Genomic DNA, 57,366 nt, shown 5'->3' on the forward strand with positions numbered 1-57,366 from the left:
CTGCCTGAAAAATATTTTTGGTCGTCAAAATTATTCATGTGCGTAAGTCGTGTTAGTAATTACATCTATCTGAGATAGATCTATCTCTTCAAAAGTCTTCTGTATGGTTTCAATGTTCTTAGCTCTGCAGACCTTAGCATTTTCCTCGGATGGCTCAATTGCAGTTATTTGTTTATAAAGTTTATATTTCATCAACTCTTCACAGAAAGTACCAAAACCTGCACCTACATCAACAAGGCGGTCATATCCTGATGAATACTTCCTGCAGAGCTCTATAACCCTCTTCGCTTTTGGCTTTATGACATATTTTCTTCTTGCCCCTTCTGTTCTTGAAAAAATATTCTTACTCCAGTACCTGACCGTTTTCGAATTGGTATAATACCGGAGAAGCATTTCATAGTCCGGCCGAGGATTTATGAAAAGAGTCTCACACTCATTGCATTGTGCAAAAGAAAATCCTTTCTTGGCAAATGCTCTTGTGTATGCTTCTGACTCACAAGCCGGACAGGGAACCTCTATAAATCTCTTCTTATTTTTCAAGAGACCGTTTACCTCATGATCATGAATTCTATCGCATTCTTTTATATATTCCGGAGGTCTGATATCCTGTTCTTGCATACAATTATTATTTCTTTTGCTCAAAACATCAAAGCAAATGTCTATATATTTTACCGACTCATTATATTATTGAGTATTCTGACATCTTCTATTCCGCCATCTTGCATATTTTTTCTCAAAACGGTGGTATTTCCATAATTATCATTTGTTGCAAGTCCTATCGCTTCAATACTGCTTAAAATAACGGTGTCTTCATCAAAAGTGTAGCTCCAGCTTGAAGCGCCGTGATAATCAAGATTTTCATGAATGTAATGCCCATTCAGTGTCTTGAAACAGAAAAATGGCTGCGGTCCCCAGCATGGCTTGTTTGTTTTGATTGAGAGCGTGCAACCTTCAAACCTGGCATCAAATGTCACAGGTTCCCCCTTTTCCAGCTTCAATGCTCCTCTCATTGCAGACAATGCCCCGTCATTTTTTACTTTTACCTCAGGATACCTTTTATGAACGTCGTTAACCATCCCATACAATCTGTCAATATAGGGTCGCATTTCTCTTTCATCGTGACTTGTAAATGCCATTATCGTTCTTTTGCCGGAATCAGCTCTTCTAAATGCCTTTTCCACCTCAAACCCATCGATCATCCTGAGTCTTGCATTAAGATTGAGACAGCGTGCTATATATCGTTTCATGCTACCTGTCTTTTGATAATCATAAAAGTCTGGATGATACACCTCCCATTCAGTTGTCGCTCTTCTCCAGTCGCCGTAACGTCCTGCTCCTAGATCTCTCTGCAAGTCGGTTATTTTGTTCTTCTCTTCCTCTACTGCCTGATTACCATAATCAAAGGGGATCCACTGTTCCAGGAAGAGGTTGATATCAGATCTTTCCACATGAAAACCAGGCCGAAACGCAGCAGGGAACCATCCATGGTCCAATATTCTTCTGCATAAAATTTGAATATGGTGATTCGTTTGGGAAAAATTATTGGATGATTTCAGCGCTTCCCCTGTAAAGAAAACTGGATGATAATGCCAGTGGATCTCATCTTCATTGCACTCATATTCGCTCAATTTTTCCAGATAGTAATTAAAAACAGTATGATACCCATGAGCCCTTCTTCTTGGATTGTCAATATAGCCCACATGATCAACGACAAACCAACTGAATATATGCCCTCTTGCAAAATCATCTCTATATCTGTTTCTCCATTCGCCACTGAGGAGCTCATCAAGCATGCGGTCAATCATTGACCAATCTTTATTGTAATTGAGCCTGTCCTCTGAGACAAACTCGCTCACCAGTGGAGCGATTCGTTCCGGGACTCCCTCACCGCGTCTCAATCTCTCTAGATTCGCATTCGAAGGCGGCAATTCTATCCCGAAAGTCCTTTTCACTCTTTCAAAGGTGGCATGTAGTGACTCATACAGAGGCCCTTCGGTATCAACACAATGAACTATATATAATGTTTTTTCGCCCATGAGAGACTTTCTTATTCTGGGGAAGACGACTTAATACACTCAAAAACCCACCAGAGGGGAAAATTGCTGGCAAATGCGTTGGCCATAGCGTCCAATGCTGCATTCTTTAGAGGTGATGGCTCAAATATGCGCCTTATTAAAAGACCTGACTTGAAAATGGCATTACTTAATTCCTGAAGTCCTGGCACAACAGAAAATTTCTTGCAAAGATATTCTGTTATTATGGTATATGGCATAGATGCATGTCCGAGCCATGGTGAAAGCCAAAACACGCCATGGGGCTGCATAATTACGCAGATTCCCTCATCCTTTAGACTTCTTGTCAATTCACCAAGCAATTTTTCAGGAGCCATCAATGGCTTGCCGGCGTCCATAGGATAAAAGTAAAATAGAAATACATCAGACATCCATACCATATCAATTTTCTTTTCGGGGATATTACCAAGCAAACTCTGGGCCGATACTTCCATATGAATTGGCTCAAAACGCTCTCCCAGTCTTGTCTTTGCTTTTTGCAGCAGATTTTCATCAGGATCGACACCGATTACACGTGCTCCTCCTTGAATAAACTGACCTGATGCCATCCCGCTTCCACACCCGAAATCCAGGATTACCTTATCATTCAAATTATAATCTGCAAGATATTCCTTAATAAAATGATCCTGTATGTATTTGTATAGAGTGTCTTTCACCAAGCCTGACTCAGCGTCGAATTTTTGTTCATACCACCATTGAGAGGGATCTTTCCTTTGGCGGAGGATGAGCTCAGCCCCCAACTGCTGGTGAAAGGTCCCGAAATGCTTATTATCAAGTACTGTGGTCTTCCTGGCAAAATATGCTTTATATGAGTCAAGATCTTTAATAAGAATAAAAGTCCTTAATAAATATTGCCATGCCTCCTGTAAAGAACCGAATTTGATTTTCTCTGAGTTGCTTTTGGAATTATAACACGTGGGATCAGCTAATAATCCATCTAGATAGGAGAATCTTGTTCTATCATATGCATACAGCTCTCCTTCATTGTCTATACCGCACAAGGCCAGAAACAGACTGGAACTGATACACACATGCCTCCTTACTCTATGATTCGAAGCTATTATATCGCCACCATAGAGTGAAAACGTCACATCAGGACAAATCTGATAATCAAGCATTCCTGAATCACTCATCAATGCGCTCTCTGGATATTTCTGGTCATAGGCGGTTCTTATTATTTGCTACCTGAAGCAATTCAAAAAAACCGCCTGTCGGGTTTTCAAAGATCTCTATGTGAAGTTTTCTCCTATTTATTGTTAAGTCCATAATCCCTGTGGAATCTGTCATGATTGCGGTTTGGAGTTTCTTTCTATCTTCTTTTATATTAGTGGATATGAAAGAAATGCAGGTAATCCCCGCATCATCAAGATACCAACTCTTCCTGTCAATATAATCCGCTTCATAGAGAAGAATGGAGCCTCTCCACTTATTAAACAAGTCTCCAAACCCCACTTTGCCCCATCTTGTTCCTTTTCCTGTGATTCCATTCTTAGTGACTTTACATCCCAGAGCACTGCACCAGCAGGAAAGATTGTTCTCATAATTATTAATCTTATGTAAAAGAATATTTAAAGATACCGGATCCTTTAAGGTATTTGAATAGATAAAATGACTCCCAAACACCTGATCGAGACAAACGAGTGGTTCTCCGAAGGATAAAGAGTCTTTCACAATATCTTTTATTGCCTCATCTTCTCTTATTGCCGCGCTTGTCTCTGCTCCCTCAAATAAAGGTACAAATGACGAATCTGACGGTATCATAGTATCTCTGTAATGAATCAGTTCTATAGGGATTCCTGTTTCACTCTGGCAAAAAGCCATTGATACAAATTGATACTGAGAGCTCAAGAACTTTCTCTTTTCAATCTGATCGGGAATCCCTTCTTCCCTGAAAAGTGCACTATATCCGAACTTTTTTAGATACGTAATATCTGATTGAAGATCTGAGGAAATGAGGGTTATATGGCTAATACCGAGAATCATACACAAGCATAGGGGTATTCTGATGATTTTCCATTCATTCTCTTGAGATCCTGGCTTCTGTCCATGCCTTCAGTTTTGATTTTTGAATCTTCCCTGCGGCGTTGTACGGAAATTCCTCTATCTCTAAAATATATGAGGGCTGTTTCGTTGCACCAAGATGCTCCTTGCACATTTTAATGAGCTCTGTTTTCATATCCTCGAACTTTATACCCGGCTTAATCTTTATTATGGCAGCAATGCCTTCTCCATATATGTCATGAGGCACACCTATCACAGCACATTCCATAACGCCGGGGTGTGATGTCAATATACGCTCAATTGAAGAAGGACTAATATTTATCCCTCCCCGTATGATCATATCCTTGAGACGGCCAGTAATATAAAGACAAGCGCTATCTTCCAACCTTCCAATATCACCAGTGGCAAACCAGTCTATTTTTGAAAAACCCAAAGGGGCATCCTTGTCCGGGTTGCTGATCTCTTTCATAATATAAGGAGTCTTGACATAAATCTCACCTTCGAGGTCTTGAGTCAACGAATTCCCTTGAGGATCCCTTATCTGCAACTCAATCCCCGGGAGAACCTTTCCTGCGCTCCCATCAATAATGGGGGTATAGGGAATGTTTGTGGTAATGAAAAAGGTTTCCGTGAGACCATAGTTTTCATAAAGAGTAACTCCGTATTTCTTTTCAAAATCATGACGGAGTTTTAGTGGGAGAGGTGCTGTCCCCACCAGAGAGAGTCTGACATTCTCCCGACAGAATCTTTCGCCCTCCTGCCCTCTGTCTGTTCTTAATAATATTGAGAGAATTGTGGGCACAAGCCACAGAGTATTCACATGGTTTCTTTGAGCAGGACCCCAAAAATCCAGTGCAAGCCTCGCATCAAATGCATGGGATAATACCACACTTGATGTTCCCACATAGGGTAGCATCAATAGATTATAGTACCCTCCCAGATAAGTCATTGACAGAATTCCGTAAAAACGATTGTCAGGCCCTATTTTCATTGCACTGTTAAATAGTCTGGCATTATCAATCATATCAGCTATTTTGTGTACTACCGCTGAAGGATGGGCAGTCGTTCCTGAGGTAAACACAATGGTCATAATATCTTCTGAGGAAACCCCTTCAAAAGGCGAGATATCCGGTTCAAGCTCAAGTTTTTCAGTATCCCATACTTCTATCCCGATTGAAAGTTCCTTTAAATTCTTTCTGTCCAGCAGGGCAAGAATCTTTATGCCGTCAGCAATGATTTTCGATTTATTGACTTGCTGAAAAGTCTCCGGCGAGACCACAAGTATTTTCGCCTTGCTGTAAGAAACCATGAATTCAATCTCTTTGGTATTAAAAATCGGATTGATTGGGACGGTAACAAGCCCCGCATACAAACATCCCAAATAAATTGTGGCAAGTGCTGATGAATTATTCAACAATAAAGCGACTCTGTCACCTCTACCCAGTCCGCGCTTCTTTAAATCCTGGGCTATTGCAAGTGCTGCTCTATGATACTCCTCAAAGGTAATCATTCTTTGAGAGATTGTGTCTATCAAAAAATCACGCCTGGCGTTTTTTTGCGGTATTTGCAGAAGCCACTCTATCGCATTCATAATAGACCTCTCCTAAAATACGACAAGCTTACCCTCTTCAATGATAATCTTTTCATCCAGCAGCACGGTAGGTGCGCATATCACATGATCTAAATGAAATGGAATCTCTATATTTCCGCCTATTGTCTTATTAGAACCCATCCCGATATGAATAGTGCCCATGCATCCCTCATCCTCAAGCATGACACCTTTCACTTTTGCATAAGGATTAAGCCCGATACCGAATTCCGCAGGAATTCTCGTGGCCGGGATGTTAAGCCTATCATACAAATGAGCCAGCGTATCTGCGTGATTGCCTTCAATACCTATCACTTTGCCATTATTTACCCGCAATTTCAATGGCTGCTCTAATTTCCCTATCTCGGTACATGGAATACTTCCGTCAATAACGAGAACACCATGACTGCTCTCTTCTATAATAGAAATATTGGTCTCTGCATCAGGAGGTGAAGCCAAGACACCTGCCTTCCAGCACCAGCCAGGAGCGGCATTTGCAGTCCGGCCGGTGATTTGACATGAAAACTCTGTCCCCTTTGAAGATGAAATTCTGAGATTATGACCTTTGGTAAGCAACTCTGCAAGAGCAAAGGATAGTTGAGTGAGAGCCCTGAAATCTGCCTTGAGCGCTGGGCTCTCTAAAACATCAAAAGAATAATCAGGCAGACTCAAAAATCTGGCGCCTGCCTCTGTTGCATTGTATCGGGCCTGTGTATGGGCAATGGATTTACGGGTAAGAGAGAATATTACATTACTCTTCTCCATTTTTTCCGCTACATTAGAGGGCGGGGACTCGCCGTGCAAAAGCAGAAGCTTTATGGTCATATGGCTTACCTCAGAGGTGATCTCCCTGGCCACACGAGAAATTGCCTCTCCAATTTCAAAAGTTTCCTTTTCAGTGATGATGAGAACAATATCATCATGTTTTACATCGGCGCATGATCTCACCAATATTTCACAGCCATTAAGAGTACCCGAAGAGAGAGGTGGGGAATTCTTTATTGTGCTGCTCCTGAATCTTCAGATGTCTTTGAAATCAACTCTTTTATCATCCTTATCCCATGAAGAGTTCTCTCCATACTCTCTGTTCCAACGGAGACCCTTATGTGCCTGTCGCAGGATTCCCCGTAACCTAGACCTGGCACAGTGCTCACATGGTACTCGTCAAGCAAACGGGTACAAAACTCCTCGGAGCGAAGCCTGGATTGCTCAATCGAAACAAAGAAATAAAAAGTAGCCGACCCTGGCAAATACCTCATTTCTAATGAGTCCATAAAAGAGGCAATCGCACTCCGCTTTTCCACTACATCACGGATCTGAGGTTTGGTTATGCTCAGGATATCATCGAAATGCTTTGCCAGATAAAACTCAAGAATCGTGGAGGGACAGGTGATAAGGTGCTGATTAATTTTCAATATATGAGCAATGAGCTCGGGATTCGAAATTATATACCCGATACGCCACCCTGACATGCCATAATTTTTTGACATGGAATTGCAGATTATGGTGTGTTTCTTCTGAGAATCAAACCATCCGCAGGAGATAAATTCATCAGGATTAAGCAGAAAATCACTATATGCTTCATCTGCCAGCAAGAAAATATCGCGCATCTTAGCTAATTCGTGGAGATACTCAATTTCTGCCTCCCATGCCACGTATCCTCTTGGATTATGAGGATTATTTAGCACTATAACCTTTGTTCGGCTCGTGACATATTTCCCCAAATCCATAATTGTCTCATGATAAGGAACAAGAACCGGAATCCCGTGGCAGAGCCTTACTTGTTCGGGATAGCTCACCCATGCCGGCTCATGAATGATTACCTCATCGCCGGGATTAAGAATAGCCATAAAGGCCATGTGAATAGCAATTTTGGACCCCGCAGTCACGATTATTTCTTCGTCTGGATTCACATTGACGCTATATTGGTGAGTATAGTACTGGGCGAGCTTTTTCCTCAGCTCCTGCACTCCCCTTGAATGAGAGTAATGATAAAGAGCCGGATAAGGCAGATCATCAAAATGAAACAAAGGGATATCAAAAAAAGCCTCTCCCAGAGAGAGCACTATTATATCGATACCATTCGCCTTCATTTCATAGACCATGTTATTATATTTAATGGACATCGCCTGAACAATCCGCTCAATGTGATCTGCAAACTGCGGCATTATTATTTGCATGAACCTTTCGTTAGTGTTATCACTTTCAAGTCAATTATTCCTTACGCTTTCCCGAGCTTACAGGGCTTTTAATTCTTCTATGAATATCTCCCATAACAGTTTTTCTTTCGAACCTCTCTTTTTGATATATGAATTCATATACTCATCATATAAACTGTTATTGACTACCAACTCATCCTTTAAATTTCCAATACTAGGACTTTCTATATTAATCTTTTTCTTTGAAAATAATCGTGAAAAATTATTGATCACTCCGGCGATAAGACTCTTATCCAATTCATCAGAGGAGATAAGGAGAAATGGCTTTCTATAGGCAACCACATAGTTTATTGCGGTACTTGCATGCACGATACAAAATCTGGCACTTCTCACCAGTTCAGGGGTCTTTTTCAAGTGTATATCTCTTCCCCCAAAACAGTTTATTCTATCTGTGTAACTGGAGCGGGGACAACCGGCAATAACGACTCTTATCTTAAATTCTTTCTCAATTGTATTAAAAAAATTATTAATGCTTGAATAATATCGGTCAGCAGTCACGAAAGGCTTTACTTTGAAAAGTTTATACTCTTTATGGAATGGCATATCATCATCAATAAACACCGCAATATCTTTTTCTTGAACTTTAGTTGCACTCTCTCTTAATACATCATCATAATCCATCTGATGAGCCCATACCTTTTTTGTGCTCTGCCCCACAGGAAACATTTTAAGTATATCTCCAGAGCGCTCGCCGCCCATTAAACTAACTGCTGCAGGACTCACCCCCAGTTGAGAAAAAGGTATTCTATGAAACACAAAACTTTTCAGGTTATTCCAATTGAGCTTTTTGAACTTTTTCATTAAACCGAGAACCCTACATCTCCAATTGTTGGAGACGGATCCTGCGGGTAGCGCATTGGCTACAAAAACAGAATAAGCCAAGTCGCGCAACGAGATTTCCCTATAAATAGGATGGGTCTTTTGATTATATGGAAGAAAAGAGACTATGAAACTCTCTTTTTCCATTCCTCTCAAGTTCGTGATAAAACCCTCCACATTGTTGAATATTTTATAATACTCATACCTCAGGAGGTTGTTCTCCTTTTGATCGCTATGATAATGGGGATAGATTATCGGCATGAAGTCCCATATTTCAACATCATAGCCATAGCGCTTGAATATATCGGTCCCGTATCTTTCCAGCCTGTTCTGGGCGGCATGAGTATATGTAAAAAAGAATATTTTTTTAATGTTCATGGACCGGCATGAAGATAGAACTCTGCCATCATAAAGTCGAGGGTTTCATCAATATCTATTGATTTCTCCTGAGTCATCAAATACACATCAGTGACTCCTTCTACAATGAAAGCCTTGTTTTCTCTGAGAAACTCAATATTTGCCATATATATGGCGCCATTGATATAATAATATTTTTCGGAATAGTCCTGCCTCCGGATTACTTTTTTCTTTGGCTTTTCAAGAAACTGCCATCCTCTGGCGGTGAACTTTATACATTCATAGGGGTGTTCCATCATCTCATTGATACTTATCAGGCTTTTTGAATTTTTTCTCGTGAATTCTTCTATCGCGCCATCAATATCTATGCTATTGCGGAGAGGTGACGTAGGTTGCAGCAATACCAAATTATCACAGATTGCTTCACCACGTTTTTGTTTCCATTCAATCACATGGAATACTGCATCCATAATATCAGAAGTATCCAATGCCAGTTCAAGAGGCCTTTTATATGGGATATCTATTCCAAGAGAGCGGGACAACAGTATTATCTCATCATCATCGGTCGAGATAAATATCTCATTTATATATTTGCTTTGTTGTGCTGCCTCGATAGTATATTGTATAAGCGGTTTTCCCCCGAGCAGCTTTTTATTCTTGCCAGGGATACCCTTGGAGCCGGCACGAGCGGGGATGAAAGCCAAGTATTTCATTTCATTCATCACATATGAGCAAACATAAATTCACTAAAATTGTTAGTGGTGGGGCGTGGATGTCAGAAATTCATATCTAGGGTGAGGCGACGTTGTGATAAACTGGGGAATTGTCATAAACTGTTCTAACAATTTGCATCATATTATTGGCGTTTTATAGTCATCATTGAGTGCGACATCCTGTTCGGCATCAGACTTCGTAGCATAAAATGATTTTAAATCAAATCCTTTTGGGCAACTTGGCATATCTATAGCAAAATTTATACTTTTCCTCTCTCTGACTTCAATGGGCTGAAACAACATAGGGATATCATAAGAAATATGCTCATCCAAACCCAAATAGGGAAAAGGGCATAACTCCCTAGCATACTTAGATGAAACGCAAAAGAAATCTACAAGAACAGCATTGTTTTTCTTGCCAAAAGTTATAATTGCTATAGCTAAATCTTCTTCAAATCCTCGTGAAGGTAAAATATCAAGAACTCGAACCACATTTAATGAACTATCTTTCACTTGCTCAACACGAAGCACAGCTATTCCTGATTTTCCATAAGCATCAAGTGATATAACAAAATACTTTAAGTAAGGATGCCTATAATATCGCCACTCTATAAAGTCCAATCCCCTATATGAAAGAGAAGAAAAACGAGATATTGCTTCGGAAAAATATCTGTCCGAAATTATATTTATATCCTCACACACAAAATGATTGACGTCTTTCACGAATGGAAACTTTTCATTAACGAAATAGAATTGCTCACTTTTAGGTTTATAGCCAAACAACTCACAAAGCTTTTCCTTATTAATCACATACAGCATTCTCTCGATATTATTTATTATTTCCCAGCCAATTTTTGTGCATGCATTGGCGGAAAAAGAATTTGCCCCAAAAAAACAGTTTATATTTGCGTGTGTTTGGAGTGCTCTAAAAACATTCCTTCCAAGACCTTTTATATTGGAAATATTTATCCATTCTGTAGTCCAAATCGCTTGGAACTCTTTACCTTCAACAATCACCTTGCTCGGCAAGAAAGATTGCAATGCCAGGACATTAGAATTTTCTACAGCTATCATGAATAAAGAATTGGCATTTTCTTGCGGCAATTTAAATGGTGATGCTTTTTTCCATTTAATAAATCTTGCATCAACACCATAATAATTCTTCCCGTAAAGATCAACCAATATCTTATTACATTTATTAGATTCATTCTCTGTTGCAAATCTTATTTCTATTGCCATTTTAAGTAACCGCTCATGGGTGACTTTGTTTAACCTCAAGAAATAAAGAAAGGCGGTTTTAAGTTAACAAATCGCACTTATCTGACTTGGTCTGCTATTGCTAAGATGGACTCCACAATAAAAGCGATACGCTCGTCAGTCATCTTCACCATGACGGGAAGTGCGATAGAGCGCTCAAGCAAATCAGCAGAGACAGCCCATTCCTTCTCCCAGGTCTTCTCATAGAACCCATGCTCTTCAAACATATGGCGCCAGTGCCTTGCGAAATGCCAGCAAATGGCATCAGGCAGGTTTTTAGTGCCAAGGCCTTTCTCTCCCATTTTTCTTGCAAACTCCAATGCCTTTTCCTTTGAGTAAAGGAAAAAGACGATACAGTCGCCAAGTTCGCCCTCCGCGTCAGTTATCCTGCGGAATCTATAGGGGAGCCCTTTCAAAGCATCTTTAAGCTTTTTCTTGTTTTCCCTCTGTTTCTCCAGTATCATGTCAAGCTTTGAGAGCTGCACCAATCCTATTGCTCCCTGGAACTCTGACATACGGTAGTTGAATCCTGTTAACAGGGCCTTTTCCGCTGCGCGGCCTACCGTGGTACTGTACTCATGGCCATGATCGTGATAGGCTCGAGCCTTTATAAACAGCTCTCTGTCTTTGGTGAGGACCATACCGCCCTCTCCGGTGTGAATCACTTTCCCCGCGTCAAGGCTGAATGTCCCCATATCCCCTATCGTCCCAAGCATTTCTCCCTTGAAGGATCCCCCGCAGCCCTGGGCATTGTCCTCAAGCACCCTGATTTCATGCTTTTTCGCCACTTCCATTATCCTGTCCATCTCGGTAGGAGCTCCCAGCATATGAACAGGGATTACCGCTTTCGTCTTTTTGGTTATGGCTGCTTCCATGCAGGCAGGATCAATATTGAGCGTTTCATCTATATCAACAATAACAGGGATCGCCCCCACGTCGAGCACCGTCTCCGCAGTGGCGACAAAGGTGAAGGCAGGAATTATCACTTCATCACCTCTTTTTATCCCCAACGCCTTAAGGGCAACCTTCAGTGCCGCCGTTCCTGAGGCCACCGCCTGGGCATAGGGCACTTTCATCTTTTTGGCAAAGGCTGTTTCGAACTCTCTTACGCGGTACACACCTTTGCGCATTGCATCGAAACCATGGGCAAAGAGAATACCGCCGTTTAACTCAAATATTTCGTTTATTGCTGCCTGTTCTTCTTTTCCGAATACTTCAAAGCCTGGCATGAGTGGTACTCCTTTTCTTTTTTGATTCTGCAAATATTATTGAAGCCCGTGCTGTTCTGAGGGAGATCCATTCTCTTACAGTAAAATATGTCTTGATTGCTTTCATCAGCTCATCTTCACTTTTGACATAGCCGATGGGGTGCTCTGGAATATAGAGAGTGGTCAGAAAATAGTGCGCATTCAACGAAAAAAGCTCTACCATATCAGGCCATTTCTCAATATAAGAAAGCACCTCACTGCAGAGTATCAAATCGGCTTTATTTTTTACCTTCTCAATAAAATATTCTTCCAGTGATCTTTTATCTCTGATATCAAGACAGTGAAAATCTATGTCAGGATATCTCTCCGCAGCTATTGTGAGCGCCGTGGGAGCGATATCAACACCAAAAACTCTATTGTTTCTCTTTTTCATTACATGGGTAAAAGCCCCTTTCCCACATCCAATATCAACGATTGAATCAAAATTGTACCCTTCAAGCACCGCGAGAGAAATTTTTCTTGCAAGATGCCTGCTGTCATCCTGATGCCATGAATCAAAGCATTCTGATGATTCATTGGAGTACATCTCTTCAAAGTTGCCTATAAATGTCCTGTTTCCGGAGTCAAAGACATATTTATGATATTTCTCTTGTTTCATAGAGGGTCAGCAGGATAACGAAATTTCATTTGGTAGCTGTGATTTCTTAATGCTGCACATGCTTTTTCAGCATCGCCTTCGCGTCGGCGTCAGCAGAGAAGGGCACGGGGTTCTGGTCAAAGGCTGCCTGGAGGGGAAGCATCAACTGTGCCACCTCTTCGATGTTATCTTTTGTGATGCCCCACCTGTCAAGATATTGCGGCACTTCAATTTTGCCTGAGAGCTCGGAAAGCAGATGTGAGAAGCGCCTGTTCTTTTCCTCGCAGGGCAGCGCACTCCCCGGCTCAATGAGGTCATAAAGCTCTGCATAGTCGCGGTAGCCCCGCTCCACGTTATATTCCACCACGGTGGCAAGAAAGACCGCACCAGCCATGCCATGTGGTACCTTGTAATGAACGCCAATAGGATAGGAAAGAGCCCCCGATATCCCCGAACCGGAGTTGTAGAGGGCAATCCCTGCGAGGTAGCTTCCCCGCAGAAGGTCTTGCCTCTTCTCCTTGTTCCCTGGATCCTCGACAAGGCACGGAAGCGCATGATAGAGGAGCCTGAAGGCCTCCCTGCTGTAGAACCTCGTGAGAGGATTCGCCTTCTTGCACATGAAGCTCTCAAGGGTATGAGTGAGAGCGTCCATTCCCGATGAGACAGCCACGGCCTTCGGGCAGCTCAGAGTCCACTCCGCGTCAAGCATGGCATAGGTGGCCGACATATATCGCCCGTTGATGCCAAGCTTCTTTTTCTCATGCTTGTCAATGAACACGGCATTGATAGTGGCCTCACTGCCTGTCCCTGCCGTCGAAGGGATGAGAAGGGTGGGCACCCCGGGATTCATCACTTTGTCAAAGCCCCGGTATTCAATGCCCTTACCCCCGTTGGTGACCAGGACCGCCACGGCCTTGGCCGTGTCGAGGCAGGAGCCTCCGCCCACCCCGATGAGGAGATCGAGGTCGCCCAGGTTCCGCGCTCTCCCTGCCACTTCATCAAGGTAATCATAATCGGGTTCTTCAGAGCCCCTGAGCACTTGACAGAAAATTTTTCTTGATTTCTTTTCAAGAAGGTTTCTTATTTCTTCATGATAGCGTGAATGAGCTTCCACACCTTCATCAACCATCAAATGAATTGTGCGAAAAGCTTTCTCAGGAAGAAAATCCCCTATTTTCCTTGAGCACCCTATTCCGTGGGTAAGGTTTGTAGCAAGATGAAAATTGAAATGCTCTTCCACAGTATTATTGGCCTTCCTTCTTCTTAACATTAAAAATGACATCATAAAATCTCTTCATGCCTAATTTGCCAAGGTCACAATTGGCAAGCGCTTCCACTATCTTCAGCACGGCGCCGCCTGAATCATAAGGGTTTGTCACCTCTGCGACTGCTCTTATAAAATCTTCAGAATATAGCTTTAAAAAGGCTTTTGAAATACCCTCAAGTGAAGGCTCGCAATCTATGATACTTTCGGCCTTTACTCTCCCCAACTGCCTGTCACCTATGTTGACAGTGCCTATATTGAACGATGGTGCTTCAATAATGCCACTTGAAGAGTTTCCCACCACCGCATCGACATATTTCATCAGCGACATATATCTATGCTGTCCCAGGGAAGAGAAAGCGGCGGACACAGAAGGATTAGAAGCGGCAAATTCATCAATCATTTTGTTGATAATCCTGCCATCGTTATCAGCATTCGTTTTGGTAAAGAGAATCATCGTATCTTGAAGCATCATAAGGGCCTCAAGTAACGTTTTGAAATGCTTCTCGGACGAATCATGTTCAAGGGTCACGGGGTGAAATGTGACAAGAAGATTGTGCTCTTTGAATCGGATCTCCAAATCTTTCTCCAATTCATCTTTAGCCATGAATTTCATTGCTCTGATGGCATCTATTCCCAGAGCACCGACGCAGAATACAGACTCCGGGCATTCTCCCATCTGGATTACTTTCTGTCGGTAGGTCTCTGTTGAAGTAAAATGCAGATGACTCATTTTTGTGATGCAATGGCGGAAGCCCTCGTCAATAAGCCCGAAGGTTGCCTCACCTCCGTGCAGATGTGCTATCGGCACTCTGGAGACATAGCCCGCTGTTGCAAAAGAAAACGCCTCAAAACGGTCTCCAAGCACCAGAAGTATGTCGGGACATAGTCTCTGGATCGCCTCGCAATAACTAATCATTCCCAGACCGATAGCCTTTGTGATGCCTACCGGTGAATCGGAACTGAGAAGCATTTCCACCTTCTCGTTGATGACCACCCCATCCCTTTCTATGTCCCTGTAGGTCAGTCCAAATTCCGGCGAGAGGTGCATGCCAGACACAAGAAGGGAAAGGCTGAGATCACTATGCTCATTGATCTTGTCAATTAAAGGCTTGAGAATGCCATATTCGGCCCTTGAACCGGTAAAAACGCATATTCTTTTCATACAATCTGCTTGATCAGCATAAAGCCCTCTGCATAACGGCAGAATGCCTGCGCTCCCCTCAGTAATGCCAGAGCTTTCAACACTTCTGAATTCCGGGGAAAAGGATGCTTCCCTGTTTCACCCTTGTAAATATTCATTATCCTCACTTTCACGTCTAGAAATTCCGTGATATCAACAAAGTAATTGGGACAAAAACAAGTCCCCCTGGGATCAAGCACATTATCGGTCTCGCTGATTGTCTCCATCATCAGTACAGTTCTTAAAAAGGGACTCCTGAAAGCTTTCACACAGCTCTGGGACGCCTGAAAAACAATTCGGTGATCGCTGTGCACATCATTTGCAAAAGGCAGATAGAGCACTTCCGGCTCCAAAGAGTGAAGTATGGAAGTGATTTTTTCAACGAGCACCGATAGAGGGACTTGATCGAGACAGGCAGTAGGGATATTCATTTGAAAAGTCTTTGCGAATCCATAATGTTCAGCGACTCTCTTTATCTCCTTTTGTCTCTTTCGGATAGTATGTTCTTGAAAACCCTTTCCTTTTGTCATTTCCGTAATAATCAGCCAGTAAACTTCATCACCCATGCTCTTGTGGCGGAGCAACGTGCCTCCACACGCCAAAGTCTCATCATCAGGATGAACGGCGACCACAAGCACCTTTCTCATAAAATATATTCCCCTTCGCAAGGGAGGGAAGAAGCCTCATGCTCAAGCAGCCTCACGGCATCGGTATAACATTTCACAAGAATTGACCGACCCTCTACTTTGATAATTTTTCCGGGTTCAAGAGAGTTATCAGTAAAGCGCACTTCTGCTGCTTTCCAAACTTTTATTTCCTTGCCTCCATAGATGAGGTGGGCACCTACATAAGGCCGGGTGAGAGCTCTCACAAGATTATAGATGGCCCTGCTGGACATTCTGAAATCAATCAGGCCATCGTTTTTACACCTCTTTCTCCAATAGGTTGCTTCAGTGTGCTCCTGGGGTATTCTTTTGAATTCATTCTTTTCAAGGTGAGGCAGGAATCCTTCAATCTGCTGCAGAGCAGTGTTCACTACTTTGTGATAGAGGGAACCAGCGTCGTCATCATAGGTGATATCCACCCTTTCCTGGCTGAGGATATCACCACTGTCGACGCCTTCATCCATGAAAAAAAATGTCGAGGCTGTTTCTTTAAGACCAAGCACTAGCGCCCATATCAAAGGGTGCCTGCCCCTATTGCGGGGGAGCTGTGCGGGGTGATAACCGATCACGCCAAAACGGGGAATCTCCAGAATATGTCTCTTGATAAGCTGCGACCATCCATAACAGAAAATATAATCAGGTCTTATTGACTCGATCCATTGCCCCGTCTCTTCACTATTGATTGAAGTGGTGAAATGAAAGGGGATTGAATGCTCCTTGCAAAGCGGCACCAGATCGGCATAGTCCGCATTGAAGACAGAGCGCTCTTTTGTCACAACGCCTGCAATGTCAGCACCCAGACGAATCATCTCTTGAAGGGTTTTCCTGCTGAACTCAACTGTGCCGATGAAAAGTGTTCTCACAAAGATTATTTACAATTCAATAAGCTCATCGAGGTCAAAATCCCTCTTTGCATACTTTCCAATCACACTGTCCCAGAAATGAGGTGAAATACCGGTCCCCGGCCTCTTCACTGCAAGGTTGGTAGCAGTGAAGCGGTCGCCTTTTCTGATTTTTTCTGAGGCCACCAGGCTTTTTCTTATTGATTCCATGTTCTTCAGCTCGCCTTTACCTGGCGCCTTAATGCCGTTTCCCATCGCCAGTTCTACGTTCCTTATCGATTTCACCAGAAGGGCAAGTTCCCCAGGCTCAAGCGACGCCCTGTGATCGGGTCCCTCCAAGGTTTTATCAAGCGTGAAATGCTTTTCCAGCACCTCTGCGCCGAGGGCCACGGCGGCAAGAGCCACTTCTATGCCCTCAGTATGATCGGAATAGCCCACTTTCACCTTGAAGGCCTCCCTGAGAGTCTCCATTGCAAGGAGGTTTACCTCCTCAAAGGGAGCAGGATACTCGGTGGTGCAGTGGAGGATCGTGATGCAATCTCTTGCAGTGCCGGCCTCTGTGAGTACCCCGAGGGCCTGCTCAATCTCCCCAAGAGTGGCCATCCCCGTCGAGACTATCAGCTTTTTCCCCAGGGCACCGATCTTCCTGAGATAGGGGATATTGGTGATCTCCCCCGAGGGGATTTTCAAAGTCGCAAGCCCCAGGCCTGCAAGGAGATCTATGCTCTCCAGGTCAAAGGGTGATGAGAGAAATTCTATGCCCTTTCCCCTGCAATGCCCGAGGAGCTTTCGGTGGTTCTCCTCGTCAAGCTCGAGCCTCTTGAGCATGGTGAGCTGGGATTCTGCCTCGCCGGTCGTCAATTTCTGATACTCGGCCTTCCCTGCATGGCGGCAGACTAGGCGCTCCGATCGGAAGGTCTGGAACTTTACGGCATCGGCACCCGCTTCACAAGCGGCATCAATGAGCCTCATCGCAAGGCCAAGATCGCCGTTGTGGTTCACTCCTGCCTCGGCAATGAGAAATACGCTCATGAGCCCTGAGGAAATACCTGCCTCCCCGTCCCCTGCGCCCCGTCGCCGGTGCCCGATTTCACCATGCTCTGGGCCCTTATAAAGCTGTTCTCTGCGATGACTATCTCATGGCGGGATACGGCGCCGCTCCCGATGAAGGTATTTTTCCCAACAATCACACCGCCATTTACGATGGCACCAGGGGCGATGTGACAATGATCGCCTATGACGGCGTCATGCTCAACAATGGCGCCTGTATTGACAATGCAGTTCTTTCCCACGGAAGCGCCGGCATTCACCAATGCATTGTGCATGACAATAGTCCCCTCCCCGAGGCTCGCATGCCTTGAGACATAGGCGCGGGGAGAGACTATCACCGCAAAGGAGCCTCCAAGATGCTTCACCATCTCGAAAAGCTCTCTCCGCCTCTTGGGTGACTCAATCTGGCCGAGGGTGACCAGGAAGAAGCAGTGCTCGCCAGTGTACTGCTTTATCTCCTCATCGGTGCCCAGTACCGGGTAGCCCAGGACTTCCCCGCCTACTTTCTCAGGCTTGTCAATGATCCCCCTCACGGTGAACTCACCATGAGACTCAATGACGTCAATGCATGACCTGCAGTGCCCGCCGCCGCCGATGAGCAGAAGGGATTTTCCTGTCATGTCCCTATCCTCTTAACCAATTTGTGAAGGCCCTCAAGCTGGCCTATGTCAACCCATGATTTCTCTGACACAGGATAGACGCCTATCTTTTCATTTTCTGCAAGGAGCTGCGTAATGAGATCGGTCATGTCGATAACAGTGCCGTCGGCGATTTTCTCAAGCACCGGGGGCTCCAGCACATACATCCCGGTGTTGACGAAATAGTCAAAACCTGGCTTTTCCACCAGGGAGGTGAGCTGCCCGTCAATGGATATCTCGCAGATACCGTAAGGGATGGTGATGCGCTTGATTGAGCCCACGATGGTGATTTGATGGGAGTTTTCCTTGTGAAACTTAAGAATGTCACCGTAGTCGGCATCAATGAGGATATCGCAGTTGCTGAGGAAGAAGGTGCTTCTGAGGGAGTTTCTCATCAATGAAAGACTCCCTGCTGTCCCCATAGGCTTCTCCTCAAGTATGTAATGAAGCCGGTAGGAGCGCTCTATCGACTCGAAATAGCTCTTGATTATCTCTGACTTGTGATGGAGCGAAAGATAGAACTCGTCGCAGCCGAACTCAATGAAACGCTCTATGATAAGCTCCACGATAGGCACATCTCCCACAGGGATAAGTGCCTTGGGGAGAATTCTTGTATATGGCGAAAGCCGCGAGCCTTCCCCTCCCGCCATCACAACGACTGGGATGGCGCATTGCTCGCCTTTCCTCAGGGAGAAAGCCCTGTCGGAGATCATCCTCCAACTGATGACCTGCACAATCCTCTCTTCGCCGTCTACGAGGGGGAGGTACTCAATGCCTCTGGTGATCATTATGGTTCTTATCTCTTCCTTGTCGGGCTTCTTCTCTATTTTTATTGACGTAGGCGTGCGATACATAGCCTCTCCAAGAGTGGCGTCAAGGGGCCCGCCGCCGAGGATCCAGCGTCTTACGTCGCCGTCGGTGGCCGTGCCGATGAGGCGCTCCTGCTCGTCAACGATGAAAAGGATCTTTTCCCCCTGGATATCCATTCTCTGGAGGCCGTCTCTTACGGTGAGCTCAGGGCCCACCTTGATCTGCGCAAGCTTGCTGCTATCCATTGGCTTTTCCCATAATCTCTATGAGCGCTGTAGTGACTTGTGCCACATCATTTTCCGTGAGGCCTGTGCCTGAGGGGAGGCAGAGGAGCTGTTCCCGGAAAAGAAGGGCTTTTTCTATCCGGTAATGCTGATTGTCATGGTATGGTTTCTGCAGGTGGTTCAGCTCCCAGAGGGGGCGCGTTTCAATCTTTCTTGCGGCAAGCGCTTTCATCACGGTATCTCTGTCAATACCGCAGAGATCTTTATCTATAGCCACCGCAGTAAGCCAGAAGTTGGGGTCTGCTGTGTTGGGGGCCCCGATGAAAGAGAGCCCCGTCACTTTGCCAAGCTCTTTCTTATAGAGGTCTCGGTTTTTCTTCTTCACGGCTTTGAATCGCTCAAGATTCTCACACTGTGCAAGCCCCAGGGCTGCCTGGGTGTTGGTGAGGCGGTAGTTATAGCCTGTCTCGTGATGAATGAAGCGCACCTCATCGTCCTTTGCCTGGGTAGTGAGATAGCGCGCCCTCCTGGCATGATTCTCATCATTGGTGAGGATCATGCCGCCACCGCCTGAGGTGACAATCTTGTTCCCGTTAAAAGAGATGACTCCCAGATGGCCTTCCGTGCCGGTATGGACCCTCCCGCGACTTGTGGTGCGCCATGAGCCGAGACTTTCAGAGGCGTCTTCCACCACTTTCAGGGAAAACTTTTCTGCAATGCTCAGAAGGGCATCCATGTCGCAGGGAGTGCCGAAGACATGGACCGGCACCAGAGCTTTCAGCATTCTCCCGGAGCTCCTGTTCCTGAGGCCAAGAGCAGTAAGCTCGCATTCCTCTTCGCAGAAGCGCAGGACTTTCCCGGCATCAATATTGAGAAAATCGTCGCAGTCCATGAACACCGGCTCCGCGGAGAGGTACCTCACGGCATTGACCGGTGCTATAAAGGTCACCGCGGGCACTATGACCTCGTCTCCCGCCTCGACGCCGGCAAGCCTCAATGCCACATGAAGCCCTGCGGTGCCGCTTATGCACGCCACCGCATACATGGCGCCCGTATAGCCTGCAACAGCCTTTTCAAAACGTGTCACAAAGGGGCCTGCCGTCGAGACCCACCCTGTATCGAGGCACTCCTTGAGATAGCTCCACTCATTGCCGCAGAGGTTGGGCACCGAGAGGGGTATCATCTTCCTGTCAACTGTTGTAGTATCTGCGGTCATTCGGATCTTGTATCCTTTTATCCCTGAGAGCTTCATAGACTTCCATGATCCCCCCGGGGACAGTCTTTGTAATGGTAAAGCCGAGAGTGTCCCTGATCCTTGAGAAATCAACACGGTAGTCCCGGGGGTCCTCGGCCTTGTGGACATACTTTACCGCGGTGTCAGGGAGCACTTTCAAGATTTCATCGGCAAGCATCTTCTTCTGGTAATTCTCCCCCGTGTCGCCGACGCCGAAGACCTGGCGCCTCACTTTTTCACCGTCGCTCACAAGGACCAGGAGGCAGGCGCGGGCAATGTCACTTACATGGCAGTATGGGCGCCAGAACTGCTCGCCGTAGATGACCAGCTCTCTATTGAGAAAGGCATCTTTCACAAACTCGTTGACGGTGAGGTCAAAGCGCATCCGGTGGGACAGACCGTACACCGTGGCGAAACGGAGCGACGTGGGGATGAAATCAGCACGGGCCGGCGCCCCGAGAATATACTCTTCAAACTTCACTTTGAGCTCGGCGTAAAGAGAGACGGGCCTCAGAGGAGAGTCCTCATGAACGAAGCCCTCGCCTTCCATCTTGCCATAGTTGCTGCAGGTGGAGGCGAAGAGAAAGCGCTTCACGTGATCTTTTGAAAGGCAGAGGTCAAAAAGCCTTCTAGAGGCCTCCCAGTTGGTCTCCCTCGCAAGATCAGGATTTTTCGCACAAGCGGGATCGCCTACAATCGCCGCGAGATGGACCACGGCGCCGCAGTCCTCAAGAGCTATTTCGAGATCAGCTTCGTTTCTGATGTCACCCTTAACGAGCGAAAAGGCGGGGTGCCCCTGCAGGGTGTCGAGAGACCCGCCTCCGAACGTGAGGATATCGAGGCCCCTCACTAAATAGCCCCTTTCGACAAGCAGGCGCGAAAGCGTCGAGCCGATATAGCCGGCGGCGCCTGTGACAAGAACGGTCTTTGTGGGTTCTGACATACTATTGATTCGTTATGGAAAAGCCTGCTCTTTGATAATTGGCTACAGAGGACAGGGAGGCAGATAATTCCGCCTTGACCACCCTGGCGGAAAAAGAAAAAGCTCCGCCATAGATGCGCCGCATGAGGCCATCATGGTGCAGCTGGTCTCTTCTGTTATCTCTATATCTCTTCATTCAAAGAGGGAAACCTGTAGAGAATTCGATTTCGGAGTCTGTATTCCTCTAATATCGCTCATTCTGTTATAGAAACACGACAAACTAACCCCAGGTGCGCCAGGATCTCTGCTTAGATTTGCCATGGACTTCTTGACGCTCCTGGGGTTGCCCGAGGGAGAAGAGAAAATCGTTTACAGGGGTCACGCGATATGGTACTATATATACAGAAGTCACCAAAGCTGGAGGCCTTTGTTATGGCGGAAAAAATGATAAAAACAGGCAAGGTGAGGGCTCATCTGGGCAGGATCATGGAAGATGTGCACTACAAAGGGGACAGCATTATCATAGAAAGAGGAAAAAGGCAGATTGCCGCCATTATCTCAATCGAAGAATACAGGCTGCTGCAAAGGCAGAGGGAAGAGGACTTCTCGGTAATCTCCGGGCTATGTGACCGGAATGCCGATCTTCCACCCGAAGAAATCGAAAAGGATGTCCACGAGGCGGTGAAAGACGTAAGAAGAGCCCGTCACCGCACCTGAGGCGCCTCATCTCCTGCACAGGCACTCTTTTCCTGCGAATCGGGCCTTATGGCGGCATTATGGAAGCAAAGGGCTATATTTTTTCGACAGCTTTCTCGATGATTGCCGTCACGGTGGTTCCCTGCTTCTCGGCCTGGGTTTTCAGCTTGTCGAGCATCTTCTGAGAGAGCCTCAGCGTAAATGGTTTCTTGTTCTCGCGCTCACCCGCTCTGACCTGCACACCGGGCACCGGCATCCCTCCTTGTGGCCGTTCATCACGACGCTCCCTTCCAGGCCTCAACGACTCTCTTCAAAGGTACCGCTCCCTCATAAAGAGAATCAGGGCAGAAGTCAATGTCATGCTCCGGCCACCTCAGGGCGCCGTGATCTATGGTGACCCGGCTGAATGCCTCAATATTCTTGATGGGCTCCATCGATTCTCCCCAGAGCTCAGGCTCGAAGTCAAAAACATTGACTGAGCCCATCGTTAAAGGTGAGAAGCAGCAGATACTCTGAAATATGCTTCACATCAATGATTTTATGCTCGTGCATTCCTGGCCTTCCTCATATCCTCACTGCTGGCTTTATGAGCGATAAAGGGAAAGTGGGGTTACTGTCTAAAAACCTCTCTCATATCAATGGCAAGATCGCTGAACAGGCCTGGTCTCACGGTGTCATCGCGGGAGTATATCTCAGGCTTTCCATATTCCTTGTTTTCCTGAAGCTTGAATATCATCAACGTCATGTCGGCCTGGCTTACGATCCAGTATTCCTTCACTCCATGCTTTTCATAGAGGGAAAGCTTCTTGATGTAATCATAAGAGGCGGTCTGGGGAGAGGATATCTCGATGATCAGGTCCGGGCTTCCGAGGCAGCCTTTCTCATCGAGTTTTGCTCTATCGCAGACGACTGCGATATCGGGCTGCACCACCGTAGTGATATCGCCGTCTTTTTCTCCCTCTCCGGCAAGCCTCACGTCAAAAGGGGCGCAATAGACTTCGCAGAGCTTTCCCTCGAAATAATTGTAGAATTTGCTTGCAAGGGCAAGCAGAATCTTCTGGTGCATTCTCGAAGGTGCTGGCGTCATGGCGTAGAGCGTTCCTTCAAGCACCTCGAACCTCCCCTCATCGGGGCAGCTCAGATAATCACCATAGGTAAAAGGCTTTCTGCTCCCTGCCTTATCCATGCTTAGCGGCCTCACTTTTTCACAAAGCTGAGTAATTCCCAGTTCTATTATATCATTTTGACTTCGCGGTGAACAGATTCCGCCCTCATAATTTTCAAAGTAAGTTTACAGCCATCTGAAGCCTTATTCTGAAATCGGGATTTCACTGTCGAAGAAGTGCATGAAGGGAGGATATTGTCACTCATCTTCTCGAATATTCCCTCGCTCATTTACAAATTTTATGTGACAGGTGGCGCTATAGTGATTCATCTCAAAAACAAACTTGCAGCACGAGAATACTCTCCCGGGTCCTGGATTACCCTCGCCCATACTTCCATAGCAGAGATTATGGCCAGAGCCGGGTTTGAATGGCTCACTGTAGATATGGAACATTCAGCGATATCACTTCCAGAAGCACAGCAGCTCATCCAGGTAATCGGGCTCTGCGGCGCCGTTCCCCTCGTAAGGGTGGGAGAAAACAACTCCCTTCTCATCAAGAGGGTTATGGATGCCGGCGCCGGGGGCATTATTGTCCCCATGGTAAACTCGAAGGAAGATGCAAAGAGGGCTGTTGCTTCTGTGCATTATCCTCCTTCAGGGAAAAGGGGTGTGGGGCTTGCAAGGGCGCAGGGTTATGGTCTTGACTTTCCTGCCTATAAAGCATGGGTTGACAGGGAAAGCATTATTATTGTACAGATTGAGCATATTGATGCAATTAAAAACCTGGAAGAGATTCTTGCGACACCGGGTGTTGATGGATCTATTATCGGTCCCTACGATCTTTCTGGTTCCCTCGGATATCCCGGAGAATTTGAGAGGGTTGAGGTAAAAGAGGCACTGCATACTTATGAGCATATATGCACCTTGATGAAAAAGCCCATGGGATTCCATATAGTGCAGCCCGATGCTTCAAAAGTCGCTCACTATAGAGAAAAAAACTACTCTTTTATTGCCGTGGGTCTTGATACCCTTTATCTTGCGGAGAAATGCCGGGAAGTTCTTGCCAGGAGCGCGCCATCGCATGAATGAAGATAGACCAGCTCCCTCAGAGCATCGATCTCTGAAAATAGCCGATTATATTTCTTATGCTTATCTCACCTTTCAGCGTGTGCTCTCCCTTTTTTTCTCTACCGCGGTACTGAGGCTCACCGCGGCTATTTTTGGCATTACCATAGGAAAAGGCACGAAATGCTGGGGTTCCGTTCAGCTTTTAAGATGGCCTGGCTCAGAGATCACCATTGGCAAGAATGTGACCATTGTCTCTTCTTCGCCAAGAGCTACTGCATCATCAATCTATGCACCCACACGGTTCAAAACGCACTCTCGGTCCGCAAGGATCATCATTGAAGACAGGGTCGGGCTCAACGGCACTTCCCTTTGTGCCCGCTCAAAATCCATCACAATTGGAGAAGGAACCATGATAGCTCCCAACGTGACAATCATGGATTCGGATTTTCATGCCCTGTGGCCGCCGGAAAAGAGACTGACTGCTCCCTCAATGGAAGAGGACCGGGATGTGCTTATCGGCCGGAATGTGTGGATTGGAACGCAATGCATAATTCTGAAAGGAGCAGTCATTGGTGAGAACTCCGTTATTGCAGCGGGAAGCGTCGTAAGAGGCGAGATCCCCCGGGGCGTGCTCGCCGGCGGAGTGCCTGCAAAAGTAATTCGGACATTGCCGTAAAGGAGGATTGCATGAATATTATTGGAATTATCCCCGCACGAATGGCTTCAAGCCGCTTTCCCGGGAAACCGCTTGAAAAGATACTTGGGATGCCCATGATAGGCCATGTCTATTTCAGAAGCGCTATGTGCCCCTCGCTCAAAGAAGTCTATGTCGCCGGCTGCGACAGGGAAGTTGAAGAATATATGGCCTCTATCGGTGGGAAATACATCCTCACAAAGGATACTCACGAAAGAGCTTCTGACAGAACTGCCGAAGCGATGCTCTCGATAGAAAAGAAGACCGGTAAGAGAGTGGATATCCTGGTGATGATACAAGGTGATGAGCCTATGCTTCATCCCGAAATGATAGAAGAAGCTCTCAAACCAATGATTGATGATAACACCACCAATGTGGTGAACCTCATGGCGCCTCTCAAGACAAGAGAAGAACACAACGATCCCAACGAAGTAAAAGTAGTAACGGATCTTCACGAGAATGCCCTTTACTTTTCTCGGGAGCCCATTCCATCGTGGAGAAAAGGCGCCTCCTCTGTGCCCATGATGAAACAAGTGTGCATTATCCCTTTCAGAAGGGACTTTCTCATTACCTTCAACAGCCTTACTTCGACACCGCTTGAAAAGGTAGAATCTGTTGACATGCTGAGGGTTCTTGAGCATGGCTACCAGGTGAAAATGGTGCTCTCAACCTTTGATACCTACAGCGTTGATACTCCTGAAGACCTCAGGAAAGTGGAGCAGTTAATAGGTAGCGACAGTCTAATAAAATCATACTGCACATGATGGAGAAGAAGCAATGAAAGAAAATGATATAAGAAAGCGGGAGACCTTCGATAGATACCTTGAGCTTGTCAAAAAGGATTGTGCGGTCTATTTTGATAAGTCAGCGTTCATCACGGTCGCCTGCCCTGCCTGCGGAAGCATCTCCCAGAGGGAAGAATTTGAAAAAAGCGGCTTCATGTATGTCACCTGTAATGATTGTGCCACTCTTTTTGTGAACCCGCGGCCGCCCCAAAAGATGCTCTCGCGCTTTTATACTGAGTCGCCATCAACCTCTTACTGGATAAACGAGTTTTTCAAGCCTGTCGCCGAAGCGCGAAGGGAAAAGATTTTCAAGCCAAGGGCGGCACATATCGGAAAGTACATTGAAAAGGGCCGTGCTAAAATAATTGGAGATATTGGTGCCGGATTCGGCATCTTCCTTGAGGAACTGAGAAAGATTATACCGGACCTCACCTGTGTCGCCATTGAGCCATCTCAGGAAATGGCACAGATTTGCAGAGATAAGGGATTAATCGCACAAGAATCTTCAATAGAGGCTTTAGATGGATTTGTGAACCATTTCGATATTCTTTGCTCTTTTGAACTGCTTGAGCATCTTTTCGATATCAGGCAATTCATGGAGAAAGCCCGTAATCTTCTCTGCAAAGGCGGTCTCTTATACCTCACCACGCTCAATGCAATGGGATTTGATATTCTCACCCTCCGGGAGAAGTCAAAAAGTGTTTCACCACCCCATCATCTGAATTTTCTGAATCCACGTTCAATAACACTGCTTGCGGAAAAGACCGGCTTTACGGTTGAAGCGCTCTCCACGCCGGGCGAACTTGACTGGAGCATTGTAGAAGGGATGTACTATGAAGATAATATTGCCATAGGACATTTCTGGGAGTATATGGCCGCCCATCGTGAGGAGGAATGCAAGAAAGAATTCCAGGAGTGGCTCAAGCGCCACAAGTTGAGCTCCCACATGAGAGTGCTGCTGAGAAAGCGATGACTCTCCTTCCGTCTTTCTGTCACTGCTTATTATCAGGAGCTATCTTTTTCATCAATGCTTGAGAAAGCTCATGCTCCGGATAAATCTCCAGCGCTTTCTCCAGATTTTCCCGGGCGCTGACGGAATCTCCCATTCTCATATTGACAACAGCGATATTGTAGTATATGTCATAAGCTCTGGGATAGATATCCAGGCCCTTGTGAAAGCACTCCTTTGCCTTGTCATAATCACCAAGCGTGCCATAAAGCTTGCCGAGTTCACCGTAGTAGTTATAATTATAAGGACTCCGCTCAAGAGCTTTCCTGTAATAGTCCTCCGCTGCGAGCGAGTAACCTACATCGCCTTGCCCAACAAGCATCGCATAGAAATTCGCCAGATGGGCACATGCCGAGGGATCCCATGGATCACGCTGTATTGCAGATTTATACGATTGTATTATCTCCATCTTCAACTTCTCATCAAGCATTCCTTTCTCATAGAGCTGCTCAAGAGCTTTCCCTCTGTAGAGATAATAGGAGCTTTCACCTGGATTATAAAGGAGGGCCTTACGATAAAATTCCTGCGCGATATCGGGGCGCTTCACCTTCTCGCAATGCTTTGCAACACATACAAAATAGCTTGCCATTGCGATTCGCACAGACTGAATAAACAATACAATTGAGAATATGGCGATGATTATTACCACGACCCCATGAAAGAGCTTTCTTTTCCCTGTATTATCTGTGCCCCGGTTTTTTTTACCTTTTACCGGTGACACCGAAAGCTCTTTTGTATATTCAATACCGATGAGAGCAATGAAAAAATACCAGTAGAGTGCTGTAGATACTGTGGGGAAAAGGAAAAATATATGCACAAGATACCCGGCACCGCATGAGAGAATTGCAATCCATTTAAGCCTTATTTCCGAGTCGGTCTCTCTTATCTTTCGAGCCAGGCAATATATGAACGCCGCCGCTATGGCGAAAAATGATATGAAACCAAGTATTCCCGTTGATGAAGCCGCCTCTAGAAATTCATTATGGCAGGAACCCATGAAAAGCTCCCGTGACCTCATCGCAAGGGATTCACTCCCCCTGTAACGCAGGTAGGCATAAGAAAAAGTTCCCGGGCCCGAGCCAAGAAGAAGATGGTCCCTGAAGATCTGACCTGCCATTCTCCAGAGATGCTCTCTTCCCCCCGTGTAACCGAGAGGCCATTGAATGTATTTTCTCAGAACCCTCTTGCTGAAGGAAAACTCATTCCCTTTCTTCCGTTCATATACCAGGCAGCCCATGGCCATAAATAATAAAAGCAGAACAATAACCGCAAGCTGCTTTTTAAATCTGCCCAGTTCCTTCCATAATATGAGAAAAAATAGCATATGGGAAACTAGGCAGGCAAGCCACGCTCCCCGGGAATAGGTAAGATAGAGCGCCGCAACGCAGATGAGCCATATGGCAAGATATGCGTATTTTTCAACTTCTGCCGGCCGATGATCAGGCATTCGCGAAGACTGCCGGAAATACTCCCTCAGATAGAGAAAAAGCGGAATGGGGACCATAGTTGCAAGATAGCCGCCAAGATAGGTGGGGTTCCCGAGGGTACTCATGCCGCGCGATGTCACTAATTCAAGGCTTTCCCACTCCAACGGGAAAATCTCAATCCCCCCATGTTGAAATAATGCATAGATGGCGACAAGAAATCCGCTGATACTTATGGTCTTGAAGTACGTTACTGAATCTTTGTTTACAAGAAATTGCACCCATATAAGAAACAAAAGTGTGTATAAGAGATATTCCGAGACTTTTCCTCCGCTTACACTCCAGTTGCCTGTCAATGCCGATGACAAAAGAAGCGTAATAAAATATGCCGTCACCGGGATGATCAAAAGAAGCGGCCATGTCCTTTTCTTTTCACCGGAGAAAAAGCCATGCACCGCAACAGGCACCATAACAGAAACAAAGAGCTTCAGGAGAAGCTCTTTCGAGACAAGAAAAGTATTATGGAAACAGGGAATAAAGATAAGTGGAACGCCGGCAAGAAGCGCTATGGTAGTGAAATATATGTATTTCTCATGATCAATCTTTATCCGGGTCATTCACCACTCTGTTTTTATCTCTCCATGAGAGCACTGCAAAGCCAATGCTCATTTGTTGCTTTTCCCGCCGTGGGCGCGAATAAGTTTTGATACTTCTTTGAATTCAGGGTTTTTCTCTGAGTAATCAAGGGGTGTCTTTTTCCCATTGTCAAGAGCATTCACCGGCGCTCCCCTGGCGATAAGATAATCGGCGCAGTCCTTCTTACCCCATATAGCCGCACCATGAAGGGGTGTCTGCCCTTCCTTGTCCTTGTGATCGAGGGCCGCACCTTTCTCTCCTAGCAGCTTCACTATCTCCAGATTGCCTTTCTGAATGGCAAAATATATCGCTGTCTTCCCTGCTTTATTAGCTGCATTGACATCCGCTTCTTTCTCCAAAAGAAAAGAAACCATATCTTTGCGCTCCCAGCCTGCTGCGGACATCAGCGGGGTATGGCCTTCCTTATCGCGAACATCTACGTTTGCTCCTTTTTCCACAAGTAACTCGGCGACATCCTTTCTCCCCTTCATGGCCGCCTGAAAAAGAGGAGTCCACCCCATATTGTCTTTCGTATCCACCACAGCGCCTTTATTAATAAGAAATTCAACGGTATCCCTGAAACCAAACGAAGCCGCCACAATAAGAGGGGTCTCATCAAGCTTGTTTTTAGAGTTCACATCGCTGCCCAGGTTGACAAGGGTCTCTATCACCTCTTCGGTGACTACCTTTGAGCCATCGGTGGTAAATCGGGCAATGAGCGCTTCAAAAAGGGGAGTCCCCTGATAGCGGCTTTCCTTGTCCTGCTCCTTGAGGATTTCTGGATTCTTCTTCACAAAGTCCTTTATCGCCTTGATATCACCGGCACGAACTGCTCCGAATATATTGGGGTATTTCTTTGATTCATTACAAGAACTCATCAGAAAAGCGATAATTAAAACCATAGACATCGTGACTATATTTCTTTTCATAGTGACCGCCTCTTTCTCTGAAAAGTGCTCTTATTGTTCTCCCTGATGACAAGCCATTCCTCTTTTCCCGAGAAATAATTTTGGCGCTGTCCTCTTCAATGAGGCTTGCAAAAGCAAAACGCAGGGGCGAAAGCCCCTGCGCCCTGCTTTTACGCAGATACTGCGTGCTTCAGATTAACGATACTGGTTGAAGTACACTCTCGTGTTCTCCATGAAGAGTATCACAATCTGAGGTGTGCCGTTCATCGCGCATGCCGGTACGACAGCAGTGTTGAGAAGACCGGAGTTTGCGTCAAGATATGACGTTCCCGTTCCGCTCCAAGTCGCGGTCGACGGAGTGTAGGTGTTCATCTTGACATGGTTCACTGCGCCTGTGGCAGCACTTGATGTCTGGATGAAGCCGACTACTGCAAGAGTTCCAGCAGGATTCATCGAGAGTGAGGGCACGAAACAGCCCTGGCCACCGTTGACTGCGTCATCGATGCGTGTTGCGGTTCCCCACGTGCCGGTGCTGCCGGCGGCGCGGACATTCGCCCATACTCTGCATACGCCGCCTATGGCATCATTCTCATTGAACACGGCAAGAATCCGCCCATCGGATGTCCATGCGCACTGAGGCGTTGTGTCCGCAAGCCATGCCACATTGGCATCAACTGCTGCTGCGGCGCCCCATGCGGTGCTCGCCTGATCAAAACGAGCAACAAAGGCCTGAGGTGTTCCAGTTACCCACGATGCAGCCCCATTACCGGTAAGATCGTCAACTGCCAGTGCGGGCAATGCAGGAACTATTCCAATGTTTCCCGTGTTGGAAACATTTGTGGGAGATGCGGTCAGGGCTGGCGTGAAGCGTGCCGCTGCCCACGGGGTTGTTGCATCATAGGCGTAACGCCTTGCAAATACATTCAGCTGGCCGGGAACGGCAACCGTATCCTGAAGGAATACTACAAGACCGTTGTTATTGTTGTCAAATCCGACCTGCGGCCTTGCTGCACCAGCAACAGGAATAGCCACACTCACATCACCCATATAGAGAGGTGTAGCATCCCATGCCTGGAGCGTATTGTTCCAGAAGCGCGCGGTTATATTTGCATCTCCTGATGCTACTGTATCCCGGAAAACACACATCGCATTGCTGTTAGCCGAGAATGCAATGTCCGGGTTGTGAGTACCAGCACCTGCCGCTGTCACTGAGAGCGCCGTGGCATTGGGAGTCCAGGTATCAGTCGCCGGTGCATAAGCTGACCAGTATATCTGGTTGGTATTCGCGTGATGATATGCCGCCATGATGACGCCACTCGCATTCACGTCTGCTGTAAGATCTGTTATTGCTCCCACGCCAGGCACGGTCTGTGAACCCACCTGCTGAGCTGTCGTGGCCCATGCGGTGGTCGCGCTGGTGTAGCGCCTGGTCCAATAAACCACTGTTGCTCCGCCTGATGTTGAGTTTTCGCGCCAGAAAGTCACGCAGTCATTGGCATTTGCAGTTCTGGGATCATATACTACAAAGAATGCCCCAGCCTGGCCGCCAAGGTTGCCGTCCATCGTGAGGGCGCCTCTCCACGAAGCCGCGGCGCCGCCACCCGACACTACCACTGAGATGGTGGTTGTCTGGTTGCCGCTTGTGGTAAGGGTGAGTGTATAGGTCCCGGCTGTTGCGATTGCGGGAATACCGATGGCCACCGAAGTATTCGCCCATGTTGAAATGGTGCAGGTGGTGCTCGGCGTGCTGTTGATTGTCACAGTGCCCGCAGTGGTACCGAAGTTGGTGCCGGTGAGGGTTGCTGTGGTAGCTGTATTCGTTGTAAGTGCGAGCGAAGTCGGGCTCGTGATGCTGGGATCAGTGGCGGGGTTGTAAATTGTCGTTGAGTAAGCATTCGATGCCGTTGCGCCCGTCGGGGTCACCACCACGTTCACCGTTGCGCCTGCTGTGAGGCCGGTGGCGGGAGTGGTGCACACGATTGAAGTGGCTGCCCATGTGTTGGTGCCGCCAGTCGTTGTGCAGGCGAGGTTATTGATGGTCACCGCTCCGGCTGTGCCGAAGTTGGTGCCGGTGATGGTGATCTGGTTGCCGGGAACCACTGGCCTCGGGTTCACTGCAGTGATGTTCGCCGTGGTGGGTGAGCTGCCGCCTACTGTGTAGCTGGTGCCGGAGCTCACGCCGTTCTGGTTAGAGAACACGGAGATCTGGATAGCGCCTGCTGCTATGGTTGAAGGAATGTTGCAGATAATCGAGGTGGTACCATATGAGGTGATGGTGGTCTGGTTGGTGCTGCCGAACTTCACGTAGCCGGCTGTGCCGAAGCCAGTACCGGTGATGGTGATGGCCTGGCCCGCTGACTGGTTGGCAGGAAGAATGCTGCTGATGCTCGGGGTTACGCCCGAGGTGGTGGGGGTGACGGTGGTGCTCACACCTGACTGGGTGCTTGAGCCGTAGCTTGAGCCGTCAATAACCTTTACCACGCTGATGGTGTAGGTCTGGCCGTTCACCACTGTGCTAGGTATGTAGAATACGATCTGGGTGTCGCTCCAGCTCACGATGTAAGGATCGCTGACCGACACATTCTGGCCGCCGGCCGTATTTGAGGTAAGCAGCACGTAGCTGGCATAGGTCGCCTTGTAGGCGCTGCCGAAGCTGGTGCCGCCGAGGGTGCATACTGCACCGGGGGCCACTGAGCCCTGAATCGAGCAGCTCGTGATGGTCGGTGAGGTCACCGTAGTGCCGCCGCCTCCCCAGTAGTATCCTGAGTCTGATGTGCCGCCGCCGCCGCACCCGTTAAGTGCGAATACCAGCACTGCGAGCGTCATCAGTACTGCGAAAGTTTTCATTTTTTGCATTGAGTGTCTATCCTCCTTGGATATTAAAAATAATTGCACATTATATGTGCGTCCCCCAGAAAACATTTTCCCTGTAAAGGGGCTGACTTGTCAGCGCGCTATGGAGGGCGGATCGGGTCGTGCAGCTCGGAACCCATTTCTCCCTGGAGGGATCTCCTTTTTTCAGGAGCCCTGCCGGCCGCCTCTTTCCCACCGTCCTTCGAGCACTGCCCTTCAGGTCTTCCGACATCCTTTGTTTCTCGGAAGTCCTTCCGGGAGCCTCTCGCCCGGTGCTCCAGAGCGCCCCGTTTCATCATCAGTTACCACCCCCTCCCTTCCTATTTTGCCCTGGTGCGTATACCAGGTTAAGTTCGGGTGTATAAACCAGGAAGCGCATTTTCGCGTTAAGCGTCTTTCTATTCCTTTTTGTTGTCATGGTGCCGGGTGGCGTGCACACGATTGTCTTTGTTTAGTCTCCTGCGGCGCCCCACACCCCGCTGCCGCATGTAGTGACAGGGCAGAACCTGCCACAAAGTAAATTTAATTCTCCTTTGTCCTGCAATACTCCTGCTTGTAGAATTTTTTCCCCTGCTCCCTGTGGGAGCGGCCTTTCTGCCCGTTTAAGAAAAGTATAATTCGAGGGCGCGGAAAAATCTCCTTCTTGGCATATACTCAACAGGATTTTTTTTATTCCTCATTCTTCTCAATATGGCGCCTTTTTCCTGTATTGAATCTTTCATGGCACAAATTGTGGCATGAAGTTTACAAATTGGTAACATGGGAAAGGGCCATGGGACCATGGGTTTCAGGCATTGGTTTTTGGGAGAAGGAGATAAGAGCTTCTTTTTAGAAATTTTTTTTCACATGCCATGATCTATCTATAAAGAGAAACATGGACCGATAAGGGGGAGCCGGGGAAGAAGGCTCATGATCCTCTTTTCATGACCTCTCGCTGAGCATTCTCAAAATATGCCGTGCCAGGGAAGAGCACATAATCCACAATCGATATCGATATGGTCTTCTTCAGTTGAGTGAAATGAGCGCTTTGGCCGGGCTGGCTCCCATGAGGCCTCATATGCATAGATTATAACAATTATGGCAGAAGCGCCAGATCCCTATTCAGTGGGGCTGAGAAACAGCGCGTCATCAGGGCCTGTCACGGCTGCCAATCCTTATATAAGCGCTCCCAGGAACCTGCCCAGGCTCATTATCCTTACCGGCCCTTCCATCACATCAATATTTTGCTCATCGACAACCTGGTAAAGGTAAGGGATCGCCAGTCTCGTGCCAAAATAAAGAAGGTGGCGCGAGGCTTTCTCTTTTGTGCTCTTTACCTCTACAGCGATCCATGGCGTGCCATCAAAGGCGACAAGAAAATCCACTTCCCTTCCGTCGGCATCCCGTAGATGGTGGAGCGTCACCTTATAGCCTTCACTGTCTTGAAGGTAATGGCAAAACTTGAGCAGATGCGATGCCACCAGATTTTCAACGCGTGCAGGCTCCCCCGGGACTTCAGACCAGTCCCACAGGTAGAGCTTCGCCTCTTTTTTCAAGGACCGTGCAGTGCTGCGGGCAAAGGGGTAAATACGGTACATATGATAGAGATGCTCAAGCACCTCGAGCCATTGTGCCGCTGTCTTGTGTGCCACCTGGAGATCTTCGCGGAGCGAGTTGACTGAGAGAAGAGAGCCTACCCTGGCAGGGAGCATATCTACAAGAAGCTGCAAAGAAGAGAGATTACGCACATCCTGGAGATCACGCACCTCTTCCCTTACCAGTCTCTCTAACCTGCCGAGCTGCCACCTCCTGAGCACCCGCAGGCTGCCCTTCAGCAGTGGCTAGGGGAAGCCGCCGAAACGCTTGATATTTTCGAGAGTCTTTAGAGAATCTGGTTCTTCACCATTGAAGTCAAGAGTCTTGCCGGGGGTGACTGCAGGCTTCTTTTCAAGAAGCTCAGAGTATGAAAAAGGATGGAGGCGGTACAGGTGATATCTTCCCATGAGAGAATCGCCGCCCCTGCGGTAAAGGTCAAGCATTGCGCTTCCTGTCACAATGACGCGAAAACGCTCCCGGTAGCTGTCGTAAACACCCTTGACGAAATTCTTCCATCCCCTGTATTTATGGATCTCGTCAAATATAAGAAGAGCCGCATCTGAATGAAAACGAAGGGCCATGAGGTCATTGCGGTCATCCCTGTTGTCCCAGCTCAGATACTGATAGCGCCCGGAAAGCTGCTGTGCCGCAGAGAGCGCAAGAGTCGTCTTCCCCACCTGACGAGGCCCTGCGATAAACACCATCTTCTCTGAAGTATCTTCAATAATATTTTCAACAAGATACCTCTTCCTCATGGGATTTATTATACTATAATTTTTTATCTTAGTCAAAATTTATTGTATTATTTTTGGACTTTGGTAGAAAATTATCGTGAATTTCATTCACGGTCCTCTTGCGTATCACGAAAGATTTCAGGGAAGAAAAACTTCAGAAAATCCTTGAAGTAATTCTGCAGAATGAGCTTCCAGCCTTCATCACCTCTCGAGCGCCCCATGGTGCCACCTCCTTATTATAACACTGCGTTTACCGCGGGACAAGCCTGTATGTCCTTTTTTAAGTATAGGGCAATGGTTTTGCCTGGAGATGGCTGAAAGGTAAAAAATGATGGGGAAATTGTAAAATTTTTGTGAGTTGAATGCGGTTCATATTGAAGTGAACACGCTGCTTGTCAGGCGCATTAGAGGATAGTATCCTATAATACTCGCTGAAATTTAGAGGTGGAAATGCCATTCTCGCAAAGGAGCAACCCTATCCCACTGCTATAAAGCCTGGGGAGCCTGCCGGCCTGTGGATAACCCTCTTGTGGCCCGGTCAGATCAGGAGGTTATCGACAGGCCTTGGACAGGCCTCGCCGTTGAGGAGTGGTTCAGGGCCTGCCCACAGGCTCCCCAGGCCCAACGGCAATGCCTTTATGAAAACAAGATTTTATACGATTCCGGCGAAGAAGAGAGGGGATCACTAGTGCCTGGCTTCATTCAATATCGTCGATACCTATCCCTGTGACCTCCGCAATAAGAGCCGGGTCAACGCCATGGGCCTTCAGCTTTTTTGCGTGCTCAAGAGCTGCTTCTTGCCTGCCCTCCTGCCTGCCCTCCTGCCGGCCCTCCTGTCTGCCCTCCTGCCTGCCTTCCTGCCTGCTGTCTTCACGGGCAAGCGCAAGCTTTGTGGCCTCAATCAGCTCCGCTTTCTCACGAAAATGCAGCATATTCAGCACCTTGCGGTCCGCAAGCGACTTCCTGTATTCATTCACTGCCATCTCTATCCCCTCCTCCGCCTTCAGCCCTGCCGGGATCTCTACTTCAATATTAGCATATTTCACGCTGAATTTCAAAAGGTGGAGCCAGCGATCAAGAGAGCTGGAAAGACTTTCCGCTTCCTCACCGTGAAACTTCGGAAGCTCCAGAAAGTGAAGCTCCTTCAAGTCGTTGAGAAAATAGTCATCGTCCCACTCTCGGTTGCTGAACCTGCTGTGGGCTCTTGTATAGCCGGGAAAGAGCACATAAACCACAATCGATATCGATATGGTCTTCTTCAGTTGAGTGAAATCCACGCCCCGGCCGAGCTGGCTCCCATGAAGCCTCGCATGATAGAACGACACTCTTGGAATGAACATTTCATCATCATCAACCTGCATCTCAATGTTATAGAGCCGGCCCCTGCTGTCTTTCGCAGCGATATCGAGGATTCCCAGCCTGTCTTTGAGCTTTTCTCCGTAACGGAAAGGATTCAGGACCTCCGCCCTTCTGATGCGGTCCTCATCGGAAAAGCCCAGCACACTGTTCAGAAAAGCCATCAGTATGAAAGTATTGGTGTCTCTTCCAAATACGGATTTGAACAGGATGTCATTGGTCAAGGGTATGGGCTCCACCGGTCACCTCTCTGGCATAATTCTTCAGGACTATCATAGCAGTCCGATGTTGCCCTCATGTGAATATCTATGGCATGATCCTGTGACAATTGTAAACAATTGCTGCAGATGCTCTAGAGCCGTTCTCAGGGGAATGCTGAGAAACAATGCAGCATATCTGCAGAATGCCGACTTGCGGTTTGATGAGCCTGGGGATCCTGCCGGATCCCCAGGCCCAACGGCAATGCTCTTTACAAAACAGAATTTTCACGCTGTTCCGGCGAGGGGGAGAGAGCTTTATGGGAAGGGACCCGCAGAAAGTGAGAGATCCACCCTTAAGCTTTCGAGGTGGCCGTCATGGGGAGGTCTGCTACAAAAGCAGCCATGGCAAATTCAAAAACTCGGAATGGCGTGGTGATGAGGCTTCCGGCGCCGCCATCCAGGAATGTGCGATTGAACTCTGTCTCAAGCGGCTCAGGCAAGGCCAGGAGCCAGTCTATGAAAATTTGGAGTCGGTGATCCTTTTTCCTATGCCGACACGCCTCGCAAGATCATAAAGTTCCCCATCAACAAACTCATAATGGTTCTCTTGCGTATCACGAAAGATTTCAGGGAAGAAAAACTAGTGAGCACGAATCATTATGCTCAGAGAGAGCTCTGGAGATAGTTTCTTGCTGACTCCACAAAACGTGACGCTGCTTCAAGAATCTCATGCGCTTTTTGAGAGGTTATTTCTTCAGTAATCTTATAATCTGAGACTTGCCTCAAACGGAAGGCCTCATGGAAATCCCGCGAGAGTTCCTTCGGCAATATATTCTTTGTGATAAAACCGGTATCAAAAATGCTGATAATCCCTGTATGCTTTGACGGAATATTGCCACTTTCCTGTAATAGTGCCAATGCTGCATAAAACATGGCGTAATATGCCCTGTTGATAATGCCTTGAGGAGTTCTCTCGCCTTTTTGAAGGTAAAAACCGTCTTCCAGTGCTTCTTGAGCCTGCTTCAAACGATGCTTTACAATGATGACATCTTCATCCGTCATACCGCAATCCCTTCCGATGCAACGGCACGGAAGAGCAATGTGTTTTGCGTGACGCTGCTGTTCCATTCATTTCGAGTAAACACGATGGGAACAACCACAATTCCCTCTTCATATCCAGCTTCCCAGGCACATTGGCCTACAAAATCTTGCAGCGCAGGAGAATTGTTATCTTCTGCAATTACTACTACATCCATATCAGAGAGCGGGTCACTATCGCCTCTTGCTCTTGAGCCAAAAAGCACCACAGTGTATTCTCCAAGCCCTACTGATAAGAGCTTTTTGAATTTTGTAATTACCTGCAACTGAATATTAGGAGTCTTCGTGTCACTCATTATCTCTCACACTCTTCATCGGCTCTCCAACTTGCCTTGAAGCCAGGATATACCCGCCCTCATTTTCCTGTAAGCATTAAGAACCATCGCAATCCGGTTTTTTACAGGCAAGAGGATTCCCTTTCTATTGTAACATAACATTGTCTGTTTTCAAAATACAGAACCAATGCTCATAAATGGCAGAAAGCTTTCTCAATGATTGATATGGCGATAGAGAGAGGGGACCACTATTGCCGGACTTCATTCAATTTCGTCGATACCTATCCCTGTGACCTCCGCAATAAGAGCCGGGTCAACGCCCCGGGCCTTCAGCTTTTTTGCGTGCTCAAGAGCCGCTTCCTGCCTGCCCTCCTGCCTGCCCTCCTGCCGGCCCTCCTGCCTGCTGTCTTCACGGGCAAGCGCAAGCTTTGTGGCCTCAATCAGCTCCGCTTTCTCACGAAAATGCAGCATATTCAGCACCTTGCGGTCCGCAAGCGACTTCCTGTATTCATTCACTGCCATCTCTATCCCCTCCTCCGCCTTCAGCCCTGCCGGGATCTCTACTTCAATATTAGCATATTTCACGCTGAATTTCAAAAGGTGGAGCCAGCGATCAAGAGAGCTGGAAAGACTTTCCGCTTCTTCAGCCATTCTCAGGGGAATGCTGAGAAACGATGCAGCATATCTGCAGAATGCCGACTTGCGTGCTGATGAGCCTGGGGAGCCTGCCGGCCTGTGGATAACCCTCCTGCGGCCCGGTCAGTTCAGAGGTTATCGACAGGCATTGGACAGGCCTCGCCGTTGAGGAGTGGTCCAGGGCCTGCCCACAGGCTCCCCAGGCCCAACGGCAATGCTCTTTAACAATACGGAATTTTCAGGCTCCTCCGACGATGGGGAAAGAACTGTGTGGGAAGGGACCCGTGTTCAGCAGGTATGGCTCTCCTATGCCCAGGAGGTACCGGTGGCCGTCACGGGGAGATCCGTCAAGAGGGTCCCCGCCTCAGCTTCAAATGCCACGGAACCCAATGGGGATATGGGTTTGGATGCCGCAGTCCAGGTTTTCACACACGAAACATCCATGGAAGGAGGTTCATATTCTCCGTGGGGGGAGACCCCCGCCGTCATCTGGAAGGTCACCGGGGGCCGGGAGCACTACCAGTGCCAGGCTCCTGGCTGCTGCTGCCGGCGCAACCTCCACGAGCACTGCATAGTCTTCCGCTCTCATGGGGGGAGCAACAAGCTTCACAATATGCTCACCCTCTGCATAGCCCATCACCTGAGGTGCGTCCACGAGGGGCACCTCGTCATCAGGGGCAGGGCGCCCCATAAACTCACCTTCATCTTTGCTCCCGGCAGGAGGGCTTAAGACCCGGCCTCGATCACAAGCGCGGGAGCAATCCCATGGGCTCCTGATTTCTCCCTGGATGGATCGGCAGGCGTGAAAAGGCGCAAGGCTACTCTATCTTGAGGCTGTCCAATTCTTTATCGGAAAGGGCCGTGGCTTTTTGGATGGTTTCCCTGTCAAAGCCGAGCTCCTTCAATTTGAGCGCAACTTCGGCTTTCCCCTCGGCTTTCCCCTCAGCTTTCCCCTCAGCTTTCCCTTCTACTCTTCCTTTTTCGATTCCGATACGCTCTGCAGTGGTGATATAGGGCATGTTCATTGCCTCCTCAAAATTTCTTATCCTCTCATGAAATATTTTATCCAGACTTTTAGGAAGAGTGATCAGCCAGTCTATGAAGATATAGAGATTCAGTATATCCTTCTTCTCATACCCCTTATGATACAGGCTTTTCACAAGCCGGATTTTCCAGGCGAGCCTCCGTTTCTCATCGCTCCCAGCCCTCATAATTCGAAGATGGGTTAAAACTACCGTTGCAAAAGGATTCGTGCTTTCCTCCAGCTCTTTTATGCGGCGCCGGTAATCAAGCACCTTGACCGAGGGGAAGCGGAATATAGAGCAACATCCCCAGCGATTACGCTCATAAATCTCCGGCCTCCAGGCAGCGTTTTCATCAGTGAGCACCGCGAGAGTGACCACCTCCCTGTCATAGCGGTCAAAAATCCGGTAGTGGTAAACATAGAGGCGCTTTGCAAAATCAGCCTCCTCGTGGCCCTGAACCTCGATATGGATAAGAAGCCACTGCTCGGTGCCATCCTTAAGAAAGACTTTTATCAGCTTATCGGCGTAGCGGCGTCCCAAGGCCGCACCCCTCGCCACGGCCTGAAATTCTTTGTCAAGAAAAGTGTAGCGGGAGAAATCTATCTCTCCATGGATATGGGGGAAGAAAAACTCCAGGAACCGCGGGAGGTAGTGCTCAAGCAACTGCTTCCAGCCGGTATCCTTTGAAAGGCGCCCTGCCGCTGAGGCTTTCCCCGCATCCTTTTTCCCTTTAACATTATAGCATATAGAGCCGGAAAGATGAAGATCCTTTTTCACGGCGTGAGCCTCCTTCGCCATGTCTGTCAGGATAAGCATACCTCAACGGCATTGCAGGGGTGTTTCCAGCGTGTTGCTTTCCTTCGGGTATCTGTTACTTTATTGTGAACACTGAAGGGATGTGGTGAGAGGGTCCGGGGAACCTGACGGGAAAGCTTTCTAGAAAAAAGGGGAGGTCATGCTATACCGGCGATGGGGAGAGGACCGGCGGCCGAGAGTTTATGGTATAATTATATTATAAAAATCAGGCATGCGCTCTTTTCCATGGCTGAAGAAGGTGCAATAAGGCTTGCCTGGTCATTAAGGAAGTGAGCCATGATGAAGCGTGACTTTAAAAGCGACAGCGAGCTGAAAACTATCGGGATAGAAGTCCTGAATCAAGCTTTGGGGCCCTCTGCAGCCCTCAGATTTCTCACTCTCCTTCAGCGGGAGCCCACTGATTATATTGAAATCTCTCAGCGGCTCTATAAGGCCCACACCCTCGATGAAATCTTCGACTGCGGAAAGAAAGAGTGGCTGGAATCATGAGCAACAGAGCATCGGCCGGCGGTGATCTGCTGCTGCGGCCTGGCTTCATTCAATTTCGTCGATATCTATCCCTGTGACCTCCGCAATAAGAGCCGGGTCAACACCTCGAGCCTTGAGCTTTTTTGCGTGCTCAAGAGCCGCCTCCTGCCTGCCCTCCTGCCTGCCCTCCTGCCTGCCCTCCTGCCTGCTGTCTTCACGGGCAAGCGCTAGCTTTGTGGCCTCAATCAGCTCCGCTTTCTCACGAAAATGCAGCATATTCAGCACCTTGCGGTCCGCAAGCGACTTCCTGTATTCATTCACTGCCATCTCTATCCCCTCCTCCGCCTTCAGCCCTGCCGGGATCTCTACTTCAATATTAGCATATTTCACGCTGAATTTCAAAAGGTGGAGCCAGCGATCAAGAGAGCTGGAAAGACTTTCGGTTGCTGAACCTGCTGTGGGCTCTTGTATAGCCGGGGAAGAGCACATAATCCACAATCGATATCGATATGGTCTTCTTCAGTTGAGTGAAATGAGCGCTTTGGCCGGGCTGGCTCCCATGAAGCCTCGCATGATGGTTTTTATGGGGCCTGAAAATTATTTTATATTCCCTGTCCCTTTCCCCTGCTTCTTCCCATGCCCTGCCGCTGGATGCATTTTTTCTTCGCTGGAGAGACTTTCAGGGGCTTTGAGCAGAAAAAACGCAAAACAGGGCTCTTCGTCCCTCTGCGGGCCATGTGGTGATGGCTTTCAAACCCAATCACTGCAGGCATTTCCGCCGTCATATATTTTGACTTTATCTGTATCCTGGTATATAATAAGATAAGGGATACATGAGTATCCAATTCAACAAAAAAAATATGAAAGGAGAATTATTGTGAATACACCGGCGGGATCTCTTCTCAGGGAGGCCCCACACCGGGAGGCTGCTCAGGCCGCCCAGGCCGCTGAGGCATCTGCCGAGGCGATCCGCGAGTATCCCGGCTACGAGGCCGTCATGGAGGGCGGGCAGGTTTTCAAAGCTGCCCCCGGCCTCCCGCTGGTCACGTACGGCGCCGACGAGGTGCTCTCACGGGCTGACAGCCGGCATATCTTCAGGGATCTCACCGGGGAGGTCCTGGACTGGAACCTCTGGTGCCTCTCTTCCGCCGGGGTCAGGCTCGATCTTCTCATCGGGGAGGCACTTCTTTCTCTACACGGGAAGCTCGAGAAGCTCGGCTATGTGCGTGTCGGCGACTTTGCACGCGAGGAGCTGGGCCTCTCATCCAGGAGCGGTTATGAGCTGATGAGGAATGCGAAGGCCCTTCAGAAGCTCCCCCTCATCAGGGAGGCTCTTGAACAGGGGCTTCTGCGCAAAAGCGCGCTGCGGCATTTTTTCCAGGTCGTCACTCCTGAGACACAGCCTGAGTGGCTCTTAAAAGCCATGCATTCCACCATAAGACAAATTGAAGAGGAGGTGAAGTGTTTTAAAGCCGGTGCCGGGGAGGCCGGCACCTGGGACGTTTCGGGGAAAACCGAGGGCAGTCCCTCGGAGAGCAACGGCGTTGCCGCATTCTTCTCCGGTGATGACGACGAAGAGGAGGAAAAGAGCCTCGCCGTAAGCGCGCGGGCTCCTTTTTCTGTTGCCGCGAAATGGGACCGGGCGCTGGAAGTGTTCCGCAGGATCGAGGAGGCAGAGCTCCCTTCGGATAGTTTCCTCGAGGCCCTTCTTGCGGAGTTCGCCGCTTCGGCGCCGCTCGAAGGTCTCGGGGATCCTGGCACAACGGTGCGGTCTCCGGAGGATTCCGATTCCGGGACAGGGAAACCGGGGGCGCCTGAAGCTGCGGGAGCTGCTCTCTGCCGCCTGCAGGGGAATGGCTCCCAGGGAGCCTGCGCCACCCACGGCGAGGGGGCACACTCTCGGAATAGCCTTGATGCTTCCGACACAAGGGAGAACGGAGCCGATCCCGCCATCGAGGAGAAGACCCTTCTCCTTGGCGCCCTGGCGGGTGCCATCGGCTCCCTCGATGACGAGGCCTCCTTCGGCGAGCGGGACAAGGAGCTTGCCCGCCAGGTCCACAAGGATCTCGAAGAGGTGTCGCACCTCTGGGCATTTCTCCCCTGGAAGCCCGTCACGGTGGATCTTCCTTCTGAATTCCAGGCTCCCGCAGGCTATTGCTCCGATGCCGATACCGCCGTCGGGACCCCGGACGGGACCCAGGTGCATCCTCCCGCCGATCCCTTCGAGACGGTCGCCCGCCTGAGGTCGATGGCTTCCCTGCGCCACTCCCTCTCCTTCTACCAGGGAAGGCTCCTGCGGACTCTCAACAATTTCGGACTCTATAAGGACATGCTCTTCCTCTCCCTGGGCCATTACACCAGGGAGCGCCTCGGGATGTCCCGCAGCACGGCATATTCCTTAATCTCATTAGAAAGGAGCTATTTGGAGTATCCGGATATGCTCGACCTCGTCAAGGTGGGGAAGCTCACGCCCGAGCAGGCGCGGCATCTTGCCAAGGTCTTCAATGAGGGGACCCGCGTCCAGGGGGCGTGGCTCTCCTATGCGCAGGAGGTTCCTGTCGCCACCCTCATGGCTTCGGTCGAGGGATTTCTGCGCTTCGCGAAGAGGGCTGTCCACAAAAAATGGGATATCGCTCCCGAGGCTTTCGAAGTGGCCGTCACGGGAAGGTCCGTCAAGAGGGTCCCCGCCCCTGCTTCGAATGGCACAGAACCCAATGGGGATATGGGTTTGGATGCCGCAGTCCAGATGTTCGCACACGAACTTGGGGTCCTCCCCTCACAGGACGGGACTTTCCCCGTTGCCTGGAAGGTCACCCAGGGCAGGGAGCATTCTGAGCTCCCTGAGATTCTCTCGATCCTCTCGGGAGAGACCCCGAAAGAAGGGACCTTCGGATCAAATCCCTCAGACCGGGGCGCCATCATCCGCTTCTTCATAAAAAAAGATCTTGTCCCCCTCTGGAACCATGCGGTGCGGATCTGGGCCGCCGGCAGGCCAGAAACGGCCGTCGATGCCAGTCAGCAGCTTGCCCTCTTCATCGAGGCCCTTCTTGACACTTTCCTCTCCACCTGGGACCTCCCGGAAAAACGGGACATCCACCACCGCACCCTTGCCCGTGATAATTACCAGTGCCAGGCCCCCGGCTGCCGGTGCCGGCGGAATCTCCATTCCCATCACATCATCTTCCGCTCACACGGGGGAAGTGACAAGCTTCACAACAGAATCACCCTCTGCATGGCCCATCACCTGAGGTGCGTCCACGAGGGCTACCTCGTCATCAGGGGCAGGGCGCCCCATAAACTCACCTTCATCTTCCCTCGAGGCAGGAAAGGTGTGTGAGGCCAGGGGACATTCTCCTCTTCAGCAAACAATTGATTTTGTCTCTATGGGTGTGCCGGAACGCAGGCAAAATCTGTTTGCCGGGAGAATTCCCCTGGCCTCTCTCTACAGCGCCTGCCTGGTGTGATGCAAGTGGCAACAAGATGAACAAGGAGTATCAATGAGGAAAATATTCTTCGATTGCAGCGGACTTTGGTGCTGCCTGCAAATTTCGAACGCAATCTTAATGGGGGCCTTCCATGTACCCTTCATACCAGACCTGGAAGGCCAGCAGGGTCAGCACCTTGTTGGCCAGGTCCCTCTTCCCATGGTAAAACTCTTCAATGAGGCCCTTCACATAAGCGCCGTCAAAGAGGCCGTGGAGGGCGAGGCGCTTCGCGCTCAGGATGTCCTTCACATAGGACTCCATATCCTCGAGGAGCCAGAGGTTGATGGGGAGCACGAAGCCCTCCTTCTTCCTGAAGACGAGATCGGCGGGAAGATATTTCAAAGCGGCCTTCTTCAGGATATATTTCACCTCGCCCGACTTCCTCTTGAGCATCCCGCTGATGCAGAAGGCCAGGGAGATAAACTCATGGTCAAGGTACGCCGTTCTCACCTCAAGCGAGTGGGCCATCGAGAGGCGGTCCACGAAGGCGAGGACCTGGTCCGGGAGAAATGAATAAAACTCAGCCTCAAGGATCCTGTTCAAGGGGTCTTTCGAGCCCAGGGAGGAGAAATAGTTTCTCAGGTGCTCTGAGGTAGGGGCCCCCATAAAACGCCTGTTGACGGCCCCTGAATAAAGGCGCTCCTTCTCTTCATCGGAGAAAACGAGGAGCTTGGCCCTCCAGCGCCATTCCTCGGGCTCGTAGAGGCTCTCCAGGTAAGGCATCTGGTTCTCGAAGGGGGTAAAGTCCCTGAAGCGCTCTTCTCCGGTCTTTCCCCAGAGCCCCAGGTTGTGGAGGGGATAGGCGAGCCTGTGGGAGAGGTAGCTCCCGAAAAGCTCGTCGGCGCCGTCGCCCGAGAGGGCCACCTTCACATGCTTCGCGATCAGGCGCGCCAGGAAATACGTGGAGACCACGCCGGCGAAGGGCTCGTCAAAATGGGAGATGATGCGGGGAAACTCCTCGCAGAAGTCGCTCATGTCGATGCACTCTTCGTGGTGCTCCGTCCCGTACTGCTCCGATATCCTCCTCGCGAAGAGCTGATCCTCGAATTTTCCCGTATTGGCCTTCCCCTCGGGGTACGTAAGGGTGAAGGTCTTTATCCTGCCCGGCGACTCCGTGGCGGCGATGGCCGTGGAAAGCGACGAATCCAGGCCGCCGGAGAGGAAAAACCCTATGGGCACGTCGCTGATCAGCCTCCTTTTCACGGCTTTCTCCAGGACCTTGATAAGCTCGCCCGCCAGGGCCTCTTCAGGCATATCATCGGCCCCGGGGAGGTACTGAAAGTCAATCTCCCAGTACCGCTCAAGCGCTATCCTGTTCTCTTCACCATGGAACACCAGGTAATGGGCCGGCGGGAGCATGAAGATATTCCTGAATATGGTGAGAGGGCAGGGCGTGTGCTTGTAGCCCAGGTAGTGGTGAAGGGCCCTGTATTCCAGCTCCCTCCTGTATTCAGGCACTTCAAGCAGGCACTTGATCTCCGAGGCGAAGTAAAGGGCATTTCCAAGATGCAGGTAGTAGAGGGGCTTTTTCCCCGGCCTGTCCCTCACCAGCATGCCTTTTTTCTCTCTTTCATCCCAGAGGGCGATGGCGAACATGCCCTGGAGGTCATCCACGAACTTCAGGCCCTTCTCCTCGTAGAGGTGCACCAGCACCTCGGTGTCGCTCCTGGTCCTGAATCGGTGGCCCCGGGCGAGGAGCTTTTCCTTGAGCTCAGGAAAATTGTAGATCTCGCCGTTCTGGGCGACAAAAACGGTGCCCTCCTCGTTTCCAAGGGGCTGGCGGCCGCTCTCCAGGTCGATGATGGAAAGGCGCCTCGCGCCCAGCGTCGCGCCGTCGCGGAGCACGTAGTACTCGTCATCGGGGCCGCGGTGGGCGATCCTGCCGAGCATCCGCCTGATGAGGTCCTCGCGGCGGGCGCCGAAGACTCCGCTTATGCCGCACATAGGGCTCGCTCCTTCCTTAGGTATTCACAGGGCTATTCATCGGGGGTAAGGCGCTCACGGCGGCGCTCCTCGGCATGCTCCACTACCTTCCAGTAATTGTGCTTCCATGAGCGGTACTTCCAGTCGGGGCACTCGCGGCAGAGGGCCAGGTGGTGGCCCCGCCTCGAGAGATGCAGGTCACGGTAGTGCTTGAAGCCTTCGCCATGCCAGATCTCCCTGATGGGCTTCTGATGGACGTTCCCCATGTCGGTGACGGCCGCGATATCGAAGCCGCAGACCATCACCTTCCCCCGGGAGTCTATATTGAGGCGCTCGAAAAGGAAGGGGCAGGGGACCCTCTCCTCGGGAGGAAGATAGGGCGTCTCATCGGCCGAGTACGAGGGATCGTTTATCCCCCATGTGAGGTACTTCCGCTTCTGGAAGGTATCGACGAGGGGCTCCCAGAAGGCCGCCACCTTCTCTATGTCGATGCCTTTCTGGTTCACGCCGCTCGCGATTATCTTCGTCGGGCTCTTCATCTCATTGCGGAGCGCCACGAAGCGCTTCACATTCGCGATGAGCCTCTCCCATGAGAGGCCCGGCCTCACGCGGCCGTAATTCTCCTCATCGGCGGCGTCAACGGAGAACTCCACCATGTCCACGCCGGCCGAGAGAATTCTCGCGGTTGACTCCTCGTCAAAGCGGGAGCCGTTGGTGATGATGCCCACCTTCGCCCCGGCCTTCTTCGCGTACTCAAAAAGCTCCACGGCCTGGGGGTGGAGCATGGGCTCGCCGCCCCCCGAGATTCTCACCCAGGCGCCGTAAGAGCCGCACTCATCGGCTATTCTCCTGAAAGTCTCTTCCGCCATGAGGGGGCGGTCCTCGTAGTCATGGCGGATCGCCGAGTTGGTGTAGGGGCAGTTGGGGCACCGGGCATTGCATACATAGACAAAGGAGAGGACGCTCATCATGGGAAAGTCCATGGCCTCGAGCCTTATGCCGTACTCCTCCTGGGTATGCTCTATCTCATTATTCTCTCTCTCCATATCCATGATCGCGCTCCTTTCACTGTGCCGGGGAAAGAGCCGCGCCGGTGCCCTGGCGGTAGTAGTCGGCCCGGGCGGACTGCCAGTCGCGGCAGTTCCGGCAGATGCCGGGAAGCTCGGAAAAAAGCCCGGCTTCATGCTTTTCACGCAGGTCCTTCAGCGTGGTGTTCCATATCTGCTTCATGCTCGAGAGGGTGACGTCGCCGGCGATAAAGGCGGCGTCAAGATCGACGGCGCAGGTCACCACTTTTCCCGCGTCGGTGACGGACATGGTGCGCATTGCCCAGTAGCAGGGCCAGCGCTCCTCGGGGCCCATCACCAGGTTGGAAGCCTCAATCAAGCCGCCCCAGCTCACCTTGGGCCTTATCTTCACCTGGGCTCCCCTTGCAGTCCAGTAGCTTATGAAATCATCTTTTTCATGGCAGTTTGAATCCATCTCCACGAACTGCACAAAGACCCCGGGTTTTTCGCTTGCCCGCTCCCTCTTTGCCTCAATGAGGCGCTCCACGTTTCTCACGGCTCGGTTGAAGTCTCCCCCCACGCGAAGCTTCCCGTAGGTCTCCGCCGTTGCGGCATCGATGCCCACGTAGATGGCGTCAAGCCCTGATTCAATAAGGCGGTAAGGGTCGTCGCCCTCGAGGATGTTCAGGTTGGAGTTCAGGACCACGTCGGTGAGGCCCTTCCGCTTCGCATAGGCGAGCATATCGAATATCGAGGGCTTCCGGCGCCGCAGGATGAGGGCCTCGCCGAAAAAGACCATCCAGACCCTCACCGTGGGGTCCTCCAGGGCGATCTCGTCAATAAGCTTCGTGAAGAGATCCCAGGCCATGACGCCGCGCTTCCTTTTCATGGTGCGGTGGACGCACATGGAGCAGCGGAGGTTGCAGTGGCTTGTCGTGTCAAGGAGCACCACGGAGGGGAACTCCCCTGCGTCGTCAAGCCTCCCCTGGGCCGCCTGCTCTTCAAAGAGCTCTTTCTCAGCCATCTTTTTGTTCCTTTGCCGTCTTCTCTCTTTGATCCAGAGGTTCCCCGGGGGTGAAAAGGATCCTGCCGTCCCTCCCGGGGGCCACGAAGCACTCCCCGCCTTCAGGGAGCACCTCTTCGCCCGACAGGAGGGCCGCCCCTTTCACATGATATTTTTTTCCTTCCAGGACCACGTAAGGGCCGGGATAGGGAGTGGAAGCCCTGATGCGGTTCCGGATGTCCCTGAAAGGCCATTCCAGGCAAAGCTCGCCGTCCTGTTCCGTCCTCTTGGGAAATGACGTGGCCTGCGCCTCGTCCTGGAGCGGAAACTCCTCTCTTTTTCTGGTGAACACCGCCTCGAGGACTCCCTTCACCACTTCCTCAGAGAGGGAGGCAAGCCTTTCCCTGAGGCTTCCTTCAGTATCACCGGGGAGAATGGCCAGGGATCTCTGGAGGATTATTCTCCCGCGGTCCACATGCTCATCTTCAATAAAATGGGCCGTCACCCCTGTGTGCTCCTCGCCGCGAGCCAGGGCCCAGAAGGTTGGCGTGGCGCCGCGGTAGCGGGGAAGAAGCGACGGGTGGATGTTCACCACGCCCCGGGAGGGAATCTGTATCACCTCTCTGGGCACTATCCTGTTATATGATGCCACGATGATGAGGTGGGGCGAAAAGGAAGACGCAAGGCCCAGGCCTTTTTCGCTTCTGAGGTCCACGCCTTCATAGACAGGGATTGCCCGCCGGGAGGCTTCTTCCCGGAGAGGGGGACAGTCATAGTAAGGGAAGGGGCTCTCAGCCCTCCTGCTGGTAAAGAGGGCCGCCACCTCGCATGAAGCGCTTTCGGCCAGGGCTTTAAGGGCGCTGTTGCCGAATCCCGTCATTGCGAAGAGAAGCACTTTTTTTCTCATTGCCGTCCCCGGTGAGTCCCGCCATCAAAAAAGCTTCATCAATTTCGCGAGGGGCGGCGGCGATCCCTTTTTGGGGGCACATTACTCCCGGGAGCCCGGAGAGGGGCAAAACCTTACCTGCAGGGTAACCGCATCAATGACTTCAAGCTCCACTTCTCTTCCTGCCTGCAGTCCATATTCCTTGAGGAAGCCGGGCAGAGTGATGCCGAGGGAATTCCCGATCTTTACGATTTTCCTCTTTTCAGGCAGGAGGCGCCTCATGTCCCTCAGCCGGTTGTGCTGCCTGAGCTGATCCAAGGTGAGGACCGTATGGCCGCATTGCGGACAGCGGCAGCCTTCAAAGGCGATTCCTTCGTGCTCTATAAGGGCGCTCATCATGGGAATCCTGCATTCAATGCATCTTACTTCCTTTGCCTTGTTCTCCCCTTCACCGCCCATAACGTTTTCACCTCTCCCTGCGCAAATTCCTCATCGTAGAGAAGCACGAGCTCTACCGTCCTCTGGTGTTTTCCAAAATAACAGGAGAGAAAAATCTTGCGATAAGGCCTGCCTGGAAACTCCCTGCACTTTTCAGGATTGATCCATCCGCGTCTTACCGTCTCTTCAATCTCTTCGCAGCTCACATGCCACTCCTCCCCCCTGCAGAGGGCATGATAATCAACGGTGATGACGAGGTCCTTTCTTTGTCTCAAAAATTTTTCTATGTACCGCACATGGTACTCCGTAATAACATTATTATAACACAAAATATAACAGAAGGGAAGATCTATGTAAACAGGCTTCCCCTTGCCCTGAGGCGGCTCAGGGAAGCCTGGTGACCTATCCCCACAGCTCTATTCTAGCAGCAGAGACGGGAAAAGTCGTTGCCGCGCCGTAAAAAGATTGTTACCAGAGGGGGAAAAAATGTAAATTTTTTGTGGGAGCGGCTGAAAGCGCTTTTTTAGGGGAATATAGTATTCAGCAAGGCGACTAAGGAATAGGTATCATAAGGTGTTCGGCGATTTGGAGTGTCAGGGGGACGGGGTGCCGGAAGGGGGGGGCAGGAGAGAAAAATTTTTCCAGGGGCAGGAAATTTCTCTTCCATGTCCAAGTAACTCTTGGCTTTTTATTCCCAAAAAAGCCTCCGCCAGGTCTTTACATCTCTCACCGGCAATGAGTATATTATAGATGAAGGCATGAGGAAAGGCAGGATCAGGCACATGAAGGAAAAGGAGCGGGAAGCCCGGCAGCTTAAGAACTGGACCCTCGGGATTCTCACGGTCACCCTGTTCATCGTGGCCCTCATCTCCTATACCCTTGTCACCAGGAAGCTCACCTGCTTCCAGGCGACGCTGGTCTTTCTCACTTACTACGGCATGCTCACCATGGCTTTCTGCCTGTTCCTCCGCCATTATGAGCCCCTTCGGAACGATTTCTACCGGCCCTTTGTCTCCATCATCGTGCCGGCCAAGAACGAGGAGCAGGTCATCGAGGCGACGGTGCGGTCCCTGGCAGGCCTCAACTACCGCAAGGGGAACAGGCCTCATTTCGAGATTATCGTCGTCGATGACTCGTCGCGGGACGGGACATCGCTCATCCTGGAAAGGCTGAGAAACGAATTCCCCATGCTCATGCCCCTCAGGCGCGACGGCGGCGCGCCGGGAAAATCGGCGGTGCTGAACTTCGGCCTGTCCCACTCGAAAGGCGAGGTCATCGCCATCTTTGACGCCGACTCCCGCGTGGAGCCCGATTTTCTGAAGAAAACTGTGCCCTACCTCTTTGAGCCCCACGTGGCGGGCGTCCAGGGGAGGGTCCGGATCACCAACGCCTCGGAGAACATCCTCACGCTGCTCCAGGAAGACGAGTTCGCCACCTATGCCCACATGTTCCAGATTTCCAAGGATATTTTCGGCGGCGTCATGATCCTCGCGGGGAACGGGCAGGTGACGAAGCGCTCGGCCCTTGAGGATGCCGGGGGATGGAACGAGAAGTCCGCCACCGACGACATGGACCTCACGATGAAGTTCCTCCTCGAGGGGAAGATGGTGCGCTACTGCCGCGATGCCGTGGTGTGGCAGGAAGGGATAAGCCATCCCCGGCCCTTCCTTCGCCAGCGCATCAGGTGGGCCGAGGGGATGCTCAAATGCCTCTACGACTATATGTTTCCCGTCTTTGCGAGCAAAAAGATATCTTTTATCAAGAAATGTGACAGCCTTATCGGGCTTTTCCGCATAGTAGCGCCCCTTCTTGTCTGGATGTGCTACCTCGAGACAGCCCTTGTGTATCTCTGCGGGTGGATCTTTACGACGACGCTCCCCGATCCCCTCATCAACTCGCTCCCCTGGGTATTCGCCATAGTGATGGGAGGGGGCATGCTCAAGTTTGTGGACCGCCCGAACCTTTCCATGCTCATCAGGGTGCCCATCTACTGGGGCTACAACTTCTTCTGGATGCTTGCCGTGCCGGTGGGATTCCTTAACTGCATCAAGAACATGCACACCGTGCAGTGGGACAAGACGGAGCACCGCGGCGCCGCCGTCGCTTCGGCCGTTTCCGCCCCTCCCTCGGCAGCGGCCGGCGAATAGCGGGCTGTCATGTTCCCAAAAAGAGCGATCATCTGGGCCCTGGGGCTCTTTCTCGTGCTGTTTTCCCTCTATGCCTTCTTTCTCTGCCCCACGGTAGCCGCCGGCGACAGCGCCGAGCTTGCCACGGCGGCATACACCCTCGGCGTGGCCCACCCGCCCGGCTACCCTCTCTTCACCATGCTGGGGAAGCTCTTCACCTTCATCCCCCTCCACCAGGTGGCCTGGCGCGTCAATCTCATGTCGGCCTTTTTCCAGGCCCTCGCCTCCGTGGCCGTCTTTCTGACACTCATTGCCCTCACCGGGAACCTCCCCGCCTCCCTTACGGGGGCTCTCGCCCTTTCATTCTCCCGGATATACTGGCACTATGCCGAGGTGGCCGAGGTCTTCCCCCTCAACAACTTCTTCTCGGCCCTGCTTATCCTCATACTTGTGCTCTTCCGAAAAGAGGTGAGCACCTGGCCTAAAAAAGGGAAGCCCCCAAGGGGAGCGCCGCCGAAGAAAAGCGGTGAAAGTGAGGGGAGGAGCCCCTATGCTCTTTTCTATGGAGCGGCTTTCCTCTATGGCCTCTCTTTCACCAACCACCACACCATGGTGCTCATGGCGCCCGCGGTCATTTATTACATAGCGTCCATCTGGCGAGGCGCGGGCCTCACGGCGCGGAAGCTCGTCATCGCCGTCGCCCTTTTTGCCGTGGCTTTCGTCCCCTATGCCTACCTTCCCCTCGCCGCCAGAGGGCGGCCTGTCATCAACTGGGACGATCCCGTGACGCTCTCGGGCTTCATGAACCTGCTGCTGCGCAAGGATTACGGCACTCTCTCGCTCCTTCCGAAGGAGTCCAAGGACTACCGCCCCACGCCGCGGATCATGCAGATCCCCGTGTATGTGAAGTCCCTGGCCCGGGATTTCGCCTTCGCGGGATTTCTTCTCGGGTGCCTGGGCCTCTGGGCTCTCAGGAAGGAAAGGGACCTTTTCATCTTCCTGCTCTGTGCCTTCTTCTTTACCGGTTTCTTCTTCGTGCTCGTGGCAAATATGCCGCTCAGCAGTGCTATTTTAAGGGGAGTCCTCGAGCGCTTTTACATGATGAGCGAGGTGGTTTTTGCCCTCTTTATCGGCTTCGGGGCCTGCCATGCCCTGGCCCGGGTGAATTCCCGCCCCGGGGGAGCGCCATGGGCAGCGCCGGTCCTCGTCATCATCACGGTGGTGCCCCTTTTTGCCCTCAATAGGGGCGAAGCTGACTTCAGGAAGAATCTCGTGACCCTCCACTTCGGCAGAGACCTGCTCGCAGGAGTAAAAGAGGGGGGCGTCCTCTTCTGTAAGGGCGACGTGGCCGACATGGCCACCGACTATGTGCAGCTCGTCGAGGGCGCCAGGGGAGACGTGAAGGTCTTCCACCAGGAAAAGATGACTTATGCCTGGTACTGCGCCCAGATGAAGGAGCGGCACCCTGAAGTCATCATCCCGGGCGAGCGCTACGAAGGCGTAAAAGTAAAAAACATCGACCTCATAAGGGAAAACAAAGACAGGTTTCCCCTGTACTTTTACGGCGTCAAGGAACAGAGCTACGAGAAGGAATACCGCGAGCTCCCCTCGGGCCTCTCCATCACCATGGCCCCCCGGGAAGAGCCGCCTGCCATGGACGCCCTTATCAGGGAAAACGAGGCGCTCATGGAAAGATTCCAGCAGAACCTCAAGGGGCCGGCGTATCCTGAGCACTCCTTTGAGCGCCAGGTCCTGCAGGCTTACGGCTGCCCTTATTTCCACATTGCCTTCCTCTACGAGCAGGCACAGGACTATGCCAAGGCCCGGGAGTTCTATGAAAAGGCCATCCAGATGGCGCCCCTCTATGAGCCCCCCTATAAAAACCTGGGCCTTCTCTGCCTCAACAAGCAGAACGACAGGGAAAAGGCGAAAGAGTGCTTCAGGCAGTACCTCAGGCTCAAACCGGAGGACCCCGAGAGGGAGGCGATAATGAAAGTGATCACAGAATAAGGGGGGAAGGGAGCCCACCCCGGCCCGATGAATTGTTACAATACCGTAACATATTATTAACAATTATTTTACAAGGAATCACTTTACAATATCGCTGCGGAGAATGATAATAGTAATGGAAGGAGGAGGATAGCATGAACGTAAACACACACAATAACATGGCCATGATGTCCTCGATGGTAGGCATCCCCCAGCAGACAGGCCAGACCAAGCAGGTAAACAAGGATCTGGACGAGGGGAAGCAGATTACCGAGACAGACAAGCCCGATGACTCTCAGGAACTCACCAAGGACAAGGCAAACGTCAATTCCCAGGGCAACCAGATGGAGAGCGTCTCGCGGCAGCAGTCGCGCTCAGTGGCGCGCCGCTACGTTGCCGAGGATTACAAGACCGAGCAGCAGGCCAAAGGCACCGAGAATGAGCAGGTGCAGGACTCGCAGCTCAACCAGCAGTCAGGGACGCAGCCCAAAGGCAGGCTCTTCCTCGACACTTCTTCACAGATCCAGCACAGCTTCCAGAAAATGCAGGAGCAGCAGCTGCAGCAGCAGTCTGCCAACAACCAGGCAAAGATGCGTCCCGACGTGCAGCGCAAGATCTTCGCGGAGAACCTCCGCAAGTGGGTCGATGTAGAATACAAGCAGTTTGTCAAGCAGAACGATCCCCTCTACACGAGAAGGAACCTCCGCGAGATCCTCCAGGCCCTCGGCGACCAGGATACCCAGACAAAGAAGACCAAGTCGAGCAGCACCGACAGCCTCGGCAAGAACAGCGTGCAGTACAGCCGCTACAACAAGTACAACATCACCCAGGCCTCAAAGGCAATGCGGATTTTCGAGGAGATCCCCTCAAACATCGACAACGTGGACTATGATCTCGTGGCTTGAGGCCACCGCGGTATATGGCGCGAAAGAAAAGCCCCGGAAGGGGCTTTTTTGTTTCCTCCCGTTTCGAGAAGGGAAGAGGCCTTGGGGGAGAGAATAGCATAGGGGGTATTTTCTGTCTAATCGGAGGTGGCCATGGAAGATCTGCTTGTCGGCAACGGCACCGTTGTCACCATGAAATCCCCCCAGGAACTCATTGAAAACGGGGCGGTGCTCATCAAGGGAACCATCATCGAGGAATGCGGTCCCATGGCGGACCTCAAGGCCCGCCACCCGGGAGCACGGTTCATTGACGCCGGCGGCAGGCTTATCATGCCCGGCATGACCAACACCCACATGCACCTTTACAGCACCTTCGCGAGGGGAATGGCCCTCAAGGATGCCTCGCCCTCCACCTTTGTGGAAATACTCGAGCGCCTCTGGTGGCGCCTGGACAAGACCCTCACCATCGAGGACATATACTACAGCGCCCTTGTGCCCCTCATAGACTGCATAAAAAAGGGCACCACCACCATTATAGACCATCATGCGAGCCCCCATGCCATAGACGGCTCACTGGACGAGCTTGAAAAAGCCCTCCGCGAGACGGGCATCCGCGGGTCCCTCTGCTATGAGCTCTCGGACAGGGACGGTATGGAAATCCGCGACAGGGGCATTGCCGAAAACGTGCGCTTTGTCAAGAAATGCGCCTCTGCCGGCAATCCCATGGTCACGGGCATGTTCGGCATCCATGCCGCCTTTACCGTTTCCGACGAGACCCTCAAGAAAGCCCGCGAGGCCGAGGCGCCCCTCGGATGCGGCTTCCATGTCCACACGGCAGAGGACAAGGCTGACGTCGATTACAATGTGAAGCACCATGGGCTCCGCGTCGTGGAGCGCTTTAAAAAGCACGGTATCCTGGGCCCGAAGAGCCTCTGCATTCACTGTGTCCATATCAATGAGCATGAAATGGACCTCCTCAAAGAGACGGACACGGCATCGGTCCACAACCCCCAGTCCAACATGGGGAACGCCGTGGGCTGCGCACCCGTCCTGGAAATGCTGAAAAAGGGCATCCTTATGGGGATGGGCACCGACGGCTATACATGCGACATGTTCGAGGCATTCAAGGTCGCCAATCTGCTCCACAAAATCATCAAGGGCGACCCCCGGGTCGCCTGGGAAGAGCCGGTGAAAATGAGCTTCCAGAATAATCAGGCCATTCTTTCCAGGTATTTCCCGCGTCCTCTCGGCGTTATTGAGAAGGGAGCTTTTGCCGACATCATTCTCGTAGACTACCAGCCACCCACGCCCCTCACCGCAGCGAATATCTTCGGCCATATCCTTTTTGGAATAAGCTCCGGTTCCGTTCACACGACGATTATCAATGGAAAGATAGTGATGGAGGGGAGAAAGCTCCTCCATATCGATGAAGAGCTCATTGCCGCAAGGTCAAGAGAGCTTGCGGCAAAGCTCTGGGAGCGATTCTGACAGCAGGGCGGGGACTCATGAACGATATGTTTGTCTCGCCTCAGAGCGAGAGCGCGATGAATTACGACGACCGCAGAGCGTTCCAGCGCAGGGATATCCGCGTCAATAAGGTGTTCTCCGCCGAGGTGGATCTCAAGGGCGAGCTCCACAAGATGAAGCTCTACGTGGCCGATGTGAGCGAAGGCGGCTTCAAGATCACCTCAGACTTCCCCTTTGAGCGGAACGTCCCCTTCAAAGGCACCTTGATGTTCCAGGAGCCTTTCCACTTCACGGCCGAGATCAGCTGGGTGAAGGATATCGGCGGCGGCATGATGGCCCAGGGTATCCGCTTCCTCGAAATGGACGAGCACAACAGGACAATCCTGACAAACTTCATCGACTATTACACGTCGCGCGAGAAGAGCAAGGTCTACCGCCTCAACAAGATTATCCCCATGCGCATCCAGTACGGCACGGTGAACCCCGAGCCTTTTTATGTGCTCACCATTGAGATAAGCCTTATGGGGATGCGGATCGTCCATGAGGAGCGCCTCCCGGAAACAGAGAAAATCAACTTCAAGATATACCTGGATCCCCACTCCAAGGCCCTTGAGGTCACGGCGATGGTGCACTCGCAGAAAGAGGAGGGCGACCTGGGGCAGAGCTTCGTGATCTCCCTTGATTTCGTCGAGATGGATGCCGAGTCCAAGGAGTTCCTCACCACCTTTATCGACAATGCCATCTCGGGCCTTATCTCAAAGAAGGTGAGCCGCCCCGTCGTGATGTTTGACGAGGATTCTTAACTGCCCGGTCCATCTCGCGGCGCGCCTCTTTTTTCACCAGCGCCTCCCGCTTGTCATAGAGCTTCTTTCCCCTCGCGATGCCCAGCTCCACCTTGGCTTTCCCTCTCTTGAAATACATCCTTATGGGCACAAGGGTGAAGCCCTTCTCGGCAACCTTGGCATGGAGGCGCTTTATCTCGTCGCGGTGGAGAAGGAGCTTCCTGGTGCGCAGGGGCTCATGGTTATAGATATTCCCCTCCTCATAGGGGGAAATGTGGGCCGACACGAGCCAGCACTCGCCGCTCCTCACTA

General features: G+C 50.3%; 56 protein-coding genes (1 of these 56 only partly in view). 14 read left to right on the top strand and 42 right to left on the bottom strand.

Annotation, left to right across the window (positions count from 1 at the left end; translation table 11 throughout):
• Positions 1-30: 30 nt before the first annotated feature.
• The 21 genes from RDV48_08210 to RDV48_08310 all read right to left on the bottom strand — a co-directional run bounded on the left by RDV48_08210 (position 31) and on the right by RDV48_08310 (position 21,724).
• Positions 31-618 (bottom strand): class I SAM-dependent methyltransferase, encoded by a 588-nt coding sequence (locus RDV48_08210; protein MDQ7822759.1) that lies wholly within the window; start codon positions 616-618, stop codon positions 31-33.
• 50 nt (positions 619-668) lie between these two features.
• Entirely contained in the window at positions 669-2,036 is a 1,368-nt protein-coding gene (locus RDV48_08215; GenBank protein MDQ7822760.1) for a hypothetical protein, read from the bottom strand.
• Positions 2,037-2,047: 11 nt separating this feature from the next.
• Positions 2,048-3,205 carry a methyltransferase domain-containing protein gene (locus tag RDV48_08220; protein ID MDQ7822761.1) on the bottom strand — a complete coding sequence of 386 codons (1,158 nt, stop codon included), beginning with the start codon at positions 3,203-3,205 and terminating at the stop codon, positions 2,048-2,050.
• A 25-nt stretch (positions 3,206-3,230) separates the two neighbouring features.
• Positions 3,231-4,055 carry a hypothetical protein gene (locus RDV48_08225; GenBank protein MDQ7822762.1) on the bottom strand — a complete coding sequence of 275 codons (825 nt, stop codon included), beginning with the start codon at positions 4,053-4,055 and terminating at the stop codon, positions 3,231-3,233.
• A gap of 34 nt (positions 4,056-4,089) precedes the next feature.
• Positions 4,090-5,664: a class I adenylate-forming enzyme family protein gene (locus RDV48_08230; protein MDQ7822763.1), complete on the bottom strand. Its 1,575-nt coding sequence runs from the start codon at positions 5,662-5,664 to the stop codon at positions 4,090-4,092.
• Between the two features lie 12 nt (positions 5,665-5,676).
• Complete coding sequence (locus RDV48_08235) at positions 5,677-6,609, bottom strand: hypothetical protein (protein ID MDQ7822764.1); 933 nt, start codon at positions 6,607-6,609, stop codon at positions 5,677-5,679.
• 50 nt (positions 6,610-6,659) lie between these two features.
• The gene (locus RDV48_08240; GenBank protein MDQ7822765.1) at positions 6,660-7,829 is read right to left on the bottom strand and encodes a pyridoxal phosphate-dependent aminotransferase; all 1,170 of its coding nucleotides are present in this window, start codon (positions 7,827-7,829) and stop codon (positions 6,660-6,662) included.
• A gap of 69 nt (positions 7,830-7,898) precedes the next feature.
• Positions 7,899-9,077, bottom strand: a complete 1,179-nt coding sequence (locus tag RDV48_08245) for a hypothetical protein (GenBank protein MDQ7822766.1) — start codon at positions 9,075-9,077, stop codon at positions 7,899-7,901.
• A complete protein-coding gene (locus tag RDV48_08250; protein MDQ7822767.1) occupies positions 9,074-9,769 on the bottom strand; it encodes an acylneuraminate cytidylyltransferase family protein in 696 nt (231 codons plus the stop codon). Before RDV48_08250 ends, RDV48_08245 begins: the two co-directional genes overlap by 4 nt.
• A 138-nt stretch (positions 9,770-9,907) precedes the next feature.
• A complete protein-coding gene (locus RDV48_08255) occupies positions 9,908-11,008 on the bottom strand; it encodes a hypothetical protein (GenBank protein MDQ7822768.1) in 1,101 nt (366 codons plus the stop codon).
• Positions 11,009-11,085: 77 nt separating this feature from the next.
• Positions 11,086-12,255, bottom strand: a complete 1,170-nt coding sequence (locus RDV48_08260) for a DegT/DnrJ/EryC1/StrS family aminotransferase (GenBank protein ID MDQ7822769.1) — start codon at positions 12,253-12,255, stop codon at positions 11,086-11,088.
• Positions 12,242-12,892: a class I SAM-dependent methyltransferase gene (locus RDV48_08265; protein MDQ7822770.1), complete on the bottom strand. Its 651-nt coding sequence runs from the start codon at positions 12,890-12,892 to the stop codon at positions 12,242-12,244. Before RDV48_08265 ends, RDV48_08260 begins: the two co-directional genes overlap by 14 nt.
• 46 nt (positions 12,893-12,938) lie before the next feature.
• The gene (locus RDV48_08270) at positions 12,939-14,156 is read right to left on the bottom strand and encodes an iron-containing alcohol dehydrogenase (protein ID MDQ7822771.1); all 1,218 of its coding nucleotides are present in this window, start codon (positions 14,154-14,156) and stop codon (positions 12,939-12,941) included.
• Positions 14,116-15,300 carry a UDP-N-acetylglucosamine 2-epimerase gene (gene neuC / locus RDV48_08275; protein MDQ7822772.1) on the bottom strand — a complete coding sequence of 395 codons (1,185 nt, stop codon included), beginning with the start codon at positions 15,298-15,300 and terminating at the stop codon, positions 14,116-14,118. The genes RDV48_08270 and neuC overlap by 41 nt, the downstream gene beginning before the upstream one ends.
• Positions 15,297-15,965, bottom strand: a complete 669-nt coding sequence (locus RDV48_08280) for a PIG-L deacetylase family protein (GenBank protein ID MDQ7822773.1) — start codon at positions 15,963-15,965, stop codon at positions 15,297-15,299. The genes neuC and RDV48_08280 overlap by 4 nt, the downstream gene beginning before the upstream one ends.
• Complete coding sequence (locus tag RDV48_08285) at positions 15,962-16,846, bottom strand: formyltransferase family protein (GenBank protein MDQ7822774.1); 885 nt, start codon at positions 16,844-16,846, stop codon at positions 15,962-15,964. Before RDV48_08285 ends, RDV48_08280 begins: the two co-directional genes overlap by 4 nt.
• A 9-nt stretch (positions 16,847-16,855) precedes the next feature.
• Positions 16,856-17,857 (bottom strand): N-acetylneuraminate synthase, encoded by a 1,002-nt coding sequence (gene neuB / locus RDV48_08290; GenBank protein MDQ7822775.1) that lies wholly within the window; start codon positions 17,855-17,857, stop codon positions 16,856-16,858.
• Positions 17,854-18,495, bottom strand: coding sequence for an acetyltransferase (locus RDV48_08295; GenBank protein ID MDQ7822776.1), 642 nt, complete (start codon positions 18,493-18,495; stop codon positions 17,854-17,856). The genes neuB and RDV48_08295 overlap by 4 nt, the downstream gene beginning before the upstream one ends.
• On the bottom strand, positions 18,492-19,568 hold the full coding sequence (locus RDV48_08300; protein ID MDQ7822777.1) for a nucleotidyltransferase family protein: 1,077 nt from the start codon (positions 19,566-19,568) through the stop codon (positions 18,492-18,494). Before RDV48_08300 ends, RDV48_08295 begins: the two co-directional genes overlap by 4 nt.
• On the bottom strand, positions 19,561-20,763 hold the full coding sequence (locus tag RDV48_08305; protein ID MDQ7822778.1) for a LegC family aminotransferase: 1,203 nt from the start codon (positions 20,761-20,763) through the stop codon (positions 19,561-19,563). Before RDV48_08305 ends, RDV48_08300 begins: the two co-directional genes overlap by 8 nt.
• Positions 20,738-21,724, bottom strand: a complete 987-nt coding sequence (locus tag RDV48_08310; GenBank protein MDQ7822779.1) for an NAD(P)-dependent oxidoreductase — start codon at positions 21,722-21,724, stop codon at positions 20,738-20,740. Before RDV48_08310 ends, RDV48_08305 begins: the two co-directional genes overlap by 26 nt.
• A gap of 366 nt (positions 21,725-22,090) precedes the next feature.
• Between RDV48_08310 and RDV48_08315 the strand changes: the two genes are divergently transcribed.
• Positions 22,091-22,420 carry a type II toxin-antitoxin system Phd/YefM family antitoxin gene (locus RDV48_08315; GenBank protein ID MDQ7822780.1) on the top strand — a complete coding sequence of 110 codons (330 nt, stop codon included), beginning with the start codon at positions 22,091-22,093 and terminating at the stop codon, positions 22,418-22,420.
• 73 nt (positions 22,421-22,493) lie between these two features.
• Here the strand turns inward: RDV48_08315 and RDV48_08320 are convergent, their stop codons facing one another.
• From RDV48_08320 to RDV48_08330, 3 genes are all read right to left on the bottom strand, one after another.
• A complete protein-coding gene (locus RDV48_08320) occupies positions 22,494-22,649 on the bottom strand; it encodes a hypothetical protein (protein ID MDQ7822781.1) in 156 nt (51 codons plus the stop codon).
• Between the two features lie 25 nt (positions 22,650-22,674).
• Positions 22,675-22,884 (bottom strand): DUF2442 domain-containing protein, encoded by a 210-nt coding sequence (locus tag RDV48_08325; GenBank protein MDQ7822782.1) that lies wholly within the window; start codon positions 22,882-22,884, stop codon positions 22,675-22,677.
• Between the two features lie 125 nt (positions 22,885-23,009).
• Entirely contained in the window at positions 23,010-23,585 is a 576-nt protein-coding gene (locus RDV48_08330; protein ID MDQ7822783.1) for a Uma2 family endonuclease, read from the bottom strand.
• A gap of 174 nt (positions 23,586-23,759) precedes the next feature.
• On the opposite strand from RDV48_08330, the gene RDV48_08335 reads away from it, so the two are divergent.
• From RDV48_08335 to RDV48_08350, 4 genes are read left to right on the top strand one after another with little or no spacing between them, the layout of a single operon-like run.
• Positions 23,760-24,593: an aldolase/citrate lyase family protein gene (locus tag RDV48_08335; GenBank protein MDQ7822784.1), complete on the top strand. Its 834-nt coding sequence runs from the start codon at positions 23,760-23,762 to the stop codon at positions 24,591-24,593.
• Complete coding sequence (locus RDV48_08340) at positions 24,586-25,248, top strand: acyltransferase (protein MDQ7822785.1); 663 nt, start codon at positions 24,586-24,588, stop codon at positions 25,246-25,248. The genes RDV48_08335 and RDV48_08340 overlap by 8 nt, the downstream gene beginning before the upstream one ends.
• 11 nt (positions 25,249-25,259) lie before the next feature.
• Positions 25,260-26,030: a 3-deoxy-manno-octulosonate cytidylyltransferase gene (locus RDV48_08345; GenBank protein MDQ7822786.1), complete on the top strand. Its 771-nt coding sequence runs from the start codon at positions 25,260-25,262 to the stop codon at positions 26,028-26,030.
• A 13-nt stretch (positions 26,031-26,043) separates the two neighbouring features.
• The gene (locus tag RDV48_08350) at positions 26,044-27,024 is read left to right on the top strand and encodes a class I SAM-dependent methyltransferase (GenBank protein MDQ7822787.1); all 981 of its coding nucleotides are present in this window, start codon (positions 26,044-26,046) and stop codon (positions 27,022-27,024) included.
• Between the two features lie 19 nt (positions 27,025-27,043).
• Here the strand turns inward: RDV48_08350 and RDV48_08355 are convergent, their stop codons facing one another.
• A complete protein-coding gene (locus RDV48_08355) occupies positions 27,044-28,612 on the bottom strand; it encodes an O-antigen ligase family protein (protein MDQ7822788.1) in 1,569 nt (522 codons plus the stop codon).
• Between the two features lie 106 nt (positions 28,613-28,718).
• Between RDV48_08355 and RDV48_08360 the strand changes: the two genes are divergently transcribed.
• The gene (locus tag RDV48_08360; protein ID MDQ7822789.1) at positions 28,719-29,081 is read left to right on the top strand and encodes a hypothetical protein; all 363 of its coding nucleotides are present in this window, start codon (positions 28,719-28,721) and stop codon (positions 29,079-29,081) included.
• A gap of 68 nt (positions 29,082-29,149) precedes the next feature.
• Here RDV48_08360 and RDV48_08365 read toward each other — a convergent pair whose 3' ends face one another.
• The 8 genes from RDV48_08365 to RDV48_08400 all read right to left on the bottom strand — a co-directional run bounded on the left by RDV48_08365 (position 29,150) and on the right by RDV48_08400 (position 38,641).
• Positions 29,150-30,049 (bottom strand): ankyrin repeat domain-containing protein, encoded by a 900-nt coding sequence (locus tag RDV48_08365; protein ID MDQ7822790.1) that lies wholly within the window; start codon positions 30,047-30,049, stop codon positions 29,150-29,152.
• Positions 30,050-30,223: 174 nt separating this feature from the next.
• Positions 30,224-32,842 (bottom strand): IPT/TIG domain-containing protein, encoded by a 2,619-nt coding sequence (locus tag RDV48_08370; GenBank protein ID MDQ7822791.1) that lies wholly within the window; start codon positions 32,840-32,842, stop codon positions 30,224-30,226.
• A gap of 1,193 nt (positions 32,843-34,035) precedes the next feature.
• Positions 34,036-34,677 carry a DUF4143 domain-containing protein gene (locus tag RDV48_08375; protein MDQ7822792.1) on the bottom strand — a complete coding sequence of 214 codons (642 nt, stop codon included), beginning with the start codon at positions 34,675-34,677 and terminating at the stop codon, positions 34,036-34,038.
• A gap of 24 nt (positions 34,678-34,701) precedes the next feature.
• Complete coding sequence (locus RDV48_08380) at positions 34,702-35,211, bottom strand: AAA family ATPase (protein MDQ7822793.1); 510 nt, start codon at positions 35,209-35,211, stop codon at positions 34,702-34,704.
• Between the two features lie 677 nt (positions 35,212-35,888).
• Positions 35,889-36,770, bottom strand: a complete 882-nt coding sequence (locus RDV48_08385) for an Rpn family recombination-promoting nuclease/putative transposase (protein MDQ7822794.1) — start codon at positions 36,768-36,770, stop codon at positions 35,889-35,891.
• Positions 36,771-37,409: 639 nt separating this feature from the next.
• The gene (locus tag RDV48_08390; GenBank protein MDQ7822795.1) at positions 37,410-37,808 is read right to left on the bottom strand and encodes a HEPN domain-containing protein; all 399 of its coding nucleotides are present in this window, start codon (positions 37,806-37,808) and stop codon (positions 37,410-37,412) included.
• Positions 37,805-38,140 (bottom strand): nucleotidyltransferase domain-containing protein, encoded by a 336-nt coding sequence (locus RDV48_08395; GenBank protein ID MDQ7822796.1) that lies wholly within the window; start codon positions 38,138-38,140, stop codon positions 37,805-37,807. The genes RDV48_08390 and RDV48_08395 overlap by 4 nt, the downstream gene beginning before the upstream one ends.
• A gap of 240 nt (positions 38,141-38,380) precedes the next feature.
• Positions 38,381-38,641 (bottom strand): hypothetical protein, encoded by a 261-nt coding sequence (locus tag RDV48_08400; protein MDQ7822797.1) that lies wholly within the window; start codon positions 38,639-38,641, stop codon positions 38,381-38,383.
• Positions 38,642-39,023: 382 nt separating this feature from the next.
• Between RDV48_08400 and RDV48_08405 the strand changes: the two genes are divergently transcribed.
• Positions 39,024-39,485 (top strand): hypothetical protein, encoded by a 462-nt coding sequence (locus RDV48_08405; protein ID MDQ7822798.1) that lies wholly within the window; start codon positions 39,024-39,026, stop codon positions 39,483-39,485.
• Between the two features lie 88 nt (positions 39,486-39,573).
• Here RDV48_08405 and RDV48_08410 read toward each other — a convergent pair whose 3' ends face one another.
• Complete coding sequence (locus tag RDV48_08410; protein ID MDQ7822799.1) at positions 39,574-40,557, bottom strand: hypothetical protein; 984 nt, start codon at positions 40,555-40,557, stop codon at positions 39,574-39,576.
• 315 nt (positions 40,558-40,872) lie between these two features.
• Between RDV48_08410 and RDV48_08415 the strand changes: the two genes are divergently transcribed.
• Entirely contained in the window at positions 40,873-41,085 is a 213-nt protein-coding gene (locus tag RDV48_08415; GenBank protein ID MDQ7822800.1) for a hypothetical protein, read from the top strand.
• A gap of 45 nt (positions 41,086-41,130) precedes the next feature.
• On the opposite strand, the gene RDV48_08420 is transcribed toward RDV48_08415, so the two are convergent.
• A complete protein-coding gene (locus tag RDV48_08420) occupies positions 41,131-41,391 on the bottom strand; it encodes a hypothetical protein (protein ID MDQ7822801.1) in 261 nt (86 codons plus the stop codon).
• 550 nt (positions 41,392-41,941) lie between these two features.
• Between RDV48_08420 and RDV48_08425 the strand changes: the two genes are divergently transcribed.
• Complete coding sequence (locus tag RDV48_08425; GenBank protein MDQ7822802.1) at positions 41,942-44,401, top strand: hypothetical protein; 2,460 nt, start codon at positions 41,942-41,944, stop codon at positions 44,399-44,401.
• Positions 44,402-44,624: 223 nt separating this feature from the next.
• Here the strand turns inward: RDV48_08425 and asnB are convergent, their stop codons facing one another.
• The 6 genes from asnB to RDV48_08455 form a co-directional block, all read right to left on the bottom strand.
• Complete coding sequence (gene asnB / locus RDV48_08430; protein ID MDQ7822803.1) at positions 44,625-46,493, bottom strand: asparagine synthase (glutamine-hydrolyzing); 1,869 nt, start codon at positions 46,491-46,493, stop codon at positions 44,625-44,627.
• Between the two features lie 32 nt (positions 46,494-46,525).
• Positions 46,526-47,524, bottom strand: a complete 999-nt coding sequence (locus RDV48_08435; protein ID MDQ7822804.1) for a radical SAM protein — start codon at positions 47,522-47,524, stop codon at positions 46,526-46,528.
• 13 nt (positions 47,525-47,537) lie between these two features.
• Entirely contained in the window at positions 47,538-48,503 is a 966-nt protein-coding gene (locus tag RDV48_08440) for a radical SAM protein (GenBank protein ID MDQ7822805.1), read from the bottom strand.
• Positions 48,496-49,389 (bottom strand): methionyl-tRNA formyltransferase, encoded by an 894-nt coding sequence (locus RDV48_08445; protein MDQ7822806.1) that lies wholly within the window; start codon positions 49,387-49,389, stop codon positions 48,496-48,498. Before RDV48_08445 ends, RDV48_08440 begins: the two co-directional genes overlap by 8 nt.
• A gap of 81 nt (positions 49,390-49,470) precedes the next feature.
• Entirely contained in the window at positions 49,471-49,827 is a 357-nt protein-coding gene (locus RDV48_08450) for an AbrB/MazE/SpoVT family DNA-binding domain-containing protein (protein ID MDQ7822807.1), read from the bottom strand.
• A complete protein-coding gene (locus RDV48_08455; protein MDQ7822808.1) occupies positions 49,791-50,102 on the bottom strand; it encodes a hypothetical protein in 312 nt (103 codons plus the stop codon). Before RDV48_08455 ends, RDV48_08450 begins: the two co-directional genes overlap by 37 nt.
• A 486-nt stretch (positions 50,103-50,588) precedes the next feature.
• Between RDV48_08455 and RDV48_08460 the strand changes: the two genes are divergently transcribed.
• The 5 genes from RDV48_08460 (at position 50,589) to RDV48_08480 (ending at position 57,075) form a co-directional block, all read left to right on the top strand.
• Positions 50,589-51,953, top strand: coding sequence for a glycosyltransferase (locus RDV48_08460; protein MDQ7822809.1), 1,365 nt, complete (start codon positions 50,589-50,591; stop codon positions 51,951-51,953).
• A 9-nt stretch (positions 51,954-51,962) separates the two neighbouring features.
• On the top strand, positions 51,963-53,942 hold the full coding sequence (locus tag RDV48_08465) for a DUF2723 domain-containing protein (GenBank protein ID MDQ7822810.1): 1,980 nt from the start codon (positions 51,963-51,965) through the stop codon (positions 53,940-53,942).
• 134 nt (positions 53,943-54,076) lie between these two features.
• Positions 54,077-54,826, top strand: coding sequence for a hypothetical protein (locus RDV48_08470; protein ID MDQ7822811.1), 750 nt, complete (start codon positions 54,077-54,079; stop codon positions 54,824-54,826).
• A gap of 132 nt (positions 54,827-54,958) precedes the next feature.
• Positions 54,959-56,293, top strand: a complete 1,335-nt coding sequence (ssnA, locus tag RDV48_08475; protein ID MDQ7822812.1) for a putative aminohydrolase SsnA — start codon at positions 54,959-54,961, stop codon at positions 56,291-56,293.
• A 17-nt stretch (positions 56,294-56,310) separates the two neighbouring features.
• Positions 56,311-57,075 (top strand): PilZ domain-containing protein, encoded by a 765-nt coding sequence (locus RDV48_08480; protein MDQ7822813.1) that lies wholly within the window; start codon positions 56,311-56,313, stop codon positions 57,073-57,075.
• On the opposite strand, the gene smpB is transcribed toward RDV48_08480, so the two are convergent.
• Positions 57,023-57,366, bottom strand: the 3' portion of a protein-coding gene (smpB, locus tag RDV48_08485; protein ID MDQ7822814.1) for an SsrA-binding protein SmpB. Its footprint extends 145 nt past the window's final position; 344 of the gene's 489 nt are visible here — the last part of the coding sequence; its start codon lies off the right edge, out of view — the gene reads right to left on this strand; its stop codon occupies positions 57,023-57,025. The genes RDV48_08480 and smpB overlap by 53 nt on opposite strands.

Source organism: Candidatus Eremiobacterota bacterium (genome assembly GCA_031082125.1).
In the GTDB taxonomy this organism is placed as follows: Bacteria; Vulcanimicrobiota; CADAWZ01; order CADAWZ01; family Ess09-12; genus Ess09-12.

Excerpts from the sequence above, each read along its gene's own strand:
- RDV48_08210 (MDQ7822759.1), bottom strand. The coding sequence starts at position 618 with ATGCAAGAACAGGATATCAGACCTCCGGAATATATAAAAGAATGCGAT.
- RDV48_08215 (MDQ7822760.1), bottom strand. The coding sequence starts at position 2,036 with ATGGGCGAAAAAACATTATATATAGTTCATTGTGTTGATACCGAAGGG.
- RDV48_08220 (MDQ7822761.1), bottom strand. The coding sequence starts at position 3,205 with ATGAGTGATTCAGGAATGCTTGATTATCAGATTTGTCCTGATGTGACG.
- RDV48_08225 (MDQ7822762.1), bottom strand. The coding sequence starts at position 4,055 with ATGATTCTCGGTATTAGCCATATAACCCTCATTTCCTCAGATCTTCAA.
- RDV48_08230 (MDQ7822763.1), bottom strand. The coding sequence starts at position 5,664 with ATGAATGCGATAGAGTGGCTTCTGCAAATACCGCAAAAAAACGCCAGG.
- RDV48_08240 (MDQ7822765.1), bottom strand. The coding sequence starts at position 7,829 with ATGCCGCAGTTTGCAGATCACATTGAGCGGATTGTTCAGGCGATGTCC.
- RDV48_08245 (MDQ7822766.1), bottom strand. The coding sequence starts at position 9,077 with ATGAACATTAAAAAAATATTCTTTTTTACATATACTCATGCCGCCCAG.
- RDV48_08250 (MDQ7822767.1), bottom strand. The coding sequence starts at position 9,769 with ATGAAATACTTGGCTTTCATCCCCGCTCGTGCCGGCTCCAAGGGTATC.
- RDV48_08255 (MDQ7822768.1), bottom strand. The coding sequence starts at position 11,008 with ATGGCAATAGAAATAAGATTTGCAACAGAGAATGAATCTAATAAATGT.
- RDV48_08260 (MDQ7822769.1), bottom strand. The coding sequence starts at position 12,255 with ATGCCAGGCTTTGAAGTATTCGGAAAAGAAGAACAGGCAGCAATAAAC.
- RDV48_08265 (MDQ7822770.1), bottom strand. The coding sequence starts at position 12,892 with ATGAAACAAGAGAAATATCATAAATATGTCTTTGACTCCGGAAACAGG.
- RDV48_08270 (MDQ7822771.1), bottom strand. The coding sequence starts at position 14,156 with ATGATGTCATTTTTAATGTTAAGAAGAAGGAAGGCCAATAATACTGTG.
- neuC (MDQ7822772.1), bottom strand. The coding sequence starts at position 15,300 with ATGAAAAGAATATGCGTTTTTACCGGTTCAAGGGCCGAATATGGCATT.
- RDV48_08280 (MDQ7822773.1), bottom strand. The coding sequence starts at position 15,965 with ATGAGAAAGGTGCTTGTGGTCGCCGTTCATCCTGATGATGAGACTTTG.
- neuB (MDQ7822775.1), bottom strand. The coding sequence starts at position 17,857 with ATGAGCGTATTTCTCATTGCCGAGGCAGGAGTGAACCACAACGGCGAT.
- RDV48_08295 (MDQ7822776.1), bottom strand. The coding sequence starts at position 18,495 with ATGACAGGAAAATCCCTTCTGCTCATCGGCGGCGGCGGGCACTGCAGG.
- RDV48_08300 (MDQ7822777.1), bottom strand. The coding sequence starts at position 19,568 with ATGGATAGCAGCAAGCTTGCGCAGATCAAGGTGGGCCCTGAGCTCACC.
- RDV48_08305 (MDQ7822778.1), bottom strand. The coding sequence starts at position 20,763 with ATGACCGCAGATACTACAACAGTTGACAGGAAGATGATACCCCTCTCG.
- RDV48_08310 (MDQ7822779.1), bottom strand. The coding sequence starts at position 21,724 with ATGTCAGAACCCACAAAGACCGTTCTTGTCACAGGCGCCGCCGGCTAT.
- RDV48_08315 (MDQ7822780.1), top strand. The coding sequence starts at position 22,091 with ATGGTACTATATATACAGAAGTCACCAAAGCTGGAGGCCTTTGTTATG.
- RDV48_08325 (MDQ7822782.1), bottom strand. The coding sequence starts at position 22,884 with ATGGGCTCAGTCAATGTTTTTGACTTCGAGCCTGAGCTCTGGGGAGAA.
- RDV48_08330 (MDQ7822783.1), bottom strand. The coding sequence starts at position 23,585 with ATGGATAAGGCAGGGAGCAGAAAGCCTTTTACCTATGGTGATTATCTG.
- RDV48_08340 (MDQ7822785.1), top strand. The coding sequence starts at position 24,586 with ATGAATGAAGATAGACCAGCTCCCTCAGAGCATCGATCTCTGAAAATA.
- RDV48_08345 (MDQ7822786.1), top strand. The coding sequence starts at position 25,260 with ATGAATATTATTGGAATTATCCCCGCACGAATGGCTTCAAGCCGCTTT.
- RDV48_08350 (MDQ7822787.1), top strand. The coding sequence starts at position 26,044 with ATGAAAGAAAATGATATAAGAAAGCGGGAGACCTTCGATAGATACCTT.
- RDV48_08355 (MDQ7822788.1), bottom strand. The coding sequence starts at position 28,612 with ATGAGTACCCTCGGGAACCCCACCTATCTTGGCGGCTATCTTGCAACT.
- RDV48_08360 (MDQ7822789.1), top strand. The coding sequence starts at position 28,719 with ATGGTCTTGAAGTACGTTACTGAATCTTTGTTTACAAGAAATTGCACC.
- RDV48_08365 (MDQ7822790.1), bottom strand. The coding sequence starts at position 30,049 with ATGAAAAGAAATATAGTCACGATGTCTATGGTTTTAATTATCGCTTTT.
- RDV48_08380 (MDQ7822793.1), bottom strand. The coding sequence starts at position 35,211 with ATGAGGAAGAGGTATCTTGTTGAAAATATTATTGAAGATACTTCAGAG.
- RDV48_08390 (MDQ7822795.1), bottom strand. The coding sequence starts at position 37,808 with ATGACGGATGAAGATGTCATCATTGTAAAGCATCGTTTGAAGCAGGCT.
- RDV48_08395 (MDQ7822796.1), bottom strand. The coding sequence starts at position 38,140 with ATGAGTGACACGAAGACTCCTAATATTCAGTTGCAGGTAATTACAAAA.
- RDV48_08400 (MDQ7822797.1), bottom strand. The coding sequence starts at position 38,641 with ATGGCAGTGAATGAATACAGGAAGTCGCTTGCGGACCGCAAGGTGCTG.
- RDV48_08415 (MDQ7822800.1), top strand. The coding sequence starts at position 40,873 with ATGATGAAGCGTGACTTTAAAAGCGACAGCGAGCTGAAAACTATCGGG.
- RDV48_08420 (MDQ7822801.1), bottom strand. The coding sequence starts at position 41,391 with ATGGCAGTGAATGAATACAGGAAGTCGCTTGCGGACCGCAAGGTGCTG.
- asnB (MDQ7822803.1), bottom strand. The coding sequence starts at position 46,493 with ATGTGCGGCATAAGCGGAGTCTTCGGCGCCCGCCGCGAGGACCTCATC.
- RDV48_08435 (MDQ7822804.1), bottom strand. The coding sequence starts at position 47,524 with ATGGATATGGAGAGAGAGAATAATGAGATAGAGCATACCCAGGAGGAG.
- RDV48_08440 (MDQ7822805.1), bottom strand. The coding sequence starts at position 48,503 with ATGGCTGAGAAAGAGCTCTTTGAAGAGCAGGCGGCCCAGGGGAGGCTT.
- RDV48_08445 (MDQ7822806.1), bottom strand. The coding sequence starts at position 49,389 with ATGAGAAAAAAAGTGCTTCTCTTCGCAATGACGGGATTCGGCAACAGC.
- RDV48_08450 (MDQ7822807.1), bottom strand. The coding sequence starts at position 49,827 with ATGGGCGGTGAAGGGGAGAACAAGGCAAAGGAAGTAAGATGCATTGAA.
- RDV48_08460 (MDQ7822809.1), top strand. The coding sequence starts at position 50,589 with ATGAAGGAAAAGGAGCGGGAAGCCCGGCAGCTTAAGAACTGGACCCTC.
- RDV48_08465 (MDQ7822810.1), top strand. The coding sequence starts at position 51,963 with ATGTTCCCAAAAAGAGCGATCATCTGGGCCCTGGGGCTCTTTCTCGTG.
- RDV48_08470 (MDQ7822811.1), top strand. The coding sequence starts at position 54,077 with ATGAACGTAAACACACACAATAACATGGCCATGATGTCCTCGATGGTA.
- ssnA (MDQ7822812.1), top strand. The coding sequence starts at position 54,959 with ATGGAAGATCTGCTTGTCGGCAACGGCACCGTTGTCACCATGAAATCC.
- RDV48_08480 (MDQ7822813.1), top strand. The coding sequence starts at position 56,311 with ATGAACGATATGTTTGTCTCGCCTCAGAGCGAGAGCGCGATGAATTAC.